At 50.0% G+C, this 57,671-nt stretch carries 52 protein-coding genes and 1 tRNA gene (1 of these 53 running past the window's edge); 25 read left to right on the forward strand and 28 right to left on the reverse strand.

The genetic code is table 11. The annotated features are described in order from the left end of the window. From L2712_RS13895 to hemC, 5 genes are all read right to left on the reverse strand, one after another. Positions 1 to 1,500: retention module-containing protein (locus L2712_RS13895; protein WP_248978118.1), on the reverse strand; the 1,500-nt coding region annotated here is incomplete at its 3' end. A gap of 290 nt (positions 1,501 to 1,790) precedes the next feature. After that, positions 1,791 to 2,957: a heme biosynthesis HemY N-terminal domain-containing protein gene (locus L2712_RS13900; protein ID WP_248978119.1), complete on the reverse strand. Its 1,167-nt coding sequence runs from the start codon at positions 2,955 to 2,957 to the stop codon at positions 1,791 to 1,793. Beyond that, a complete protein-coding gene (locus L2712_RS13905; RefSeq protein ID WP_248978120.1) occupies positions 2,954 to 4,099 on the reverse strand; it encodes a uroporphyrinogen-III C-methyltransferase in 1,146 nt (381 codons plus the stop codon). Before L2712_RS13905 ends, L2712_RS13900 begins: the two co-directional genes overlap by 4 nt. A 54-nt stretch (positions 4,100 to 4,153) precedes the next feature. Continuing rightward, the gene (locus tag L2712_RS13910; protein ID WP_248978121.1) at positions 4,154 to 4,885 is read right to left on the reverse strand and encodes a uroporphyrinogen-III synthase; all 732 of its coding nucleotides are present in this window, start codon (positions 4,883 to 4,885) and stop codon (positions 4,154 to 4,156) included. A 3-nt stretch (positions 4,886 to 4,888) separates the two neighbouring features. After that, a complete protein-coding gene (hemC, locus tag L2712_RS13915) occupies positions 4,889 to 5,818 on the reverse strand; it encodes a hydroxymethylbilane synthase (RefSeq protein WP_033539116.1) in 930 nt (309 codons plus the stop codon). A 210-nt stretch (positions 5,819 to 6,028) separates the two neighbouring features. On the opposite strand from hemC, the gene L2712_RS13920 reads away from it, so the two are divergent. Then, the gene (locus L2712_RS13920) at positions 6,029 to 8,449 is read left to right on the forward strand and encodes a class I adenylate cyclase (RefSeq protein WP_248978122.1); all 2,421 of its coding nucleotides are present in this window, start codon (positions 6,029 to 6,031) and stop codon (positions 8,447 to 8,449) included. 6 nt (positions 8,450 to 8,455) lie between these two features. Here L2712_RS13920 and cyaY read toward each other — a convergent pair whose 3' ends face one another. After that, a complete protein-coding gene (gene cyaY / locus L2712_RS13925) occupies positions 8,456 to 8,788 on the reverse strand; it encodes an iron donor protein CyaY (RefSeq protein ID WP_248978123.1) in 333 nt (110 codons plus the stop codon). Positions 8,789 to 9,328: 540 nt separating this feature from the next. Here cyaY and lptM point away from each other — a divergent pair. From lptM to L2712_RS13965, 8 genes are all read left to right on the forward strand, one after another. Then, complete coding sequence (gene lptM, locus L2712_RS13930) at positions 9,329 to 9,493, forward strand: LPS translocon maturation chaperone LptM (RefSeq protein ID WP_248978124.1); 165 nt, start codon at positions 9,329 to 9,331, stop codon at positions 9,491 to 9,493. Positions 9,494 to 9,498: 5 nt separating this feature from the next. Continuing rightward, complete coding sequence (gene lysA, locus L2712_RS13935; RefSeq protein WP_248978125.1) at positions 9,499 to 10,743, forward strand: diaminopimelate decarboxylase; 1,245 nt, start codon at positions 9,499 to 9,501, stop codon at positions 10,741 to 10,743. Between the two features lie 36 nt (positions 10,744 to 10,779). Continuing rightward, complete coding sequence (gene dapF, locus L2712_RS13940) at positions 10,780 to 11,619, forward strand: diaminopimelate epimerase (protein WP_033539113.1); 840 nt, start codon at positions 10,780 to 10,782, stop codon at positions 11,617 to 11,619. An 8-nt stretch (positions 11,620 to 11,627) separates the two neighbouring features. Further along, the gene (locus L2712_RS13945; RefSeq protein ID WP_088905843.1) at positions 11,628 to 12,254 is read left to right on the forward strand and encodes a DUF484 family protein; all 627 of its coding nucleotides are present in this window, start codon (positions 11,628 to 11,630) and stop codon (positions 12,252 to 12,254) included. A gap of 7 nt (positions 12,255 to 12,261) precedes the next feature. Then, positions 12,262 to 13,155 carry a tyrosine recombinase XerC gene (gene xerC, locus L2712_RS13950; protein WP_248978126.1) on the forward strand — a complete coding sequence of 298 codons (894 nt, stop codon included), beginning with the start codon at positions 12,262 to 12,264 and terminating at the stop codon, positions 13,153 to 13,155. Position 13,156: 1 nt separating this feature from the next. Then, the gene (locus tag L2712_RS13955; RefSeq protein WP_248978218.1) at positions 13,157 to 13,867 is read left to right on the forward strand and encodes an HAD-IA family hydrolase; all 711 of its coding nucleotides are present in this window, start codon (positions 13,157 to 13,159) and stop codon (positions 13,865 to 13,867) included. A 134-nt stretch (positions 13,868 to 14,001) separates the two neighbouring features. Beyond that, positions 14,002 to 14,466: an Sbal_3080 family lipoprotein gene (locus tag L2712_RS13960; RefSeq protein ID WP_248978127.1), complete on the forward strand. Its 465-nt coding sequence runs from the start codon at positions 14,002 to 14,004 to the stop codon at positions 14,464 to 14,466. Positions 14,467 to 14,603: 137 nt separating this feature from the next. Then, positions 14,604 to 15,176, forward strand: a complete 573-nt coding sequence (locus tag L2712_RS13965; protein ID WP_428611020.1) for a HupE/UreJ family protein — start codon at positions 14,604 to 14,606, stop codon at positions 15,174 to 15,176. A 49-nt stretch (positions 15,177 to 15,225) separates the two neighbouring features. Here L2712_RS13965 and ric read toward each other — a convergent pair whose 3' ends face one another. The 5 genes from ric to prmA form a co-directional block, all read right to left on the reverse strand. Further along, entirely contained in the window at positions 15,226 to 15,948 is a 723-nt protein-coding gene (gene ric, locus L2712_RS13970; protein WP_428848619.1) for an iron-sulfur cluster repair di-iron protein, read from the reverse strand. Positions 15,949 to 16,306: 358 nt separating this feature from the next. Then, positions 16,307 to 17,833, reverse strand: coding sequence for a leucyl aminopeptidase (locus L2712_RS13975; RefSeq protein WP_248978130.1), 1,527 nt, complete (start codon positions 17,831 to 17,833; stop codon positions 16,307 to 16,309). Between the two features lie 289 nt (positions 17,834 to 18,122). Continuing rightward, positions 18,123 to 18,428: a DNA-binding transcriptional regulator Fis gene (gene fis / locus L2712_RS13980; RefSeq protein ID WP_011864135.1), complete on the reverse strand. Its 306-nt coding sequence runs from the start codon at positions 18,426 to 18,428 to the stop codon at positions 18,123 to 18,125. Positions 18,429 to 18,445: 17 nt separating this feature from the next. After that, complete coding sequence (gene dusB / locus L2712_RS13985; protein WP_088903631.1) at positions 18,446 to 19,414, reverse strand: tRNA dihydrouridine synthase DusB; 969 nt, start codon at positions 19,412 to 19,414, stop codon at positions 18,446 to 18,448. 151 nt (positions 19,415 to 19,565) lie between these two features. Next, on the reverse strand, positions 19,566 to 20,447 hold the full coding sequence (gene prmA / locus L2712_RS13990) for a 50S ribosomal protein L11 methyltransferase (RefSeq protein ID WP_033539105.1): 882 nt from the start codon (positions 20,445 to 20,447) through the stop codon (positions 19,566 to 19,568). A gap of 355 nt (positions 20,448 to 20,802) precedes the next feature. Between prmA and L2712_RS13995 the strand changes: the two genes are divergently transcribed. The 5 genes from L2712_RS13995 (at position 20,803) to L2712_RS14015 (ending at position 26,220) form a co-directional block, all read left to right on the forward strand. Further along, positions 20,803 to 21,525, forward strand: coding sequence for a fumarate reductase cytochrome b subunit (locus L2712_RS13995; protein WP_033539104.1), 723 nt, complete (start codon positions 20,803 to 20,805; stop codon positions 21,523 to 21,525). Positions 21,526 to 21,678: 153 nt separating this feature from the next. Beyond that, positions 21,679 to 22,350, forward strand: a complete 672-nt coding sequence (locus L2712_RS14000) for a fumarate reductase cytochrome b subunit (RefSeq protein WP_033539103.1) — start codon at positions 21,679 to 21,681, stop codon at positions 22,348 to 22,350. A 46-nt stretch (positions 22,351 to 22,396) separates the two neighbouring features. Further along, complete coding sequence (locus L2712_RS14005) at positions 22,397 to 24,403, forward strand: fumarate reductase flavoprotein subunit (protein WP_088903632.1); 2,007 nt, start codon at positions 22,397 to 22,399, stop codon at positions 24,401 to 24,403. Next, positions 24,400 to 25,131, forward strand: coding sequence for a fumarate reductase iron-sulfur subunit (locus L2712_RS14010; RefSeq protein ID WP_248978131.1), 732 nt, complete (start codon positions 24,400 to 24,402; stop codon positions 25,129 to 25,131). Before L2712_RS14005 ends, L2712_RS14010 begins: the two co-directional genes overlap by 4 nt. Positions 25,132 to 25,308: 177 nt before the next feature. Next, positions 25,309 to 26,220, forward strand: coding sequence for a LysR family transcriptional regulator (locus tag L2712_RS14015; protein ID WP_248978132.1), 912 nt, complete (start codon positions 25,309 to 25,311; stop codon positions 26,218 to 26,220). A 42-nt stretch (positions 26,221 to 26,262) separates the two neighbouring features. On the opposite strand, the gene rho is transcribed toward L2712_RS14015, so the two are convergent. Together rho and trxA are read right to left on the reverse strand one after the other, a co-directional pair. Next, the gene (rho, locus tag L2712_RS14020; RefSeq protein ID WP_033539099.1) at positions 26,263 to 27,528 is read right to left on the reverse strand and encodes a transcription termination factor Rho; all 1,266 of its coding nucleotides are present in this window, start codon (positions 27,526 to 27,528) and stop codon (positions 26,263 to 26,265) included. A 232-nt stretch (positions 27,529 to 27,760) separates the two neighbouring features. Continuing rightward, complete coding sequence (gene trxA, locus L2712_RS14025) at positions 27,761 to 28,087, reverse strand: thioredoxin TrxA (protein ID WP_088903634.1); 327 nt, start codon at positions 28,085 to 28,087, stop codon at positions 27,761 to 27,763. Positions 28,088 to 28,258: 171 nt separating this feature from the next. Here trxA and rhlB point away from each other — a divergent pair, with 171 nt between their 5' ends. The 3 genes from rhlB to L2712_RS14040 all read left to right on the forward strand — a co-directional run bounded on the left by rhlB (position 28,259) and on the right by L2712_RS14040 (position 33,765). Continuing rightward, a complete protein-coding gene (gene rhlB / locus L2712_RS14030; protein WP_033539132.1) occupies positions 28,259 to 29,566 on the forward strand; it encodes an ATP-dependent RNA helicase RhlB in 1,308 nt (435 codons plus the stop codon). After that, positions 29,566 to 30,501 carry a Ppx/GppA phosphatase family protein gene (locus tag L2712_RS14035; RefSeq protein WP_248978133.1) on the forward strand — a complete coding sequence of 312 codons (936 nt, stop codon included), beginning with the start codon at positions 29,566 to 29,568 and terminating at the stop codon, positions 30,499 to 30,501. The genes rhlB and L2712_RS14035 overlap by 1 nt, the downstream gene beginning before the upstream one ends. 285 nt (positions 30,502 to 30,786) lie before the next feature. Then, the gene (locus L2712_RS14040; RefSeq protein WP_033539096.1) at positions 30,787 to 33,765 is read left to right on the forward strand and encodes a TonB-dependent receptor; all 2,979 of its coding nucleotides are present in this window, start codon (positions 30,787 to 30,789) and stop codon (positions 33,763 to 33,765) included. A 57-nt stretch (positions 33,766 to 33,822) separates the two neighbouring features. Here the strand turns inward: L2712_RS14040 and L2712_RS14045 are convergent, their stop codons facing one another. Both L2712_RS14045 and L2712_RS14050 read right to left on the reverse strand, forming a co-directional pair. Next, positions 33,823 to 34,359 (reverse strand): thioredoxin family protein, encoded by a 537-nt coding sequence (locus tag L2712_RS14045; protein ID WP_033539095.1) that lies wholly within the window; start codon positions 34,357 to 34,359, stop codon positions 33,823 to 33,825. 253 nt (positions 34,360 to 34,612) lie between these two features. Then, the gene (locus tag L2712_RS14050; protein WP_088903636.1) at positions 34,613 to 35,194 is read right to left on the reverse strand and encodes a nucleoside triphosphate pyrophosphohydrolase family protein; all 582 of its coding nucleotides are present in this window, start codon (positions 35,192 to 35,194) and stop codon (positions 34,613 to 34,615) included. A 358-nt stretch (positions 35,195 to 35,552) separates the two neighbouring features. Between L2712_RS14050 and nhaC the strand changes: the two genes are divergently transcribed. Then, the gene (gene nhaC, locus L2712_RS14055; RefSeq protein ID WP_248978134.1) at positions 35,553 to 37,073 is read left to right on the forward strand and encodes a Na+/H+ antiporter NhaC; all 1,521 of its coding nucleotides are present in this window, start codon (positions 35,553 to 35,555) and stop codon (positions 37,071 to 37,073) included. A gap of 46 nt (positions 37,074 to 37,119) precedes the next feature. Here the strand turns inward: nhaC and fre are convergent, their stop codons facing one another. Together fre and ubiD are read right to left on the reverse strand one after the other, a co-directional pair. After that, positions 37,120 to 37,818 carry an NAD(P)H-flavin reductase gene (gene fre / locus L2712_RS14060; RefSeq protein ID WP_033539093.1) on the reverse strand — a complete coding sequence of 233 codons (699 nt, stop codon included), beginning with the start codon at positions 37,816 to 37,818 and terminating at the stop codon, positions 37,120 to 37,122. 133 nt (positions 37,819 to 37,951) lie between these two features. Further along, positions 37,952 to 39,433 carry a 4-hydroxy-3-polyprenylbenzoate decarboxylase gene (ubiD, locus tag L2712_RS14065; protein WP_248978135.1) on the reverse strand — a complete coding sequence of 494 codons (1,482 nt, stop codon included), beginning with the start codon at positions 39,431 to 39,433 and terminating at the stop codon, positions 37,952 to 37,954. A 167-nt stretch (positions 39,434 to 39,600) separates the two neighbouring features. On the opposite strand from ubiD, the gene L2712_RS14070 reads away from it, so the two are divergent. Beyond that, a complete protein-coding gene (locus tag L2712_RS14070; RefSeq protein WP_248978136.1) occupies positions 39,601 to 40,077 on the forward strand; it encodes a hypothetical protein in 477 nt (158 codons plus the stop codon). A gap of 28 nt (positions 40,078 to 40,105) precedes the next feature. Here L2712_RS14070 and lepB read toward each other — a convergent pair whose 3' ends face one another. After that, complete coding sequence (gene lepB / locus L2712_RS14075) at positions 40,106 to 40,813, reverse strand: signal peptidase I (protein ID WP_248978137.1); 708 nt, start codon at positions 40,811 to 40,813, stop codon at positions 40,106 to 40,108. Between the two features lie 162 nt (positions 40,814 to 40,975). On the opposite strand from lepB, the gene yjjG reads away from it, so the two are divergent. Beyond that, on the forward strand, positions 40,976 to 41,653 hold the full coding sequence (yjjG, locus tag L2712_RS14080; protein WP_248978138.1) for a pyrimidine 5'-nucleotidase: 678 nt from the start codon (positions 40,976 to 40,978) through the stop codon (positions 41,651 to 41,653). A gap of 209 nt (positions 41,654 to 41,862) precedes the next feature. Next, positions 41,863 to 41,953, forward strand: a tRNA-Ser gene (locus L2712_RS14085). A 296-nt stretch (positions 41,954 to 42,249) separates the two neighbouring features. Here L2712_RS14085 and L2712_RS14090 read toward each other — a convergent pair. Then, positions 42,250 to 43,116, reverse strand: coding sequence for an AraC family transcriptional regulator (locus L2712_RS14090; protein WP_248978139.1), 867 nt, complete (start codon positions 43,114 to 43,116; stop codon positions 42,250 to 42,252). A gap of 446 nt (positions 43,117 to 43,562) precedes the next feature. On the opposite strand from L2712_RS14090, the gene L2712_RS14095 reads away from it, so the two are divergent. Then, positions 43,563 to 44,234: a Crp/Fnr family transcriptional regulator gene (locus L2712_RS14095; protein WP_088903655.1), complete on the forward strand. Its 672-nt coding sequence runs from the start codon at positions 43,563 to 43,565 to the stop codon at positions 44,232 to 44,234. Between the two features lie 41 nt (positions 44,235 to 44,275). Here L2712_RS14095 and tsgA read toward each other — a convergent pair whose 3' ends face one another. The 6 genes from tsgA to hslV form a co-directional block, all read right to left on the reverse strand. Further along, on the reverse strand, positions 44,276 to 45,451 hold the full coding sequence (gene tsgA / locus L2712_RS14100) for an MFS transporter TsgA (RefSeq protein ID WP_248978140.1): 1,176 nt from the start codon (positions 45,449 to 45,451) through the stop codon (positions 44,276 to 44,278). A 79-nt stretch (positions 45,452 to 45,530) separates the two neighbouring features. Beyond that, entirely contained in the window at positions 45,531 to 46,235 is a 705-nt protein-coding gene (deoD, locus tag L2712_RS14105; RefSeq protein WP_033539086.1) for a purine-nucleoside phosphorylase, read from the reverse strand. A gap of 203 nt (positions 46,236 to 46,438) precedes the next feature. Further along, positions 46,439 to 46,873, reverse strand: a complete 435-nt coding sequence (locus tag L2712_RS14110; protein ID WP_248978141.1) for a DUF3859 domain-containing protein — start codon at positions 46,871 to 46,873, stop codon at positions 46,439 to 46,441. Positions 46,874 to 46,894: 21 nt separating this feature from the next. Beyond that, positions 46,895 to 47,290, reverse strand: a complete 396-nt coding sequence (locus L2712_RS14115; protein ID WP_033539084.1) for a gamma-butyrobetaine hydroxylase family protein — start codon at positions 47,288 to 47,290, stop codon at positions 46,895 to 46,897. Positions 47,291 to 47,367: 77 nt separating this feature from the next. Beyond that, a complete protein-coding gene (gene hslU / locus L2712_RS14120; protein ID WP_033539083.1) occupies positions 47,368 to 48,693 on the reverse strand; it encodes an ATP-dependent protease ATPase subunit HslU in 1,326 nt (441 codons plus the stop codon). A 55-nt stretch (positions 48,694 to 48,748) separates the two neighbouring features. Then, positions 48,749 to 49,273, reverse strand: a complete 525-nt coding sequence (gene hslV, locus L2712_RS14125; RefSeq protein WP_033539082.1) for an ATP-dependent protease subunit HslV — start codon at positions 49,271 to 49,273, stop codon at positions 48,749 to 48,751. Between the two features lie 577 nt (positions 49,274 to 49,850). Between hslV and L2712_RS14130 the strand changes: the two genes are divergently transcribed. Continuing rightward, the gene (locus tag L2712_RS14130) at positions 49,851 to 51,545 is read left to right on the forward strand and encodes a beta strand repeat-containing protein (protein WP_248978142.1); all 1,695 of its coding nucleotides are present in this window, start codon (positions 49,851 to 49,853) and stop codon (positions 51,543 to 51,545) included. A gap of 105 nt (positions 51,546 to 51,650) precedes the next feature. Here L2712_RS14130 and L2712_RS14135 read toward each other — a convergent pair whose 3' ends face one another. The 3 genes from L2712_RS14135 to priA form a co-directional block, all read right to left on the reverse strand. Then, entirely contained in the window at positions 51,651 to 52,226 is a 576-nt protein-coding gene (locus tag L2712_RS14135) for an SPOR domain-containing protein (RefSeq protein ID WP_248978143.1), read from the reverse strand. Between the two features lie 14 nt (positions 52,227 to 52,240). After that, the gene (gene argS / locus L2712_RS14140) at positions 52,241 to 53,986 is read right to left on the reverse strand and encodes an arginine--tRNA ligase (protein WP_248978144.1); all 1,746 of its coding nucleotides are present in this window, start codon (positions 53,984 to 53,986) and stop codon (positions 52,241 to 52,243) included. A gap of 139 nt (positions 53,987 to 54,125) precedes the next feature. Then, complete coding sequence (gene priA / locus L2712_RS14145) at positions 54,126 to 56,321, reverse strand: primosomal protein N' (protein ID WP_248978219.1); 2,196 nt, start codon at positions 56,319 to 56,321, stop codon at positions 54,126 to 54,128. Between the two features lie 279 nt (positions 56,322 to 56,600). Between priA and L2712_RS14150 the strand changes: the two genes are divergently transcribed. Both L2712_RS14150 and rpmE read left to right on the forward strand, forming a co-directional pair. After that, on the forward strand, positions 56,601 to 57,338 hold the full coding sequence (locus L2712_RS14150) for a LysM peptidoglycan-binding domain-containing protein (protein WP_248978145.1): 738 nt from the start codon (positions 56,601 to 56,603) through the stop codon (positions 57,336 to 57,338). Positions 57,339 to 57,525: 187 nt separating this feature from the next. Further along, on the forward strand, positions 57,526 to 57,671 hold the 5' portion of the coding sequence (rpmE, locus tag L2712_RS14155) for a 50S ribosomal protein L31 (protein WP_011864187.1). 67 nt of this gene lie beyond the right edge of the window; only the first 146 of its 213 coding nucleotides appear in the window; its start codon is at positions 57,526 to 57,528; the stop codon falls past the right edge of the window.

Raw genomic sequence — 57,671 nt, forward strand, 5'->3', positions numbered from 1 at the left:
CAGGGTGTAGCTCCACTCACCGGTGTTGGCGTCGATGCTGAAGGTACCGTAGTTGTTGACCTGCGGTGCAAAACTCCAGGTCCAGCTGGCGCCGTTATCGACATCACTGGCGGTTAAGGTGCCGCCGGTGACCAGGTTACCCAGCTCGGGATCGTTCCCCCCATCCATGACGCCGGCTTCTAATACGCTACCGGTCGCATCTTCAATGCTGGAGGTGATGAGCGGAATATCGTTGGTGCCGGTAATGGTAATGGTTAGCGGGATGAGTACAGAATCGCCGTCGCTATCTGTAAGTAGGTAATTAAAGGTTTCGATAACCTGCTCACCCAGTGCTAGAGACTGGACTGTGTTTGACTCATTATTTAATTGATAGGTGTAACTACCATCGGCAAATACGGTTAATAGGCCAAATTGGCCTTGAATACTGTTGCTATCGGCAAGACTTATGGAGGTGCCTTGGTTATTTGTCACAGCTGTGATCTGGGCAGAGTCAGCGCCCAGTGTGTCGTTGATAAGCAAATCGCCGGTTGCAGTGGGTGCTGTATCTTCTGTCACGTTATTCGTGTCGGCGAGTCCAGTTGGCTGATCATCGATGATATTAACCGTGATAGTACCGTTAGCCGCAGCGCCTTGGTTGTCGACCAGTTCGATATTAAAGAGGAGTTGAATTTGGTCAGTACTAGTGTGATCGGCTGCGGAATTAAAGTTGTAATCGTAAATGAATTGGCCTGATGCGCTATCAAAGCCTGTAATGGTCAGAACACCATTTGGTGTATTGATGACGATAGGGCCAACAAACTCACCACCACTGATAATATTGATGCCGTTAATGGTTAAACTGCTAATGCCTGCATCTGCTGCCGTTTGAATGCTGTTGGCAATAGTGGTTAATAGAGCTGAGGGGGAGCTACCCTGTGCTAAGTTGGCTTCAAAGAGTGAGAAGGTCGCTGACGAGACTGTTGGGGCGCTTGCTTGAATTTCGGGAATGATGACTTCTTCAACACTTGTATCAGGCGTAAGTGGGATACCGGTAGTGTCCCATCCTGCACCTGCAAGGGTTTCGTCACCGGTTCGTCCTAGTGTCACGAAATCTGAGCCGCCTTCATTACCAGCGGTTCCTGCTCCAGCAGCGGTTTCGGGTAGGCCTAGGGTCGGGTCTTCACCTGCTAGAATCTGTGCCTGTAATGCGGCTATTTCATCGTCTAACGCTACCGGCGTATCCGTTAGTTGCTCAATAGCTGTATCTTGCCCTTGGTTTGCACTATTGCTTACCGTTTCACCGTGATTAAGCATGTCTTGCATCAAGTTGGCTTGGGTCGTTGATGAGCCATCTTCATATTCAAGATTAAACTTAACATTGGGTGAAAAAATGAGTTGCTCACCTGCCTGAATCAGGTCGCCTATTTTCACCTCTCTGATATTTCCTTGTTCATCTTTAACCTTGAGTTCGCCTACAAGGTTAACAACTACTGCATCCTGTGTTGTGATTGAAGCACCCATAATCATATCTCGCTCTACAAAGAGAAAAATCAAGAGCAAAAGAATTCTGTTTTGCGCTTGCTATTGGTATATCCACGTGATTTGTCTCTTTAAGTGTGGTTGGCATTGAATAGCTGTCAAATAGCGACAATTGAGCGAAAAATAGGGGGAAATAGTGTGTTTTTGTAATAATACAACTAATTAATTGTTTTAAAGCAGGTTATATGTCAGGAAGGTAGTTTAGAATTTTCTGATAAATAAAAAACCACCAGTAGTGGTGGTTCCTTATTTAAAAACAGTATAAAAAAGCGTCAAAAAATTGCCGCTTTACGGTAGTTTTGCAGTGCTTGGTTCTGTTCGCCCAGGTGTTCATAGGCTTCAGCGAGTGCCAACCAGCGCTGTTTACTAGGGGATTGTTGGCAAACTTTGAGCCACCATTTTTGGGATTCTCTGAACTCTTTGCTTTGATCATATAGCGAAGCAATACAAGCTTGGTAGTCGACCTCTTCACCAAGTTTCTTTTCAAGTTCAAAAAGTTGTTTTCTGGCATCTAAGTCGGCTGGCGTGAGTATTTGTGGTAGCGCTTCGAAGATGACTTGGGTTGGATGATGCTTAACTTGCTTCAACATTAACTTTATCGCTTCATCACGGCGATCAAATTTAGCCAGCCCCAAAGCGTATTGTGCGATAAACTCGGGTTGCTTACGTTCTGAGCGGCTAAGCCAATGCCAGGCTTTTTCGAGCGCTTGTTCATTCTGACTCACCGCTTGCTTAAGTAGTGCTAAATTGACTTCGGCGTTCAATTGTTGCTGTTCCGATTCGTCTATAATGCCGCGTTTCTTCACTATGGGGAGTAGTAATTTGAGGGCTGCCCAATCTTCTTGAGCGTGATAGAGATCAAGAGCCAGGCCTAGTACAGGAGGCTTGCTCTTGCTGGTCGGATTTAGCTCGTCGAGTAGGCTTCTTGCCTGTGTCAGCTCTCCCTGTTGCAGCAGATAACGCACTCGTGTGGTCAATACAGCCTTGTATGCTGCAGGATCTTTAGCTGCCTCATTGAGATAATGGTCGCGGGCATTGTGATCATTTCTATGTTGGGCAGCGCGGGCCGCGGCTAACAGGTTGAGCGCTGGGATCTCACCTTTGTCAGCGCCTTTAGCCATCGCTTTTTCAGCGGTAGACCAATCCTCTTCAGCCAAGGCCAATGCACCAGTTAAGGTATGTTTGCGTGCGGCTTTACGGCGCCATTTTTCTGGTAAGAGACGACTATTTAAGATCAAGTTAAATAGCCAGACGACCAGCATTTCCAGTAGTACCAGTGCCACGTAAAACATAACGGCGGCAAACAGTGCAAAGACTAAGCTGGTTTCCAACTCATAGTCACCAATCGCGATATAGATGTAGCCTTTAAGCCAAGAGAGATAAGGGCTGGCAATCAAGCCTATGATAACAATCGTCAGGTAGATCAAGGCTCTTATCATAATGAGGTCTCCTGATCTGTGGTTAGGTGACCATGGGTGACCAGTTGTTGCAATAGCGGTGTTGCGGCGAATTGCTCAATGTCTGGTGACTGAATTTCCAGAGTCGCTAAGGCATCAAGCGCCGCTAGCGTCTGCTCTGTTTTGTTGTCAGCCAGATCGAAATATTGAAAGATCCATTTTCTGGCCATGGTCACTGACTGGCGATAATTAACCTGGTCCTGACGAAACAGGGCTAACTGGGCTTGTAAAAGCTTATTACGAATATTTTCAACTAAGTACCACTGTTGATCTGGCGCTAGCAGTGGCGCAGGATCTGTGGTGCGCTTGCGTATGATGACAAACTCTTCGATTAATGCCTGCCAAGACTTTGCTAAGTTGCTTTGCCAGTCGTCGAGAGACTCGGTTACTTGCAGCGAGTCATCTTTGGCATTGAGCTTAGATTCGCTACGGTTGACCTTTAGGTTAGGCAGGCGCTCTATGATGGTGTCCAGGCTAAGGACTGTGCCGGCAACATCCGTGCTCTTGATGGCGGCAACGCTGTTCATATCACGTGCTAACGCCTTACGAATTGGCGTTAGCGAAGGATCTTTCATGGTTTCGATACGGTCATCGGCGGCTTCCAACAGGCTTAAGGCTGTCTGTGGATCCTTTTCTAGCCAAAGCTTATTGCCGGCCATTCTGACCAAGTATTTCGCTTCTTCAGCCATCCAATGATTCGGATTACGCTGAGCCAGTTTGTTGACCTGTTCTTGTACCAGTCCTTGTTTATCCCGCAACTGAGCTAATTTTTGATCAAATTGGTTTTCTACCGCGCGTTGCTGCTGCTCCAGATGAGTGATGCGCGAGAGGGGATCGTCCAGCCCTTGCTGCAGCTGCTTGGTTAATGTTGCTGTTTTTTCTTTCTGAACCGTCAGTTCCTGGTACAGGTAGAAGCCGCCAGTTGCCGTGGCAAACAGAAGTAATAAGATAAATACTAGGTTAAATAGAAATCCCCAGGAGACGCCGCTGTTTCGGGATTCAAAACGAGATGGCTCTTTGGGGTCAGTCGATGTGGCCTGTGGTGTGTCGTCAAAGGTCGCATCGATAGATTCATCGACATCTGTTGTAGCGACCGCTTTACTCTCTTGGGTATTTTTGTCCATTCGGCAGATCCTTGAAGACGAGGGGCGACATCGGCGAGCAGAAAGTAAGAAGGTCTATTCCCGTAAACCTAAGGCTATGAGCACTGCGTCGCGGTTTGCTGCTTTTGCATTGGTGACATGTGTAAAACCAGCCTCAATGGCTTGGTCATAGACACGTGCGCTGGGCACTATAATATGACAAGCGTGCAGCCAAGCAAATAGTTCTTTAGGTACAAGTGTAATTAGGTTCGCTAGAATTTCACCACTGGTGATGACAATGGTATCAATTGCTTGGTGTTGCCATTCATAGGCAGTCGTGACACTTAGCTCAGGACAGGTACGTCGATAAACTTCCCAGTAGGTCACTTGGGCACCGCGTTGGGTCAAGGCGCTGGCCAGTGCTTCTCTGCCACCGACGCCCCTGACGATGGTGATACGCTTCCCAGTCAGGTTTTGTAGCGAGGGGAGAGTCAGTAGGCCTTCGGTTTGCTGACAAGACTCGGGAGCTTCCGTGGCCTGAATACCTTTGGCTTGTAGGACGCTAAAGGTTGCCTGACCGACAGCAAAGTATTGCTTATCTTGTGGCCATATTGAATCGAGGGCGATATCGGCATATTCAACGGCATTGGTGCTGATAAATATAATGATATCAGATTGATTAAATTCGGTTTTCTTTTGCTTGTGGTCGACGTTATCGTTGGCGACCACTTGCAAAAGTGGCGTAACGGCAAAAGGCACTTCGAGTGAAGAGAGTGCCTCGACCATAGACTGATTGCGTCCTTCTGGACGCGTCAGCAGAACCTTCATTGCTTACTTAGCGTAAACAGCATCTAATATGGCTTTGGCGCCTTTAGATAGCAGCTCGTCGGCCAATGCAATACCTAACTGCTCTGCTTCCAGCTTCGAACCGCTTGTTGTGCCTTGGATCACTTGGCTACCGTCAGGGTTACCTACCAGACCACGCAGTGTCAGGGTGTCACCTTCGATTTCGGCATAGGCACCAATAGGCACCTGACAGCCGCCTTCAAGACGTGTGTTCATGGCACGTTCGGCGATGACGCGATGACGAGTTTCGGTGTGCTCTAATGGCGCCAGTAGCGCTTTTACTCGCTCATCGTCGGTGCGACATTCGATACCTACAGCGCCTTGACCGTTAGCAGGTAAGGATTGCTCTGCCTCGATAAAGCTAGCGATACGCTCTTCAAGCTTTAGACGCTTTAGCCCCGCGGCAGCGAGAATGATGGCGTCATAATTTCCAGCATCTAGTTTTGCTAAACGAGTCCCCACGTTGCCACGTAGATCGCGGATCTCAAGGTCTGGACGAGCCGCGCGGATTTGACACTGACGTCTAAGGCTAGAGGTACCCACTACCGCGCCGTGAGGAAGCTCTTCTATGCTCTTGTATGTGTTAGACACAAAGGCATCGCGTGGATCTTCGCGTTCACAGATCACCTGCAGACCAAGCCCCTCGGGGAAGTCTACCGGTACATCTTTCATCGAGTGCACGGCGATATCAGCCTTGCCTTCAAGCATGGCGACTTCTAATTCTTTAACGAACAAGCCTTTACCACCCACTTTAGCCAGTGGTGTGTCAAGGATAACATCGCCTTTAGTGCTCATTGGCAAGAGTTCGACGACTAATCCCTCATGGGCTTTTTCTAGCTCGGCTTTTACAAATTCAGCTTGCCACATTGCCAGTGGACTTTTACGTGTAGCGATACGAATGACGTTTTGAGACATGCTCGATATTCCATCAGAGGCCATAGTTGCGCTAATGCTAACATTGCTTATTGCTATATGTAAGAAATGGCTGTCGATTCTTTGAAGTTCACCCGTTTACAGTGCTAAGCTCTCGATACAAAAGTGTGATCTAGTTCTCATATACTTGCTGTTTTCGTATTAACTGTTAGCATGCAATTAGGAGAGCAAATTTGACTAGGCTGTTTGAAATTGACAGAGCAAGATCATTTTATTGCAACAGCAGAGCGCTTGAATAGGGTACGCTTAGCACGTGCACTAGCCATTCTTACGCCCTTGCAGCGTCATTTGATGCAGCTTATTCCTGTACTTTTTCATTATCACCGCAACGACTATCCCGGCTATAACGGCCCCATGACCCCAAGCGGTATCTTCGAGTACTTCCCCAGTAATGAGGCGTTAGAAGCCTGCCGCACCTTAGAACTGAATGAGCCACAGGTTTATCATCAACAGCAGAGTGCCATCTATGGGGTGTATACCATGGGCAGTACTGCCAGCTTTGGTCAAAACCCCAAGAGTGATATCGATGTGTGGTTGGTATATGACCCCACACTCTCAGAAGATGAAATTGCCTCTTTGCAACAAAAGTCCCTGATATTGAGCGACTGGTTTGCACAGCATGCGCTCGAAGTGAACATTTATCTTGTTCATCCTAAACAGTTTCTTTCAAATACCGATGCGTCAGTGCCCAATATTGCGGCATTGGGATGTGAAAATAGTGGCAGCGTGCAGCACTGGTTATTGTTGGAAGAATTTTATCGCAGTCAAATTTGTTTGGCAGGTAAGCGGGTGGCATGGTGGCCAGGGGCCGAAGCCATTGAAAGCCATCTGTTTCTGGGGGATGTTAGAAATCTGCCTGCGAGTGAGTATTTTGGTGCATCGCTGTGGCAGTTATACAAGGGGTTAGACAAACCCCACAAGGCACTGCTTAAAGTAATGCTGCTTGAAGCTTATGCCAGTGACTATCCCAACAGTGAACTGGTGGCTACTCAAGTGTGGAAGCGCACTCTGGCAGGAGATTTTTCGGCCTTTAACGATGCCTATTTCCTTTTATATCAATCTATTGAACGCTATCTTGAACACAAGAATGATAAACGACGACTCGAGATTGTGCGGCGCTGCTTCTATTTGAAATGCGGTATCAGGCTGACGGTGGCCGAGCACCCGAAAGATTGGCGTTATTATAAGCTACAGTCTTTAGTGACCCGTTGGGGATGGTCAGATAATCTACTTGGTACACTCGATCAATGTGATAGTTGGCATTGCGGTCAGTTGCAGTGGTTCAATGAGCAGCTCAATGAGTTGATGCTCGGCAGTTATCAGACGCTGTTGCAATTTGCTTCAGCTAATCAATTAAGCGACAGCCTGAAAATTTCTGAGTTGGGCCTGCTCACGCGCAAGCTTCATACCTATTTTAGTGATGACGACAAGCAGATCATTAGTCTCAATCGTCTCTGGACTCGCTCAGTGGCTGAGGAACACCTTACGGTGATCTATAGCCACAAGACCCAGGAATATTATCTATATCGCTGCACGCCCGAGTCGAAAAATTTCATGGGCAATCGTGCCGTATTTCATTCTCACAGCAAGGCCAAGCTGCTGATCTGGGCCAGCCTGAATGGAGTATCGACCGCCCAAACACAATGGTATGGCTTTGGTAAAAGTAAGGGGTATGACAAGGCGTTGACCAAGGCGGCTAGGCGATTGCCCAGCATCATGGCCGATGGTGGTTGGCGGGCCTCTAAGTTGGACCTTTGTCAGCCCTGGCATTTTCGTCAGTTGCTGTTTTTAATCAATTTCAATCGTGACGAAACCGCTCAATGGCGTGGCCAAGAGATCATATTCGATTATATGAATGCCAATATTTTCTCTCAGGGACGTCAGCATAGGAATATGGTGCAATCGCTGGATGTGATCTGCCAAAATAGTTGGGGTGAATGGCACTGCCATCATTTCGAAGGTAACGAAGCCATGTTGGATGCTCTGGTGTACATTACGCCCGGTATGCAGCGGGCACCGCAGGCGGTTAAAGTGGATGTAGTGAGCTGTTCGAGCCGCCTGAAAACTCAGATAGAGCGTAGCGTCGGCCAGTTAGTGCAAAGGGCTAATCGTCTCTGTACCAAGGCCAAGAGTTCGTCGACTATGGTGCATCCATTGCAGGTAGGGGGCGTTAAATATGGATTGTTTTTCAATTCTAAGGGCATGTTGTATCAGGATTTGAGTGAATCCACAGCCTTTTATCAACATCTGTCCAAGCAGCGCATGCTTGAACTGCCTAGGCCTAACCTGGGTAATGAGCCATTTAGTAAGATCCCCGAGGTGATTCAAGATTTTGCCGCTGTGGGCGCGATTCAATATTTCCTGCGTCAGGGCAAGGAGGGGATAGATGTGTTTGTGCTGGATGAGCACAATGAGTTAAATCATTATGTTCAGCCGGGCAATAACCTTGAGGAGTTGGTGAGTCAGGTGAGTCATCACCATGCCTTTGCCGATTCCTACCTGGATAACGAAAGGTTTAACTTACCGCAGTTTTTCCGTTTAGTGCGTATCGATGGCCGACTGGAGGCGTTACCCTTTGGGGTTAACGCCGATGAGGCAGCCATCGAGTTTTAATCTTGCCTAAAGCGCTAGCGTGATGCCGCCTTGACGATGAATCGAGGCGAGTACGAAAGGCATAAATTCACCAGCGTCGCTGCGCTCATCTAACCACTTTCCATCGACGTAAGAGAAGTGATAACCACCGAACTGAGTCGCTACCCAGATCTGGTGCAAAGGTTCTTGTTTGTTGATGACGATCTTGGACTTATCTTGAAACTCTAATTGCAGCACGTTACCTGATGCATCGATATCGATGTCGGCATCTTGCTCATCGATTGCATTTTCTATGGCATCTTCAAGGGCGTTAAACATTTCGTCAGCGAGCTTATGGTACTCGGAATCTGTCATTGCCATCTGGGCATCCTTCAGTGAAGTGAGTTGTTGCAGAGCCCACATAGTAATACCAATTTTGATAAATATCTAACTTTGCCCCGCTATACCTGAGAGTCCCCGCGATGTGTGTGGGTTAACTTGCCTTGTATGTTAGAGGAAAAAGCCTCACCACTCCTACTGGTTTGTCTCTACTGGGTAATAATGAATAAAAATATTCACATTAGGCGTTTTTCGCCTTCGTTAGGCTTGACGTTTTAGTCCTAACTCTGCAAACATCAAGCATACTCGTCCCAGCTATGCAAGGGGCTAGCCTGGCTGACCAAAGTGCAGTGTTTGAAAGCGCTCGCGGAGATTGGTCGTCAGGAGGATACTTATTTCCCGGGGATGGCTGTTCTCGTGAAATGTAGATTTTTATGCGTTTTAGCGGCTTTTTATCCTGTTTGGGCTAAAAACCATTATTTTCATCCCTATTGCTTGGGGAGCGCGTACAATCGTCATTACCATTAGTATAGGTAACGGGGCCATTTGCTCCGTGTGATCTCCTCGATTCTGGAATCTCTGATGTTTACTAAGATAAAACCGATTTTATTGATGTTGTTGGCAAGTATCGCTTTGGCAGCTTGTGGTCAGAAGGGGCCTTTGTATAAATCGCCAACGCCACAGGATAACCAGACAGAGCAGGTGAGCCAGCCAGCACAAGATACGCAGCAGAAGTATAAGGACTAACCTCAGTGGATCACTTTCTTTATCAGCAAGATGAGCTTCATGCCGAGCAATGCGCGGTTGCCGATTTAGCCAGGCAATACGGCACGCCTCTGTACATCTATTCTCGTGCCACGCTAGAGCGCCATTGGCATGCCTTTGATAATGCGGTGGCAGATCACCCACACATGATCTGCTATGCGGTAAAGGCCAACTCAAACCTTGCTGTGCTAAATGTGCTTGCCCGTCTAGGCAGTGGCTTCGATATAGTCTCAGGTGGCGAGCTGGCTCGAGTGTTAGAAGCTGGCGGTGAGGCGAGTAAAGTGGTGTTCTCCGGTGTGGGTAAGACGGTTGAAGAGATGGAGATGGCCCTGCAGGCGGGTATTTACTGCTTCAATGTGGAGTCGGCGGCCGAACTTGAGCAGTTAAATCAGGTGGCGCTGCGCCTAGGCAAAGTTGCCCCTGTTTCTTTGCGGGTAAATCCTGATGTGGACGCCGGTACGCACCCTTATATCTCGACGGGATTAAAAGAGAATAAGTTTGGTATTGCCATGGAGGAGGCTGAGGCTATCTTCCTGCGGGCACACCAACTGCCTGGCCTTGAGGTCAAGGGCGCCGATTGTCATATCGGTTCACAGCTTACTGAACTACAGCCTTTCCTCGATGCTATGGATCGTATGTTAGCCCTGATCGATCGCTTGGCGGCGCAGGGCGTTAAGATTTCCCATCTGGATGTGGGTGGCGGACTCGGGGTGACCTATGATGGCGAGCAGCCTCCGGAGCCTAGCGCTTATGCCAGTGCGCTACTCGGCAAGTTAGATGGCCGTGAGCTTAAATTAATTTTTGAACCCGGCCGCGCCATTGCCGCCAATGCGGGGATTTTTGTCACTCAGGTGCTCTACCTAAAAGAAAATGCCGATAAGAATTTTGCCCTGGTGGACGGCGGCATGAACGATCTCATTCGCCCTTCCTTGTATAGCGCCTGGCAAAAGATCATTCCGGTTTGTCCAAGAGCGGGTGAGACGCGCCACTATGATGTGGTGGGGCCTGTATGTGAAACAGGTGACTTTTTAGGTAAAGACAGGCCATTAAATATTGCAGCCAATGATCTCTTGGCGGTGCGCTCATCGGGCGCCTATGGCTTTACCATGTCGTCAAATTATAACTCTCGCCCCCGCGCTGCCGAAGTCATGGTAGATGGCGATCGTCATTATTTGGTGAGAGAGCGAGAAAAAATCTCTCAGTTGTGGCAAGGTGAACAACTCCTCCCCTAAGTCGGGAGTCAGTTACTTTTTGAAGGAAAAACACTTTTGATCCATTTCACCAAGATGCACGGTTTAGGCAATGACTTTATGGTGGTCGATGGCGTGACACAGAATGTCTATTTCTCGCCCGAACAGATAAAGCGCTTAGCGGATCGAAACTTTGGTATCGGCTTCGACCAACTGCTATTAGTCGAGCCGCCCTATGATCCTGATCTGGATTTCCACTATCGCATTTTTAATGCCGACGGCAGTGAGGTAGAGCAGTGTGGCAATGGTGCCCGTTGTTTTGCCCGTTTTGTAAAGAGTAAAGGGCTGATCAATAAGCAGAAGATAAAAGTCAGTACCTCTTCAGGCAAGATGACCCTAAGGCTTGAACGTGACGGTAGCGTAACGGTCAACATGGGGATCCCCATACTGGAACCCAGCAAAATTCCTTTTAACGCTAAAAAAGCGGAGAAAACTTACCTGTTACAGGCGCAGCAGCCGGAGGGAATGCAAACCTTCTTATGTGGCGCCGTGTCTATGGGCAACCCGCATTGTGTGTTGGACGTCGATGATGTCGAAAACGCCGAAGTAGAACAGATTGGGGCCTTGCTGACCAGGCATGAGCGCTTCCCCAAGGGAGTGAATGTCGGTTTTATGCAGGTAGTCGATGCAAATCATATTAAACTTAGAGTCTATGAGCGCGGCGCGGCGGAAACCTTAGCCTGCGGCAGCGGTGCCTGTGCGGCCGTGGTTGTTGGCCAGTTGCAAGGCAAGCTGGGCAGACGCGTTCGCGTCGATCTTCCTGGTGGTAGTTTAACCATTAACTGGGAAGGCGAAGGTAAGCCCCTATGGATGACTGGGCCTGCTGAACATGTATACGATGGACAGATACAGCAATGAATGATGCGATGAATGAAAAAGCCGAGTTGCCCTTTGATGAAGTCTTGATCCGCGAGTATCTGCTGGATAACCCCGACTTCTTTGCGCGCTATCCCGAGTTGCTGTTGGCGATGCGTATTCCCCACGAGCAGCGTGGCGCCGTGTCACTGGTGGAGCGTCGTCAGGAGATGCTTCGAGCCAGGGTGACTCAACTGGAAGAGGAGATCACCTCCTTGCTGGCCATGGCATCGCGTAACGAACAGATCTACATGTTCAATACCGCACTGTCGCTCAGGTTGTTGCAGGCCGAGGATCTTGGTGATTTAAGGCAAATTCTGTCAAATGAGTTACAGCAGCAGTTTCATTTTACCCATGTCAGATTGATCACAGTGCATGATATCGACAGCGAACTGTCCAATATCTGGAGTGAGCGTTTGAAACAGGGTTACTACTTCGGTCGCCTGACACAAACTGAGTCCAAGCGTTTATTTGGCTGCGAAGTGGGGTCTGTGGCCTTGTCACGTTTGTCACAGCAGTGTGGCCAGGTGATCTTTGCCATCGCCAGCCAAGATCCTACCCATTTTCATCCCGAAATGGATAACCTGCTGCTGGATCAGCTCAAGCAGTTACTCGACCACCTCTTACCTAAGCTGTGATCCCTGAATGTCTGCCGACTGGGCCAAAGAGTTTGAATCTTATCTCGCCAATGAGCGACAGCTTTCCCCTCACACGTTGAGAAATTACCGGTTCGAACTGAGCCGGGTAAGGGAGCTACTGCCAAATGAGATGCCTTGGGGCGAGGTGAGTGATGAGCAGCTACAAGCCGTAGTTAACAAATTACATCGTAAGGGATTGGGGCCACGCTCTATCGCCCTCACCTTGTCGGCTCTGAAGCAGTTTTTTCATTATTTGCAGCAAGAAGGCTATATCACTCAAGACCCTAGTCTGAATCTCAGCACGCCAAAACAGCATAAACCCCTACCAAAGAATATGGATCTGGATTCGGTTACGCATCTTTTGTCTATTGAGGGAGACGATCCTTTAGCCCTGCGTGACAAGGCGATCATGGAGCTGTTTTACTCATCTGGTCTGCGTCTGGCTGAGCTGGCTGCCCTGAATACATTAGATATCGCCAGCGGTGAGCATCAGGTAAAGGTGATGGGTAAGGGGAGTAAAGAGCGAATTGTGCCTATAGGTCGTGTGGCACTGCACGCGATTGCCGATTGGTTAAAGGTAAGGGCCACGCTGCCTTGCGAAGACGATGCCCTGTTTGTCACCGCAAAGGGCAAGCGTCTTGCCCACAGAAGTATTCAGGCCAGATTAAATAAGTGGGGGCAACTGCAGGGGCTCAATGCCAAGGTGCACCCCCATAAGCTGCGCCACTCTTTTGCGACCCATATGTTGGAATCCAGTGCCGATCTGCGGGCGGTGCAAGAACTGCTGGGCCATGCCAACCTATCGACGACTCAGGTATATACCAGTCTGGACTTTCAACACCTTGCCAAGGTGTATGACGGGGCGCACCCCAGAGCCAAGAAGCGAGGTGGCAATGGTTAGTGTGGCGATACGACTGCGGCCTTTTCGTGCCATCAGCTTCGATCTCGACGATACCCTGTATGATAATCGCCCCATCATCATGGCCGCAGAGCAGCGGCTACTTAATTACCTCGCAGAGCACCATCCGCTAACCCAAGCCTGGGGGCTGGAGGATTGGCAAGCGCTCAAGCGTCAGCTTATTGAGCAGTGTCCCTCGCTGGCTCATGATACCTCGGCGTCGCGTCTGGTGACCTTAGAGCAGGGGTTGATGACTTTAGGTTATACCAAGATCGAGGCCGCTAAAGGCGCCCAGCTGGCGTTAGCCTATTTTGTGCGCCAGCGCTCCGATTTTGTTGTCGCCGATGAGGTATTAGGCAAGCTAGAAAGACTCGCCGAACGCTATCCGCTGATCGGTATCACCAATGGTAATGTCGACGCTCAACGTATCGGTTTAGGGGGGCTATTTGAGTTTGTGCTGCATCCAGGCAATGGTACACGGATGAAGCCTTATCCAGATATGTTCTATCAGGCTTGCCATCGTCTCGACATAAGCTGTGAGCAGCTCTTACACCTGGGTGACAGCTTTAAGGCCGATGTTCAGGGGGCGCGCGGCGCCGGTTGTCAGTCAGTTTGGCTTAATCCCGCTGTTGATAGAGAGCCAGCTGAGCCTGGGATGGGCTGTTTGCCTCATATCACCATCACCTCGCTATCAGACTTGTCACTTCTCATTTAATCATTGTGGTAGGTAAGTTGTTTGCTGAGTACTGTTGTGCTCGTTTGAGTTTTATCTGTATCATAGCGCGGCAACAAAAACTCAACATTGTATAAGTAATCAGTGATTTAGAAGAGATAGCGACAGGGAGTTCCATGAAAAAAATATTTCTAGTCTTTACCGTATTAATGATGACAACCGCCTGCTCTATTAAGCAAAGGGTTGACTCTGTTCAGGTTGGGCGCTCCGATGAAGTGTGTATTCAAAAAAATCCAGATGTACGCCAAGGTTTCCTCGCCGAAGTTGAGAAAGTGCTGACAGAGAAACAGATAAAATATCGTGTTTTAGAGCAGTTAGATGCTGCACAGCAATGTGAGTGGACTGCAACCTACACCGCTAATTGGGCTTGGGACTTGGCCTTATACATGGTGTATGCCGAAATCAAAGTTTTCCATCAGGGACGTCTTGATGGGGAAGCAATATATGATGCACGTAGGGGCGGGGCCAATATGAATAAGTTTATTGATGCGGAGCCCAAAATTAGGGAACTCATCGAAGAGTTGATAAAGCAAAAGCAAGCTTCATTGCTTTGGTATCCCTTACAGCAAGTTGCCATTTAATTTTCGCAAGGCTCCCAGTGGGGAGCCTTTTTGTTTGTATAGTAATGAATCATGGGTTCTTTGCGTTGTATCACAACTCGACTTTATTTATTAACCTATTGTCTTTTAACTGATTTCAAGGATTGAGAGGATAAATGATGAAAAGGTTACTGCCTGTGTTGCTCGCGGTTTGGGCGCCGTCCGTGTTTGCTCATGAGATCACTGGCGGGGCAGGCTTTATGACGGGATTCAATCACCCTGTACTCGGATTTGATCATCTGTTGGCCATGTTGAGTGTGGGTTTGTTGAGTACTCAGCTTGGGGGACGGGCGATTTGGACTGTGCCTTTAGCCTTTATGGCCTTCATGTTGTTTGGTGGGATATTGGGGCTCTATGGTGTTGCGCTGCCCTTTGTGGAGTTAGGCATTGCATTGTCTGTATTGCTACTGGGCTTGGCTATTGCTTTAGGCAGGCAGATTCCTCTGCTGCTCGCCATGGGGTTTGTTGGTCTGTTTGCTATCTTTCATGGTCATGCCCACGGCGCCGAGATGCCAGCGCTGACCAGTCCGGTGCTTTATGCCTTAGGTTTCCTCAGCGGCACCGCCGTTATCCACCTGCTGGGCGTGTCGCTTGGCTTCATCATGCAGCAACTCAGCCGTAAACTGCCTCTGCTACGTCTTAGTGGCGGCGCCATCGCTTTAATTGGTGGCTATCTGATAGTGGGTATCTAAAGCGCTTTGATGAGGTACTCCGATAATGGAGCACCTCATCATTCGGCGATTAAATGGCCAATGCCTTAGGGAAGAGAATGTTGTTTTCGACGTGTATGTGCTGGCGCAGATCGGCGGCAAACTCTTCCAGGGTGGCGTAACAGATACGCCAGGTGGTGCAGGCATGTGCTGGCGGCGTAAAGTCGTTGGTGAGGGTTCTTAGGCGCTCAATAATTTCACTCGCTTGGTCATGCTCATGTTCCATGGCGTTGATCGGATTACCGATATGACCGAAGCAACCGTTGACCTGTTCACCATTTGCCATAGCGCGAATGGCTGGAAAGAGGATCTGCTCCTCTTTCATCAGATGTGGCATAAGATCTTCGATCAGTGCGCGTATCCAACCTGCGAAAGGTTTAATTTCGTCATAATGCTCGCCATGGGCGCGTACCATCTTCTGGCTATATTCAATTAATAGTGGAGCTTTTTCTCTGACGAAACTGTGATGGGTCGCTTCGATGTAGTCGAGCAGTTCTGATAAAGGTAACTGATCTAAACCTTGCTGCTTCTCGCCTTCGATTCCGAGTGCCATTAATGCTTCAATGAGTTGCGCTTCATCGACGTCAAAGCGCTTAATTGCGCGCTCTAGAGATATCCCGCCCCCACAGCAAAAATCGATACCAAACTGGCTGAACAGGTGTGCACTGCGAAAATCATTTGCAACAATTTCGCCAACGCGAGAGGCAAGTAGGTGTTCTTTAGTTTGAGGCATGTGGTGCTCCGATATTTGCATGAGTTTAAGTGACTGCTTAAAGCTGCATGTTATTTGCGTATTTTGTTCGCCTCAATAATTACCTGAGTAAAATGCTCGGGTAATCACACTTTTCTCCATAAAATATCTCAATCTAGGTAGAGTCAAATGTTGCGCTTAGCGTGTGCGGTCTGAAACGCCACGACTTAACTTAGTGCTGATACCTATCTTGTATCGCATGGGGCACCAGCGCAGTGAGAGTAAGCACACTCGTCATAGGCAAGTGAGCGATGCTAGAGGTTAGGCACTGAAAATGCTAGCTTAAAGCTTGATAAAGAAAAGCCCTACAATGTAGGGCTTTTCTATGAGTCTTAGTAAGGGTTAACATTATGGCTAAAGCTTACTGAGATTGACTCATGATCCAGTGGCTTAATAGACGCACGCCATGGCCGGTGCCGCCAGCGGGCGTAATGCCTTCATCTTTGGCTGCGAGTGCGCTACCCGCAATATCAAGGTGTGCCCATTTGGTCTCGCCGCTAAATTGCTTTAAGAACACAGCCGCAGTGGTCGCACCGGGGCCGCCATAGCCCGCATTTTTGAGATCGGCAATCGGGCTCTTTAACAGATCTTCATAGGCCAAAGGCAAGCGCCATAGCTTTTCATCAACGGCGCTACCTGAGAAAGTTAACTCATCGACTAAGGTGTCATCGTCACTAAATACCGCGGTATAACGTTTCCCTAATGCCCTTACTTTTGAGCCTGTTAAGGTGGCAATATCTACCATCACTTTAGGTTGGTAGTGTTTTCGCGCGTACCACATTCCGTCCGCAAGGATGAGTCGTCCCTCGGCATCTGTGTTGAGCACTTCTACACTGAGTCCTTCAGCCGTCATCAGCACATCACCCGGGGCAAAAGCGGTATCTGAAACCATGTTTGCCGCCATAGGCATCACGCCGACCACATTGGCTTTCGCTTTTTGCAGCGCCATCGCCTTAATCGTGCCGAGTACCGCTGCTGCGCCTGCCATGTCAGATTTCATGCGTGATATGGAGTCGCCGGTCGCTTTGATGTTGTAGCCGCCAGAATCGAAGGTGATGCCTTTGCCGACTAATGCGATAGGCGCATCGTTATTACCTTGCCAATGGGCAATGACTAAGCGCGATCCCGCTTGTGAGCCGCGGCCAACAGCATGGAGTGCACCCATGCCTAATTTTTCAATTTGCTTGGCATCTAAGATAGTGATCTTGACCCCTAATTTTTTGAGTTCTTTTGCAGCGTTGGCAAAATCGACTGGCGTCATAGCACTTGGCACCTCAGAGGTGAGGTCACGTGCTAGAAATACCCCTTTTTCAATGGCGGCGAGTTGCTGGTATCTATCAGTCGCTGCGCTAGGGTTGGCAACGCTTACCGTGTAGTGCTTTTCGGCAGGCTTTTTCTCGGTGAGATATTTATCGAACTGATAAGCGCGTAGGTTAATTCCGTGAGCCAGCTCGGCGGCGAAATTGGCGTTGCTCATCCCATTGCTTATGCCTGTTGTCAGTAGGTGGATATTCTCATTATCAGTGCTGCGCAAGTGAGCGGTGATCTCTGCGCCGAGTTTATTGATGTCACCAGGCTGCTTTGCTTCACCAACACCAACCACAAGTAAGCGTTTAGCCTTAATACCGTGTGGCGATAAAATTTCAACGAGTTGTTTTGCCTCGCCGGTAAAACCTTGCAGTGCTAATGCATTGGCAATCTGTTGCTTAGACAGATCATTAAGCTGTGCGAGTTGAGGGGAGGTGTGTTCACCCGCTTGAAAAGCGACTAAGGTGTCGACTGTTTCAGGCTGATGGTCGATAAACTGAAAGGTTTCAGCTTTTGCAGCCCCAATATTGAGTAGGCTAAGGCATAGTACAGAGGGTAAAAGAGTTTTTTTAGTTAGCATAATTGTCTCTATGTGGGAGGTGTTTCATTTTTTAGTAATTATTGCGAGTGATTTTCATATGCCTTGGGTGGGATTACTTGTCGCCTGCCTTGTAACAAGTGAGCTAAATATCCCTAGCATGCATCACAAGGTTTGCTAGTGTACAAAATGAAAATTAGCCGAAGCTGAAGAGGTGCCAAGTGCCAGGATATGTGCGGACGGTAGCGCTGGGATGGGGGAAGCTAGAAAGCAAAACGGGCTTCCCATTGCTGAGAAACCCGTTTTAATACAACATGCTAAAACGTTAGTTTTAGTTCATGCCATATTTTTTCAATTTCTTGCGCAGGGTACCACGGTTGATACCTAGCATGTTGGCAGCGCGAGTTTGGTTGCCACGGGTGTGCTGCATGATGATATCTAGTAGAGGTGCTTCAACTTCACATAACACCATTTCGTAAACTTCTTCGGCTTCCTGGCCGTCCATTTGAGCGAAAAAGTTAGTTACGGCGCGCTTAACAGCGTCACGCAGTAACTGAGGCTTGATAGTGCCGTTAGCGGTTTCGATTTTGCCTACGGTAAGCTGATGAGCTTCTGGTTGAGTTGTCTGATCAAACATTCGTATTCTGCTCTTTATTAATTCTTTACTAATTCATCAAAATAACGCTCCAACATGGAACGTTGTTCTTCAACAGTTTCCAGCCGATTGAAGTCGGCTCTGAAAGGTCTCTGCGCTTCTTGGTCCAGATACCATCCAACATGCTTTCTGGCGATACGTAACCCTTTGTACTCGCCGTACAATGCATATAAGTTTTTGAGGTGTTCCAGCATCACCTGACGCTTTTCGTCCACTTCAATGGGCGCTAGCTTTTTACCTGTTTCCAAGTAATGTTGGATCTCTCTGAATAGCCAAGGTCGTCCTTGAGCACCTCTTCCTATCATCACGGCATCTGCACCTGTATGTTCCAGCACGAAGCGTGCCTTCTCTGGGGTACAGATATCGCCATTTGCCACAACAGGAATAGAGACATTCTGTTTTATCGCGCGAATCGTGTCGTACTCGGCTTCGCCTTTGTACATGCACTGTCTCGTACGGCCATGGACCGCGAGTGAGGCAATGCCACAATCTTGTGCAATTTGGGCTATCTGAACGCCATTTCTGTGTTCAGGCGCCCAACCTGTGCGAATCTTCAGGGTCACAGGCACATCCACAGCGGCAACAACAGCCTGTAAAATCGCTTTTACTTGCTCTGGTTGCTGCAGTAGTGCTGAACCTGCCAGCTTCTTATTCACTTTCTTTGCAGGACACCCCATGTTGATATCGATGATCTGCGCGCCCTGTTGTACGTTAACAACGGCGGCATGGGCCATCATATCGGGGTCGGCACCTGCAATTTGTACTGAGCGAATCCCATCTTCACCAGCGTGTGCCATGCGCTGTCGGCTCTTGTCGGTATCCCAAACCTCGGGATTAGACGAAAGCATCTCTGATACGGCTAAGGCGGCGCCATAGCGTAGGCAGAGATTTCGGAAGGGTTGGTCGGTGACTCCTGCCATGGGAGCCACGATCAGCTGATTCTTCAGTTGATAGGGTCCAATCTGCATTTATCATCACACCTTGCGCTTCAAAGGGGCGCTATAGTACGCCTTTTTCAAGCCTGTGAAAAGGTCAATAAATGACCTGAGAGCAACTTTTTTACTTGACTTTTGTAAGCTGAGAAGTCTGTGGCGGCCTTGCGGCCGCTGGCTTTTACCGCTATTTACGTGTGCCTGTCAAGCGGCTCCAATCCTCTTTGTGAACTGGTGCGTCCATGTCAAACCACTGGGCATAATGCTGGCTGATCTCGTCGGCTTGCTCCTTGAGCAGACCCGAGAGTGCCAGTAAGCCACCTGGCTGTACCTTTTCGGCAATCAGAGGTGCCAGTTCGCGCAGCGGACCTGCGAGTATGTTGGCTACTAATACTTCGGCCTTGAGGTCGGCTGGCTGATCTTCGGGTAGATAGAGTGCCAACTTATCGGCGACCTGGTTGCGTTCGGCATTAGCCTTAGAGGCTTCGATAGCCTGATAGTCGATATCAATGCCGGTGACTTTTGAGGCCCCCAGTTTAAGCGCAGCGACGGCGAGAATGCCTGAACCGCAACCGAAATCGATCGCTTCTTTGCCTTCAAGATCCAGTCCATCTAGCCATTCTAAACACAGCGCCGTAGTTGGGTGTGTGCCGGTGCCGAAGGCGAGGCCTGGGTCTAACATTACGTTGACGGCTTGTGGGTCTGGCACTTCTCGCCAGCTTGGGCAGATCCATAGGCGACGGCCAAATTGAATAGGGTGAAAGTTGTCCATCCACTCTCTTTCCCAATCCTTGTCTTCGACCTGCTCTATCTTATGGCTAAAGTCTGCACCTAAATAAGGCTGTAGCTTGAGCATCTCAACCACGGGCGCCAGATCATAATCTGCCTCAAACAGGGCGGTGATCACTGTGTGGCTCCACAACGGGGTTTCACCCAGATTGGGTTCGTAGATGGGGGTGTCCTTACCATCTTCATAGGTGATCGACAGTGAGCCCAGCTCCATCAGCATGTCGCTGAGTTGCTCGGCGTGTTGGTTATCTGTGTCTATCTTTAACTGGATCCAGGCCATGGGATCTTCTCTCTAAGGTCAATATAAGTTCAATAATGGCCTTATTGTAAACCAAGCATTGTACAAAGACCGAGGAATCTGCACTTAAACTGACAAACTGGGATTTAGCGACTAAATTCAATCGGTTAATCTGATGGTTTTTGTATTGATTGTATTGTTTGAAATGACTATTTAAATCATTGATTAATATTGGCTAATTGGTTTTACCTTTGTTTTGTTTTGGGTGATTGTTTGTGATCGGTGTCAAATGTTTTGCTATGCCTGGGTGAGTTGTCTCACGCTTTTTAGGCTTATTGGTAGGCAGCTCAATTCTTGTTGGTATGGTGTAGATCCCGACACTAGGCGCAGAAAGATCATGAAGGTTAAAAGCTTGCAATATCACCACACTCATTACGCTGCTTTGGGCAGTCCCTGGTCAGCTAAGGCCGATAAAATACAGAGTGCCACCGGCATTTTGCTGGGTTGCTTTTTATTGGCGCATTTGCATTTTGAGTCGAGTATTCTCTTTGGTAAAGAGACCTTCTATCACGTAGTGCAGTTTCTCGAAGGTGGCATGTTTAGTAGCACAGGTCACGGCATGCCTATCGTCACTAAGGTGTTCTCCATCTTTATCATGCTGGTGGTGATGTTGCATGCGGCGGTGGCATTACGTCGCTTCCCGGCACAACTCGGCCAATGGCGAGCGCTGCGCAATCATATGCAGGGGATCAAACATAAAGACAGTCATGCCTGGTTCTGGCAGTTGGTGACTGGGTTTATCCTGTTTTTCCTGGCGCCGGTGCATATTTTTACCATGATCACCAATCCAGAGATTGGTCCGCATCTGTCGGCGGAGCGTGTTTATCATGCTAATGCCTGGCTACTTTATGCGTTGTTGTTACCAGCAGTAGTGATCCACGCCATGATAGGCCTGTACCGCGTAGCGGTGAAATGGGGACTCGTTCGTCAGCGTAAGGGGTTAAGAAAGGCGGTTAAAGTATTGATTGTTTACCTGATGACCCTAGGTATATTGAGTCTGGTTTCTTATATCATGATAGGTCAATCACTGACCTTGCCAGTTACACCATTTGTGCCATAACTGTGTAAGCCCTAGGTAGATTAGCAATTTATAAAATATCGGATTGTGTTTTGATCTATCTCACGGTTTTTGTTGGGTTTGTGAGCGACATTAAGGCTAGCGTTTGTCTATTTAGTAAGTCACGCCCCTTTCCCACTATTCACAGGAGTGCCTATGTCGCTGACAAAGAAAAATAATAATGTAAGCGGTTGGCTCGATATGAGTCAGAGTGTTACCGGTGTCATCTTAGCCCTGTTTCTATGGACGCATCTGATTTTAGTGTCATCTATTCTGCTTGGTGCCGATGCAATGACTTTTGTGGCCCGTACCATGGAGTTGAGTTTCCTAAGTGCTGACGGTCATGGCTATCCCTGGGTGGTGTCGGTCATTGCCATCATAGTGGCGCTATTGGCTCTGCTTCATGTGTTGGTCGCCATACATAAGATGCCGCTGAACTTGCAGCAACAAAGGGCACTCAGAAAGCAGATGAGCGTGATCCACCACGACGATACCAAGTTATGGGTATGGCAGGCGATCACAGGTGTGGGCATTTTTTTGTTGTTGCCTGTGCATTTATGGTTAATTGGTAGTGCGCCTGAAACCATAGGCCCTGTGGGTAGTGCCGATCGCATCTGGAATCAAGGGGTGTGGATGGTCTATCTGCCTCTGCTCTTGTGTGTCGAATTGCATGCCGCCATTGGCATCTATCGCGTGGCCATTAAATGGGGGGCTAGACGAGCCATCGACGCCCGCGCCCGAATTAGAAAAATAAAAACCATAGTGAGTGTGGTGTTTGTGGTAATTGGTTTGGCCTCTTTGCTGGCCTTCCTGCCCTACGCCAGTTAATCGATTTGAAAGTAATGTGATCTCTCATCCCTCGTAAGGAGCAAGTGTGAAACTGATATATACCGATTCTCTAGTCGTTGGTGCCGGGTTGGCCGGACTAAGGGTCGCCATCGCGTCGAAAGAGCGCGGCTTGGATACCCTGGTACTATCGCTGATCCCCGCCAAGCGTTCGCATTCGGCCGCGGCCCAGGGAGGCATGCAGGCCAGTCTGGGGAATACCGTTAAAGGCATGGGAGATGATGAGGACGTACATTTCCAAGATACGGTAAAGGGATCGGACTGGGGCTGTGATCAGGAAGTGGCGCGCATGTTTGCACACTGCGCCCCTAAAGCGGTGCGTGAGCTGGCCAACTGGGGCGTGCCCTGGACACGTGTCACCAAGGGGCCTCGTCAGGTGGTTGTTAATGCCGAGAAGGTCACCATCGAAGAGGCAGAAGAGGCTCATGGTCTGATCAACGCCCGTGATTTTGGCGGCACCAAGAAGTGGCGCACCTGTTATACCGCAGACGGCACCGGCCACTCGCTGCTCTACGCCGTCGACAACAAGGCGATCTCTCTCGATATCCCGGTACATGAAAGGGTTGAGGCGCTGGCACTGATCCACGATGGCAAGCGTTGTCACGGAGTCGTGGCCAGATGTTTGATCACAGGTGAACTGCGCGCCTATGTTGCTAAGTCGACCACTATTGCCACCGGCGGTTATGGCCGTATTTATGAGGTCTCCACCAACGCGATCATCTGCGAAGGAATAGGGCAGGCGTTGGCGCTGGAAACTGGCGTGGCGACACTGGGGAATATGGAAGCGGTGCAGTTCCACCCAACGGCGATTGTGCCTGTGGGGATTCTGACTACCGAAGGTTGCCGTGGTGACGGCGGCTTGCTCAGAGACAAAGATGGCCACCGTTTCATGCCAGACTATGAGCCGGAGAAGAAGGAATTGGCCTCGCGTGATGTGGTGTCTCGCCGCATGACGGAGCATATGCGTAAAGGTAAAGGGGTCGATAGCCCTTATGGTCCACACCTATGGCTGGATATTACCCTGCTTGGTCGCAAACACGTGGAAACTAACCTGCGTGAAGTCAAAGAGATCTGCGAGAACTTCTTAGGGATAGATCCAGCGAAAGATTGGATCCCCGTGCGTCCGACCCAGCACTACTCTATGGGCGGTATTCGTACCGATGCCAAGGGGCAGAGTCCGCAGCTAAAGGGTCTGTTTAGCGTAGGCGAAGCGGCCTGTTGGGATATGCACGGTTTTAACCGTCTGGGGGGCAACTCGCTGGCGGAAACGGTTGTTGGCGGCATGATTATTGGTAAGTATGTGGCCGACTTCTGTGAAGAGAATACGCTTGAGATAGATACCTCACTTGCTGAGCGTTTCGTGGCTCAGGTGCGTGATGAAATCGATGGCCTGGTCGAGGGGCAGGGCACTGAATCTGCATTTGAGATCAAGCGTGAGATGCAGCGCATTATGATGGATTATGTGGGGATCTTCCGCAATGGCCCTGAGCTGACCAAGGCGGTTAAAGAGTTAGAGGCGCTGCTTATTCGCTCGCGCAACCTTGGCCTTAAGTGTAAGAAGCGTCATGCCAACCCAGAGCTGGTGGAAGCCCTTAGGGTTAAGCGCATGCTGAAGGTAGCGTTAACCGTTGCCTGTGGCGCCGAGGCCCGTACCGAGAGTCGTGGTGCCCATGCCCGTGAGGACTATCCTCAGCGTAACGATAAAGAGTGGCTTAACCGCACGCTCTCCTCCTGGCCAAGCGTTGATGCGACGCGACCAAAGCTGGATTATGAGCAGCTGGATGTGATGAAGATGGAGTTGCCACCTGGCTATCGCGGTTATGGCATCAATAACGCGATTGCGCATCCAGATACCGAGAAGCGTGAAAAAGAGATCGTCGAGATCCTCAGTAGCCTGGGTGATAACGCCGATCGCTATGAGCGTCAGCACGCCTTGATGCCATTTGAAGTACCAGAATCCCTTAGAGAAAAGAATGAGCGTTTGCATGATAAGCCGCTCGGAACTAGCAAGCAGCTTGGAGAAGAAAGCAAATGAGTCAGGGCCGTACACTAACTTTTAACATTTTTCGTTATGACCCTCAGGTGCCAGACGATAAGCCCAAGATGGTCAAGTATCAGCTGGAAGAGGCGCCGGGCATGACAGTCTTTATTGCGCTGAATATGTTGCGGGAGCAGCAAGACCCCTCTTTGCAGTTCGATTTCGTTTGCCGCGCCGGGATCTGCGGCAGCTGCGCCATGGTGATTAATGGTTATCCGACCTTGGCCTGCCGTACGCTGACCAGCAAATATCCTAAGGGTGAGATCACTTTAATGCCCCTGCCTGGCTTCGAGCTGATCGGCGACCTGTCGGTCAATACCGGTAAGTTTATGCGCGAGCTGGCGGAGCGTCTCAAGCTTTGGCTGCATCCGAGAAGCGACGAGGTGGATATTCATCGTATGGAGGCGCCTATGGCGCCAGAAGAGGCCGCTAAACTTTATGAGTTGGAGCGCTGTGTCGAATGTGGCGTGTGTGTCTCGGCCTGTGCCACTAAGCAGATGCGCGACACCTTTGTCGGTGCTGTGGGTATGATGAAGATCGCCCGTTTCGAGCTCGACAGCCGTGATGCCCGCAGCGTAGAAGATTTCTACCATGTGATCGGTAATCAGGATGGGGTGTTTGGTTGTATGACGCTGCTGGGCTGTCAGGACAACTGCCCTAAAGATCTGCCACATATGCAGCAGATTGCCTATCTCAGACGCAAGATGGCGACCGCGCTAGTATAAGCCGATAGTGCTAAGCCATTTGTGCCAACCTCTGTTAAAAAGCCTGCTAAGCAGGCTTTTTTTATTGCCATTTATTTACTTTTATCAAAAATATTTTGATAAAAGTAAGGTTTTTGACCAGTCTATGCTTAATTGGGGACACAGACAGAGAACGCCTAAGACGGTGGGAATGTGGCGATGCAAGTTAATGATCTATTGTTATTTGTGCGAGTTGCCGACTGTGGCAGTTTGACCGCGGCAGCGGTGGAGTTGGAGATCTCTGCGGCGGTGGCTAGTGCTGGGCTGAAACGGTTGGAGAAGGAGCTAGATACAGTGCTCTTTATTCGTAGCACCCGAAGCCTGCGGCTGACGGATGCGGGTGAGCGCTACCTCAGTTATTGTCGCCGTGCGCTGGAGGATCTTAGGTTAGGGGAGCAAGCCCTTGCTTCTGCCAAGTCGCAGATCGCCGGCAAGCTCAGCATAGCGCTTCCTTCTGATGCCGGGCGTAACTTTATCTTGCCCTGGCTGGACAGCTTGATGGATGAATACCCCAGGTTACAGCTAAGGCTGCATCTGGCAGACAGTCTGACTAACTTTTATCATGACAAGATAGATGTGGCGCTGCGTAGCGGTACGCCCAAAGATTCGAGCCTGGTCGCCTTTAAGATCTGTGCTGCAGAGCGTATCTTATGTGCCTCGCCTGAGTACCTTAAGGCCCATGGTCGCCCAGAGAGCCTTAGGGATCTGGAACATCATAACTGCTTGTTCTTTATGTTAGATGAACGAACCCATGATCAATGGTGTTTCTATAAGGATGGAGAGACTCATAAGGTCCAGGTTTCGGGTAACCGGACTTGCAACGATGCCGAGGTGGCACGTAAATGGGCGTTGGCGGGTAAGGGGATCGTCTATAAGTCCTCGCTGGATCTGGCTGAGGATTTGGCCGCGGGGGCCTTGGTGCCGCTAATGAGACAATATAGTGGCGAGAGTGCCGACCTGTATCTGGTGTGCCCTGGCCGGCAACATGTGACGCCTGTGGTGCTGGCCCTGCGAGATGACTTGCGGCGCCGCTGTCAGCAAAGGCTCAAGACTTTTGAGGCAGCGCTATAAAAAAAGCCGCATTAAGCGGCTTTTTTTATTCTGAATATGTCTTTATGACTTCGCGCGTTTCATCGCGGTAAAGAACTCTTCATTGGTCTTGGTCATGGCAAGTTTGTCGATGAGGAATTCCATGCCGCTGACTTCATCCATAGGGTTGAGGATCTTACGCAGGATCCACATCTTCTGTAGCTCTTCTGGTGTGGTCAGCTTCTCTTCGCGACGTGTACCTGAGCGGTTGAAGTCGATGGCCGGGAAGACACGCTTTTCGGCGGCCTTACGAGACAGGTGAAGTTCCTGGTTACCGGTACCCTTAAACTCTTCGTAGATCACTTCATCCATCTTAGAGCCTGTATCAACCAGTGCAGTGGCGATAATGGTTAAGCTGCCGCCGTGCTCGATGTTACGTGCTGCGCCGAAGAAGCGCTTAGGACGATGTAGGGCGTTAGCATCCACACCACCGGTAAGTACCTTACCAGATGAAGGGATCACTGTGTTGTAGGCACGCGCCAGACGGGTAATAGAGTCCAGCAGGATCACCACATCTTTCTTGTGTTCAACCAGACGCTTGGCCTTCTCGATCACCATTTCGGCAACCTGTACGTGACGGCTTGCAGGCTCGTCGAAGGTTGAGGCAACAACTTCACCTTTCACCAGACGCTGCATCTCGGTCACTTCTTCAGGACGTTCGTCGATCAGCAACACCATGAGCACAACTTCTGGGTTGTTGTAGGTGATGCTTTGAGCAATGTTTTGTAGCAGCAGGGTCTTACCGGCCTTTGGTGGCGCGACGATTAGGCCACGCTGTCCCTTACCTATAGGTGAACAGAGGTCGAGAATACGGGCGGTAATATCTTCGGTTGAACCGTTACCACGTTCCATACGGATACGTTCTTCTGCATGAAGTGGGGTTAAGTTTTCGAAGAGGATTTTGCTGCGGGAGTTTTCGGGTTTGTCGAAGTTAACTTCGTTGACTTTCAGTAGTGCGAAATATCGCTCGCCTTCTTTAGGGGGACGGATTTTACCGAAAATGGTATCACCGGTGCGCATGTTGAAGCGGCGAATCTGACTCGGTGAAACATAAATATCATCTGGTCCCGCTAGGTAAGAACCGTCTGCACTTCGCAGGAAACCAAAACCGTCTTGCAGGATTTCTAATACCCCGCCACCGAAAATATCTTCACCGCTTTTGGCGTGGGCTTTAAGGATTGCGAAAATAATGTCCTGTTTGCGGGCTCGGGCCATGTTATCGATTTTCATTTCCTGAGCCAGGATGACCAGGTCCGAAATCGACTTCTCTTTTAATTCTGATAAATTCATTGTGGTGGGTCTTGTATATTGCGAGACAAAGCTATCTATAGACTAATAGCAATTAAAGTTGTTTGGATATTAATCGAAATAGCGAGGTGTGGTTAATGAGAAAGTTTCTGGTTATTAAAGTAGCACTATCGAAGCGAGGCGTCTAGAAATTTAGCGACCCTCGACACAATTACTTGGCTAAGCTGTGTCGAGAATCACTTTCTATGACAAAAATGTCATAGTGGTCGAGGCATTATAGTTGTGCGTCGATGAACTCTTTCAGTTGAGTCTTAGAAAGCGCGCCCACTTTAGTGTCGGCTAGCTCACCGTTTTTGAAGATAAGTAGTGTTGGGATACCACGTACACCGTATTTAGCCGGTGAAGCGTTGTTTTGATCCACGTTTAGCTTAGCGATAGTTACCTTGCCTGCGTACTCGTCTGCAACGTCATCTAGGATTGGCGCAATCATTTTACAAGGGCCACACCATTCAGCCCAGAAATCAACAAGGACTGGGAGGTCTGATTTCAAAACGTCGTTTTCAAAGCTGTCGTCGCTTAAGGTAATAATTTTATCGCTCATGATGTTCTCCAGTTAGGTTGCCATTGCTGGTTTGTTAATGGCTTAAGCTGTATATTGGGTCTGAAATTCGCTTTTCAAGAGTTATTCGCGGCTTTCAACGGTCTTTTTTTATTAGCCGTTATTTCAAACGATCGAGTTCCTTATTGCAACCCTAACTGGTATGCTTGCGCTATGAGCGAAACACATTTAACAAATCAAAAGTTTGCCGACTTTTCTCTACATCCAGAGATACAACAGGCACTAATCGAAAGCGGCTTTGAATATTGCACGCCTATCCAGGCATTATCATTACCGATTTTACTCCAGCATAAAGATATCGCAGGTCAAGCACAGACAGGTACAGGTAAAACTCTGGCTTTTCTGGTCGCCACTTTCAATCATCTGCTAACCACTCCGATCCCTGAGGGACGTCAAACTAATCAGCCTAGAGCCATAGTGATGGCGCCGACTCGCGAACTGGCCATTCAGATCGCCAAGGACGCTAATTTACTGGCAAAACATACCGGCCTTAAGGTGGGTATTGTCTATGGCGGCGAGAGCTACGATGTGCAGCGCAAGGTGTTAGATAAAGGCGTTGATATCTTGATTGGTACCACGGGACGTATCATAGATTACGTGCGCCAGGGTGTCATTAACCTCAATACCATTCAGGCAGTGGTATTAGATGAGGCCGATCGCATGTTCGATCTTGGCTTTATCAAAGATATTCGCTTCCTTTTCAGACGCATGCCAGATGCCAATGCGCGTTTGAACATGTTGTTCTCGGCAACCTTATCGATGAAGGTGCAGGAGCTGGCTTATGATCATATGAATGATCCTGAGAAAGTGGAAATTGCCCCAAGCGAAAAAACCTCGAAGAATATTACTGAAGAGATCTTCTATCCTTCACAGGAAGAGAAGATGCGCTTGCTGCTGACCTTGATTGAAGAAGATTGGCCTGAAAAAGCGATTGTATTCTCTAACACTAAGCACAGCTGCGAAAATCTATGGGCGCATCTAGAAGGTGACGGTCATCGCGTTGGCTTGCTTACTGGTGATGTGCCACAGAAGAAGCGTATTCGCATTCTTGAGCAGTTCACCTCTGGCGACTTAGATATCTTAGTGGCAACCGATGTTGCGGCGCGTGGATTACATATTTCTGATGTGTCGCACGTTTACAACTATGATCTTCCAGATGATTGCGAAGATTATGTACACCGTATCGGTCGTACTGGGCGTGCAGGTCAAAAAGGGGTCTCTATCAGTTTCGCTTGTGAAGAGTACGCCCTCAACCTGCCGGCTATCGAGAGTTATATTCAACATAGCATTCCTGTGACCAACTACGACAGCGAGGCGCTGCTCGATGATATTCCACCACCGGTGCGTATTCATCGTAAGCATGCCCCACGTCCTGCCGGGCGCTCTGGTAGCGGTAAACCCCAAGGTGGTCGTCCGGGCGCACGCCCAAGACGCCATGATAGGACGCGTAGACACAGTTAATGAAGCACAACGGCGTCAGCTCCTTATATGCGGCCATTACATTAGGCTCGAATAGTTTCAATATGCTGGTGGCGAAAACCCATGCCGGCAAGCCAAAAGTAGTGGCCAAGTATAAGCGTAAGGTGCGCCTTGCCGAAGGCATAGGTGCCGACGGCGTGCTCTGCCCTGAGGTGTTTGAACGTGGTCTGGATTGTCTGCAGATGTTCTCGCAGATGCTAGATCATGAAGGGGTCAGTCGAGACAATATTGCCGTTATTGCTACGGCAACCCTGCGCAGTATTAGCAACGCAAAAGCCTTTTGCGATGCAGCATTACCTATACTCGGTCAACCTATAGAGATCATCTCTGGTCTGCGCGAAGCAGAGCTTATCTACCAGGGGATGGTTGCCACCACCCAGGGGGAGGGTCGACGTTTAGTGATCGATATCGGCGGTGCCAGTACCGAGTTCATCATAGGTGATGGCAGTAAGGTGCTGCTAAAGACCAGTCTGCCCATGGGCTGTGTCACCTTTAATGACAAGTTTTTCAACAGCTTTCCCTTTCAGCAACTGGATTTCGATGCGGCGCAAGGCCAGGTCGAAGCTGCGTTGGGTGACTATCGTAAGCAACTGACCGATTATGGCTGGCATGGTGTCGTCGGTGCCTCAGGCACGGTACAATCTGTGGTTGAACTGCTTAATGATCGTGGCTTGTCAGCCACCATTACCCCCGAGGTGCTAGGTCAGCTCAGGGAAGAAGTATTAGCGCAAACCGATGTCAGCATGCGCGACATTCGCGGCCTGCATAGCGAACGGGCTCCCACTTTTGCCGCTGGACTTGCCATCTTGTCAGCCCTGTTTAACCTGCTCGACATTCAGTCGTTAAATCTCTCTGGCGGCGCGCTAAGAGAAGGTGTGTTACATCAACTTGCCCAGCGAGTGCAGGCAGCGCATTAAGTTTTATTCGACAATTCCTGACATCTGTTTAAACCTTGGTGATCTTACTTTCGCCGTACATCCCCCCATCGTCATCCAGTAAAATATTAATTTTCAGCAACTTATATTAATTCTTCTCTCTCTATCTTGCCGATTACTTTCTCTAAATACATTTGTATATTGGAGATTGTATAAAATATGTATTCTGTGTTATGTTTTTGTTGCGTTCAGGGACTGTACCCATAAACCCCACAATTAATTGCCTTGGACGTCTGCAAAATAATAAAGAGAAGGGAGATAAAACTTATGTCAGGAAGTAACGCGAGTAAGCGTTTTGCGCCGAGAATGACCCTAGCGGCAATCGCCGTAGGCTCGGTGCTAATGCTATCTACGCCTGCAGTTATGGCGGCCGATGGCTTCGGTACGATCAAAGGGCATATCACCAGTTCTGTTGGCGCCGATGTCAACAATGCCAAGGTGATCATCAGACACGAAAGCAAAGGGATAGTGAAGGAGACGACCACAGGCGCAAATGGCAGTTTCTCATTGAAAGGCCTGCCAATTGGTAATTACACCATCACTATTGTTAAAGATGGCTTCTACCAGGTACAAGAGCAGCATGTGGCTGTGACTGTGGGTAATGCCCTGACCTTTGATGTGGCGCTAGATGCACAGAACAGTGAAGTGGAACGCATCGCGGTCACAGGTGCACGTATTAGCCGTGTGGATACCTCAAGCACCACCAACTCTCAGGTGATCTCAATCGAGGAGCTGAATCAGCTGCCAGTTGAGTTAGACTCAACCTCAATTGCCCTCCTAACCCCAGGTGCGGTAGCGGGTGATAACGGTTTTGGCGGCGTGGCCATTGCCGGTTCGTCGGTGGCGGAGAATGGCTACTACTTGAATGGTTTAAACATTACCGATCTGCGTAAGGGCATGGGCGATATCGATCTGCCTTGGGAAGCCATTGCGCAAACTGAGGTACAAACCGGTGGTGTGTCGGCAGAATATGGCCGATTCATCGGTGGTGTAGTCAACTTGGTGTCTAAGTCGGGTGACAACGAGTGGACGTTTGGTGCCAAGGCCGAAATTGCCCCTGATGCTCTGGCCGAGCCTATGCCACGTATGAAAGATGACGGTAGCATAGAAAAGGTATCTGATGCCTATTGGCAGGAAACCGAATATAACCTTTGGGCGTCAGGTGCGATTGTTGAGGATAAGTTGTTTTTCTACGGCCTGTGGAATCCCTATGGTGAGGAAGAGACAGCCTATAGTGAGACCACGCTGCGTGATAAAGAGTGGGATACCAACCGCTGGTTTACTAAGGTCGATTGGTTTATCCATGAAGATCACTCCCTTGGTGTGATGGCTTTTAGTAACGAAGGGGATTATGCCAGTACTCAGTATCGCCGCGCAGAAGATGGTAGCCGCGGAGAAGCGATTGGTCTGACCGAAAGCACCTACGGAGGCATCGGCTGGAACGCGCAATACACGGGTTATCTCAGTGACGATGTGACCTTATCGGCCATGTATGGTGAGATCACACAATCGACCAAGGACAACTCAGGCACGCTGGATCAATCAACCTATGAAGATTACCGCTCTGGCAGCTATCAGCGTCTTGGTGACTGGGTGGGTTATGGTTCCTCTGAAACCGAAGATAAGCGAATCACTTATCGTATCGATCTTGACTGGGTGGTCGGAGACCATACCCTGCGTGCAGGTTATGACTACGAGCGTTTAGAGATCGCCGATTTCTATACACCGAACGGCGACGGTTGGTATGAGTATTACACCGCAGGTGCCGATAACGCCTATGGCTTAGCCGAAGGGACAGAATACGCGGATCTGCGTATCTGGGGTAAGGCAAGTGAGACTGAAAACGTACACACCGCCCTCTATGTGTCAGACACCTGGATGGCAACCGATACGGTGACAGTGAACCTTGGTGTGCGTTATAGCGAGTTCAGCAATACTACCGGTTCTGGCGAGAAGTATGTTGACCTAGATGGCCAATTTGCACCGCGTCTGGGTGTGACCTGGGATGTGGTGGGTGACGGCTCAAGTAAGCTGTATGCCTCATATGGTCGATACTTCCAGCCTGTATCGCCTAACACTAACCTACGTATGGCGTCTGCTGCCTACGATTCACATATCGTGAGTCATCTTAACGGCGTAAATGCCGATGGTTCGCCGATCTTAGGTGATGAGATCTCTCGCCGCGTGGTGGCCGACGGCACTGTACCCGATGCCGACCAGTTGTTTAACAACAAGGCGGGGTCTATGTATTCGGATGAGTTTGCCCTGGGTTTCCAGCAGCAGCTTAACGATGACTGGGCCGTGGGGATCCGCGGTGTCTATCGCGACCTGAAGCAGTCGATTGAAGATGTCTCCTTTAACTACGGGATGAACCAGTGGATCAAGGAAAACTATGATTCTTCTTGGTATGCAGGTAATGGTGAGACCCGCGCCGAAGACTACTTCGTTGGTGGTTGGTTCCCGACGCTCACTAACCCCGGCATCGGCACTGAGATCAATTATGATGTGGATGGTGACGGCGTTAAAGAAACAGTTAATGTAACCGCAGATCAGATGGGCTTCCCAGAGGCGACTCGCACCTACAAGGCGATTGAGCTTAGCTTTAGCGGTAACGTGACCGAAGACTTTACCCTGAACGGTTCATATACCTGGTCTAAGAGTGAAGGTAACACAGAAGGTCTGGTGCGTTCAGATAACGAGCAGGCGGATCCGGGTTGGACGACCTCTTTCGATTACCCTGAGTTGATGGATAACGGTGAAGGTTATTTGCCAAACGACAGACGTCATAACTTTAAGCTCTACGGTGTGTATCACATCACAGATGACTTGAGTGTTGGTTTTAACTCTTACCTGCAATCTGGCCGTCCAATCAATGCCTTTGGTGTGCATCCAGCGGATCAAGGTTATTGTGTGCAGGCGATTGCCATCGATGGCACCTGTTATGGTCGTGACTGGTACGGCGCGTCATCTTTCTATGCTGATGGTGTAGCGGCACCGCGTGGCAGCATGGGACGCACAGATTGGGTCTACAACATAGATCTTAACCTGTCTTACACCATGGACTTTGAAACTGCGGGACGCCTGAACTTCAAGTTGAATGTGTATAACCTGTTCAACTTCGATGGTATTACCGGTGTGGATGAGCAGTATGAACTCGACAGTGGCGATAAGAACATTCGCTACGGTTATGCCGATAGCTTCCAGAGCCCAAGGTATGTTCGTGCATCAATACGTTACGATTTCTAATCGTTATGGATAGCAAAAAGGCCGCATTTGCGGCCTTTTTTATGTCATGAAGCGGGATTACTTAAGGATCTTCGCTAAATCCACTTCTAAAGAGATCTCCGGACGTTCAACGATGCGGCCAATCTCTTTGCCATCTTGCTTAACGATGAAGGTTGGAATGCGGGTAAAGTCATACTTGGCCGCCAGACCTTCAGGGTCTTGCTTCTTACGGTCTACCCCAATGTAACTCACCTTGATGTTAGGGTTGTTAAGCGCTTCAATGATGCGGATAAAGCGTGGGGTTTCTCGGTGACAATCTGGGCACCAGGTACCTATGATGACCACAATCTCAGTTGGTGTTTGCAGCTGCTTTAGTGGTTCGATCGCCTTAGTGTCGACCTGATACTCAGCGTAGCCTTGAACGAAATCTTCTAGTTCAGTGACTAAGGTTTGGGCTTGAACTTCGCCGGTTAGTATCACTTCCTGTTTCTCCTCACTGCAGGTGGCGATAAAGCCTTCCTGCTTTTCATCGAATGCACAGCCATTATTTGCCAGTGCCTGAGTGCTAAAGAATAGCGCTGTAGTGGCAAGTAATGCTTTAATATTTTTGGTCATAGATAGTACCTCAGGCCAGTAGACAAAAACCAGAATCGATAATCAAATTCATCTTGTCTCTATTCAATCATCTAAGTGGCACCGAGAGTAGCATCAATGCGGCTAGCTGTTAACTGGATCACGCCAAGGAGATAAGCTTGCTGCTAGGGTTCACACCTTTGTAATGCAAATTATTGTATTTCATGCAATTAACAACAAGCTATTAACTTGGGCAGATTGAGGCTTCGGCAGTTGCCGACGCCTCACGCTAGGTTTATGTGTTGCTCACCAGTTTGCTAAGGTCGGCAGGGCGGTAGTAGACAGATTTGAGCACCTTACCCTGGCGCACGACTTTACCGGCCATCTCCACATCCTTAGCACATTTGGCGATGATGAAATCGCCCTTGCGGCTGCCGACAATCTCTACTCCCTGCTTGGCGTAGTGAGCGATAGTCTCTTCCAGCTCTTGCTCGTTACGGCAAACCTTACTCATGTTGCTCGAGTGCACCTCGTCCCAACAACGGATGAAGTCGATGTCACGATTCTTGGCCACGTGGAGCAGGAGATCGATCACATAGCTGATCTCCAGGCGATCATTAACTTGCTTGGCACCGAGATGCACCAGGCGGCCCATGAGTACATAAACCGAATCGACAATCGCGTCAGCCTGTTCAACGCGGCAGTCGGCTTCGGCCAGTTCGGTCAATTCTTCGATGGCGAGCGAGGTGTGCAGTGTATCGGCCTGTTCATCCAGAGTGCTTGCATCTTCGATAGGCAGATCGAACGTTGCGCGGAACTGGTGAATGTCGCGGTAAAGGTGGTCGTATAGGGGCTGATCGAGTGCGGTCAGTTTCATCGCTGGGCCTTAAGTGTCAGTTTGAGTGGCGGCAATTTTAATTTAATGGGCGGCCAATTGAAAGGTGATGTCCAGTGAGCAACAGGTGCAAGGGCGTGAAGTTTTTTACCTTGTGCTGAAATAGAGAGATATGTGGTTTTCCTGCATAACTAGCCTGTAATTAACTGATGAGATGAATGGTTACGCTCGCTTATGCTTAATCTCTGTGTTAAAGCCTGAGTAAACGCCCTTTGTGGTCTGGACTGAATTGTTAAAAATGTGTAACTATGTTCGGCCCCTGTGGTGAATACACCGCTTTGGCTTATTTACACCTGGGGTGAAAAATTGGGAAAAACCATAATTATAATAAGGACTAACCATGACTTCTCATCAGCAGTCGCCAGGCTCTCATGGCAGAGATGCGAGTAACGCTCCCACAGGTAAACACAAGCAGCCGACGCTTCTCGATGCCTTGATCCCCATCATCGCCTTAGTGTGCATGCTCACCGCGTCTGTGTATCTGTTCTCGTCTGACAGCTCCTACGGCGCCAACCAGATAGCCCTCATCATGGCAGCCTGTATTACCTTGGTTATCGGGGTGAAAAATGGCTACAGCTGGAAGGAGATGGAAGCGGGTATCGTTAAGAGTGTCTCCTTAGCCACCGGCGCCCTGTTGATCCTGTTCTCGGTCGGCTCGCTGATCGGTACCTGGATCTTATCGGGTACTGTGCCCACCATGATCTTCTATGGCATGAAGATCTTAAACCCAGAGTATTTCTATGCCGCTTCCTGCCTACTGTGCGCCGTGGTGGCCCTGAGTATAGGTAGTTCCTGGACGGTGGCCGGTACCTTAGGTATCGCCTTAATTGGTGTGGCTGGTGCCATGGGGCTCAGCGTCGAGATCACCGCAGGGGCGATTATCAGTGGTGCCTATTTTGGTGACAAGATGTCGCCCATGTCTGACACCACTAACCTGGTACCAGCCGTTGCTGGCACTGAGTTGTTTAGCCATATTCGGCATATGGTGTGGACCACTACGCCCAGCATATTGTTGGCATTGATAGGTTTTTTGTTTATCGGTCTTAACAGTGACAGTAGCGGCGCGGTGACGGATCTGGCCGCGACCATGTCGCGCATCGAAGCTCAGTATCATCCAGGCCTGCATCTGCTACTGCCCTTGCTGGTGGTCTTAGTGTTGGCCTACAAGAAGTTGCCCGCTTTCCCGACGGTGATCTTGGGGACTTTGGCCGGTGCCATCTGCGCGGCACTGTTTCAGTTCGATGGAGTGATTAAGTTTGTCAACGATGATAGCCTGCCCACTATGGTCGCCTTAGTAAAAGGCATATGGGTGGCTATGTTTGATGGCTATACCGCCGATACGGGAGATAAGACGCTCGACAGTCTGCTGAGCCGTGGCGGCATGAGCAGCATGGTCAACACCGTCTGGTTGATCCTCTGCGCCATGGCCTTCGGCGGCGTGATGGAAAAAACCGGTCTGTTGCAGCGTCTACTGCAAGGGGTATTAGGCTTAGTAAAATCCAGCGGTAGTCTGATTATTACTACCTTGGCCAGCTGTATCGGCGCGAATCTGATCACAGGTGATCAGTTTATCGCTATCTTGCTGCCGGGTCGTATGCTTAAGGTCGAGTATGAGAAGCATGGTCTGGCGCCGGTTAACCTGAGCCGGGCTCTGGAAGACTCAGCGACCATCACCAGCCCTCTGGTACCCTGGAATACCTGCGGTGCCTACATGGCGAGCACCCTAGGGGTCGCGACCATCGCCTATCTGCCCTTTGCCTTCTTTAACTTAGTCTGTCCTTTTATCAGCGCGGCGTATGCCTATTATGATTTCAAGATTGAACGACTAGAAGAGAATGAAGGCATGGAGGCCGTGGTTTAAAGAAGTGGCTTAGCCCTGACTAAGTGTCAGGGCTAAATTGAGTTTGCTATTTGATAAAGGCGAAGGCATCGCCATAGAGATGCTGCTCTTCGACGCCTATTTCGCGAAACACTTCGCGGGCGGCGCCAACCATGTCGAACCGGCCGGCGATATAGATGTCGTAGCCGTTGAGGCTGACGTAGTCCTGTTTTATCTGGGCCAGCAGGTTGGCTGTCTTACCCTGCCACTCGGGTGTCGATTCTTCAACCACAGGGACAAAGTTCAGCCAAGCGTTATCTTGGTGCCATTGGCGGGCCAATGATTCGTAGTACATGGCGTCCTGGTTACGACAGCCCCAGTAGAGAGTGGTTTCTACTTTCTGCCCTAAGGCGATCATCTGCTCGACGATGCTCTTGATGTAAGAGAAGCCAGTGCCACCGGCGATCAGTAGACGGGGTCTGTGGCTTTCGCTACGCAGGAAGGCTTCGCCGCCCGGAGCCTCGATATCGATATACTCGCTCTGTTGCAAGCGCTCAACTACCTGCATGGGGTAGCTCTCGCTGACCGCTGCGCCGATATGCAGTTCGATCTGATCGCTGCCTGGCGCCGAGGCGATAGAGAAGGGACGTTTATCTTTTTCACCCATTACGACGCAAAGGTACTGACCAGCCTGAAATTCGAAGCTGGTTTCTGGGGTTAATGCTACCTGATAAACGGCATCATTAAAGGCGGTAACATGTTCAACTTTACAGCGTATGGTGTTCATTGGTTTTCCTTTCAGACCCTCTCTGTGGAGGTTTAGCACCTTTGAATACCTGATTAATTTGTTCAAGTATTCAAAGGGTTAACTTTTTAATTTGTTTTTTAAATTCAGATGATTAGTTTACGTCTGATATTGATTATAGTGTCGGCGCATCATCTATGCCCAAGGCATCCCAGATCTCATCGACACGTTGTTTGACGGATTCATCCATCACAATGGGGGTCCCCCATTCACGGTCGGTTTCCCCTTGCCACTTGTTGGTGGCATCCATTCCCATCTTAGAGCCAAGACCTGCCACCGGGGAGGCGAAGTCCAGATAGTCGATAGGAGTGTTGTCTATCATGACGGTATCTCGCTTAGGATCCATCCGGGTCGTAATAGCCCAGATGACATCGTTCCAGTCGCGGCAGTTCACATCCTCATCCACTATGATGATGAACTTGGTGTACATGAACTGGCGCAGGAAGGACCAGGCACCCATCATTACGCGTTTGGCATGCCCAGGATACTGCTTGCGAATGGAGATCACCGCCATGCGGTAGGAGCAGCCTTCTGGTGGCAGATAGAAGTCGACAATCTCCGGGTATTGCTTACGCAGAATAGGCACGAACACTTCGTTCAGTGCCACACCTAACATAGCTGGCTCATCGGGTGGCCTGCCGGTATAGGTGCTGTGGTAGATGGCATCGCGTCTATGGCTGATATGGGTCACGGTAAAGACCGGGAATTCATCGGTTTCGTTGTAGTAACCCGTGTGGTCGCCATAAGGCCCTTCTTCGGCCATTTCACCTGGTTCAATATAGCCTTCCAGAATGATCTCGCTGGTGGCTGGTACCTCTAGATCACAGGTCAGTGCCTTACATACCTCGGTGCGTTCACCGCGTAGCAGGCCGGCAAAGGCATACTCGCTCATGGCGTCGGGCACAGGGGTGACGGCGCCTAAGATGGTGACGGGATCGGCGCCCAGCGCCACCACAACAGGATAGCGTTCGCCTGGGTGTTGTTCTTTAAAGTCTTTGAAGTCCAGCGCACCGCCGCGATGATCTAGCCAGCGCATGATCAGCTTGTTCTTACCCAGCAATTGTTGGCGGTAGATGCCGAGATTTTGTCTTTTCTGTCTCGGCCCTTTGGTGATGGTTAATCCCCAAGTGACCAGTGGCGCAACATCACCCGGCCAGCAGTGCTGAATAGGTAATTGGGTCAGATCCACATCATCGCCGCTGATCACTACCTCTTGGCAAGGAGCGTTGCGCACCGTCTTAGGGGGCATATTCAGGGCTTGTTTGAACATGGGGATCTTGGAAATGGCATCTTTAAAGCCGCGTGGTGGCTCGGGCTCCTTGAGGAAGGCCAGCAGCTCGCCCACATCGCGCAGGGCTAGCGGGTCTTCTTTGCCCAGGGCCATAGCTACGCGTTTAGGGGTGCCAAACAAGTTTGCAAGCACAGGCATTGTCTTTCCGACAGGATTTTCAAACAGCAGCGCCGGGCCTTTTGCCCGCAATACACGATCGGCAATCTCTGTCATCTCCAGATGGGGATCCACAGGGTGAGCGATGCGCTTTAGTTCGCCATTGGTTTCGAGGTGATCGATAAAACTGCGTAAATCCTTAAAACTCATGTGGAAATACTCGTGCTAAGAAAAATGTGATATGGCGCGCACTATACCATTTATGGGCGTTATTCCCAAATAGCTTACATCGGCTTTGCGACCCTAATGCGGCGAGATTTGCAGGGATTATAATTAAGGCTAAGATGTCGATGTTGTTCTTAAGACGAGGTGGCAATATGAAGCACAAGATAAGGCCTTTGTTGTTAGTCAAGGGAGCGCTGTTGCTGAGCCTGTTGCCGCTTAGCCTAATGCCTGCCTGGGCGCTTAAGATAGATGACCAATTTCATGTTAGTTCTGATTTCGGCGTCAATGCCGGTTGGGAATATCGTCACGATTGGGATAGAGGCTACTATGACCCTTGGCGCTGGCGTATCGGCATAGGCACTGGTTTTCCCTATTGGCGTCATAATCACTATGGCTATTGGCGTGACCGCTGGCGTTACCCTTATCGTTACGAGCCGAGAAAATATCGTAAGCCAAAACCTATTGCACCGCCGCAGCAGGTCACCACCAGTCTGACTCAGAGTGATGCCATTAAGAGCCTGCCTGCCAATGCTAGGGTGAGAATCAAAGAGAGCAGGACGGTTTACGAATGGCAAGGGGTAGAGTATGTCTACGATTGGAATAGTGACAGCTACGTAAAGCTTGAGTAGCTGCCACTTTGATGATTCTCTTTCGTGACTATATGGGCATTAGCCAGCGCTCGTTCCTAAACCAATAATAGTGCTCGGGATCGTTTGAAAAAGCCACCCTGTGAGCCTTACCTGTGATCTCTTCGCGCGGGATGAAGCCGATAACACGGGAGTCGGCGCTGGCATCGCGATTATCCCCAAGTGTCAGGTAGTGCCCTTGGGGGACAGTCACAGGGCCAAAATTGGCCAGCCTTGAGGGGGAAGCATTTAATCTTATGGCGTGGGGCTTGCCGGGTAATGCCTCTTGCATATCGCTAAAGGCCTCTTGCATATCGCTAAAGGCTTTTCGCTCGTCGCTAAAGGCTTCTCGCCAGTCGGTCATGGTTTGCGATGATGCTTCATAGTTTATAGCCTGACCATTGAGGTAGAGGCGATTATTGCGCATCGACACAGTATCGCCAGGCAGGCCTATGATGCGCTTGACTAGCTTCTTGTCGGCCACCGCCGAGTCGAAGGTGATGATGTCGCCGCGTTCTGGCTCGGCTAGCTTAACTAAGGTGATATTGGTGAAGGGAAGGCGCAGATCGTAGGCCATTTTATTCACCAGTATGCGGTCGCCCTGCACTATGGTGGGCAGCATAGAACCGCTAGGCACATGGTTCCAGTCGGCGACGGCGCTGCGAAACACCAACATCAGGCCGATAAAAAGAATGAACTGGCGGTGTTGTTTCACTTGTCGCATCACTTTCTTTAGCATAACCACTCCTTGGGAAATTCAGTGTCTTACCATCAGACGTGTCACCGTCCAAGAGGTTCCTGCTGCGTTATCCCATAAGCGTAAGCAAATATTTTTGCTCAGCTAAGCTTGGCATTGATATAGTGCTGCCCCTTGTCCTGAGGTCATAACCATGGAGAGAGAATGAAGTACCAGTGGATATTGTTTGATGCCGATGAAACTCTGTTTCATTTCGATGCCTTTAAAGGATTACAGCTGATGTTTTCGCGCTTCGGTGTAGAGTTCACCCTTGCCGATTTCCAAGAATATCAAACAGTGAACTTACCCCTTTGGGTAGACTATCAAGATGGCAAGATCAGCGCCCGTCATCTGCAGGTGACCCGTTTCGAGCGCTGGGCTGAGAAGCTGTCTGTGACTGCCGAGCATCTCAACGCTGCTTTTCTCACGGCGATGGCCGATATCTGTACTCTGCTGCCCGGTGCTGCCGAGCTGGTCGATGCCCTCTATGGCAAGGTACAAATGGGGATCATCACCAATGGCTTTACGGATCTTCAGAAGGTGCGTTTAGAGCGTACCGGCCTGCTGCATGCCTTTTCACCTGTGGTGATCTCCGAAGAGGTGGGGGTGGCTAAACCCGATGTAGCGATTTTTGAGCACGCGCTGTCGCAGATGGCTCATCCACCCAGAGAGCATGTATTGATGGTGGGGGATAATCCCCATTCAGATATTCAGGGGGGGATCAATGCCGGATTCGATACCTGTTGGCTTAATCATGACTGTCAACCAGCGCCAGAGGGAATCACACCACATTATCAGGTGGCCTCACTCAGCGAGTTGCAACAGTTGCTGACCAAGGGGTGATGTTTATAGGGGGCTTACATCGACAATCTTAAAGGGCATTTTGTGCATATAAGTACACTCGGCATGGGGTTTTAGCGCCCAAATATCACTAAAAAGGTTGTTTTTAACGCATTTGTCATCGAAAAATGCCTTAATGGATTATTTGTTGCTCAGTTAGTGAAATTTAGGCTTTACATTTAAAGTCCATTTCCTTACTATTCTCGGCGTTCGGAGAGATGGCAGAGTGGTCGAATGCACCGGTCTTGAAAACCGGCACGGGTTTATAGCCCGTCTAGGGTTCAAATCCCTATCTCTCCGCCACATTAAGAAAAAAGGCTTCCAGAAATGGAAGCCTTTTTTCGTTTTGGCTGGCCATTATCTAAAGTCTGGTCATAGGGATTATTTGAACCCAGGGTTCCTAATGTTTAGATCTAGCTATCACTCAGCCTCATTAACAAAGCCCGCTTTTTAGCGGGCTTTGTGCTATCTAGCATATAGCATTTGAGTCATAGCAGGGTTCCTAATATTTAAACCCAGCTATCTCTTCGCTGTATTAAGAGAAAAGGCTTCCAGAAATGGAAGCCTTTTTCGTTATATTGTCTCGTCCTGAAATGAGCTTAGACTAGCGAGAAATAGATATCGGTGATCAACTCATGCTCCGCCACTTCGGGGAAGAAGTTGTGGTACTCGAAGTAGAGGGGAAAGTCTCTTAGCTCCTCACCGCTCTGGGGTAGCCAATCGCGATAGAACTGATAGATCTTATTGTCCATCTGATCGTGTGGTCCCTGGTGGCGGATCACGGCGCAGCGACCACCGGGGATCGTCTTGGTGATCACCCCATAGTCATTGGCTTCGACATCAGTCGTGACCGAGCCGCAAATGTCGAAATGAAATGCCTCGGGTTCCACAACATTAGGGTCGTTAAAGGGGACGCCCAATGTCAGGCTGCTGGTGACTGGCGATTCGCCGCTTTGCTTGCGCCAGCTGATAAATTGTTGAATCGAGTCGTTCAGTGAGGCCGGGCTGCCTCTGTGTTCCAGCACGGCGACCTTGATGTCGTCTCTTTCAGTAATATTAATTTGCACTGTCTCTCTCCTGATAGGTTTCATCTTGGCATACTCTCGACTCCATCGCTCCCATTGAGGCGTTAACCTAAATTGCGACGGTGTCTGGGTAAATACCTGCTTAAAGGCACGCGAAAATGATTCGCCGTTCTCAAATCCCGCATCGAGGGCGATGTCGGTGATCTTGAGCTCCGGATGAAACACCAATCGGTATGAGGCCCGCTTCAGCCTGAGTAGACTGATGTATTTACCTAAAGTTATGCCGGTATACACCTGAAACTGGCGATGAAAATGATACTTGGAGAAGTACGCCTTCTGGCTGAGTTGTTCCAGCGTCAGGGGCTGGTCTAGATGTTTGCCAATATAGTCACAAACCGCCTGGATTCGTTGACTATAGGTTTGATGAGTTTCTCTGTTCATATGCATCTCTGTTCAAGTGAGAGGCTATTGTGAATCTTGGTCGTTAGCGTTACCTGACCGATATTGCTTAATGCAAAATTTATCCAACCCATTAGCTGTAATGCTAGTATTTCAGTCAGCTGCCTTTATCCCAAAGGAGCGAGTTATAGTAGGTTAAAAAGCTTGATAGAACAAAGGGCATAGTGTCATATCGTCAATCATTAGTTAGCTTTGTCTGAATGAGCCATTATGACCGAAGACCTGTGCTGGCTTAATCTTTTACGCTAGTCGCGCAGTTTGGTTTGCCCCTGTTGGATGGCGCTTATCCTGTCTTGCAAAGTGGTAAGTGAAAGGCGTAAATTGAGTTTTATCTGGTGGGTAGTGAGCCTGCTCTATCTATAGACGGCGGCGTGGAGCGTTATGAAGAGTAAGTTAGGGCAAATTGACTTTGATTTTTCGGATCTATTATGCAGTTAAAACCACTGGATAAAGGTCGCTTTCGGTCTATGTGGCAACAGGAGCATGATGCCATCGAAAGCGTAATGAGAGAGTGTATTAGCGAAACGAAAACGGTCGCTCCTCAGCATAAATTAATGCAGCAAGGCCAGAAGCTTGATGCATTGATTTTAGTGCCTCGAGGGCGAATATCTATGGGCTACACCGCAAGAAATGGCCGTAGTTTTCAGCTTGGCACTATGAATTGTGACTCTCAGTTATTTGGTGAAATGGAGTTTTTTACCGATTACCTTTGCCAACTCGACATTATTGCCGAGGAGTCTTTAGAAATAGCGATTATTAATGGTGATAAGTTGCATCAGGCGCTGCTTAAAACCCCAAGGTTTGCACTATTTTTTGCCAGTGCCATTGCTATCGATTACCAAGATACTATGGATATTTTGACTCGCAGAATGCTCTATCCTATCGCCTACAACATCGCCTATGATCTTTATCATCAACATCTAAAAGATCAACCTGTAGAGGGATTTACTAAGTGTTACTTAGAGGCTGAGCGTTTTGCAACAACGGATAGAGTGTATCGTCGGGCCGTGAAAAGTTTAGAGGAACAAGGGCTAATTAAACGCGATAAAGAGGGCTTGGTGATTTGCGACTTAGCAGGTCTAAAGGCATTTATCGAATAGGCCCCAAATGCGAGTTCGGGGCCTTCGAGGTTAATCAAGCATTAAGACTGATTTGTCTGGACGGTTAGGCCTACTCGCTGCCGGTTTGAGATGACGAGCATTGTGATGATTAAGGCATAAATCACAGGAATTGCATACATGACGCTTTGCAGACCTATGATGCTCTCAAATAGTGAGCTGATGGCAGGGCTAAACATGGCTCCTGCGCTACCACTGATCAATATATATGACACGTTGCGGCTACTGGCTGTTTTGACAAATGAGACACCATAAGCAATGAAGGCGTTATACAAGGCGGCACAGGCAAAGCCATAACCGTATGTCAGATAGCCGATGGACTCTAAGTTGTCTGTGGTCACAATCAGACTGGTAATGATCAGCGCCAGACTTATCATCCCCATCACGAAATGTTGGATTTTAACTCGTGACACTATCACTGTTGAGACCAAGGCACCTATCAGTGCGGCAGACCAATATTGGGTAATGATGTTGCCAGCGTCTTCGAAGGGGATGTCGAATTTTGTTTTAACAAACATTGGTGCCCAAGTGAGGAAGGTATAAAGCGCTAACATCCCCAGAAACAAGCCGACACCGCCACTAATAATGCCGAGATTCCATTCCGACTCATCTTTCGTCGTCAGCGTCTCTCGGCGTGTTTCACACAATGAAAAGTTGGTGAGTAGGGCGATTAGCGCGGTTCCCAGAGCAACAACACCTACAGTTAGATAGCTGTAACTCCATGATAATGCGTTGCTTAGTGCGTATGTGGTGATCAGAGGGAATACGACACCAGCCACATTAAATGTTGCATCTTGCACGACAAGCATAGTGCTTTGAATTTTGTCTTTCCAAACGGAGACGACAATGGTGCCGGCGATACATAATCCCACGCCGCCACATAAACCGATCAGCGTCATGGCGAGCATCACAATGCTTAATGAGTCAGTGAAATGCATGGCTCCAGCGCTGGCAGCGATCACTAAATAACTGACTAAGGTCATACGTTTTACGCCAATTTTCTCAATTAAGAAAAAGGCCGCGATGGTACCGGCGAGCGCGCCACCATTCAACAGAGAAAAGATAGAGGCAACTTCGTTAACGTTAGCTGAGTACTTTTCAGCTATCGGTTCAATCAACATGCCAAACTGGGTTGCGAAGCCTGCCATGACAAAGTTGGCTAAAAAGCTGAGCAAGGTTAAGGAGATTTTATTCTTCATTTTCTACATCCTAATTTGCTAATGCCGCTCATCAAGAGCGATCTCAAGAGGCATGATCAATAACTCATGCCTAGTGCTATTACTGATGAGCAGTTTCGAGCGCTAGTTCAATCATCTGATTAAACGTGTACTGGCGCGCCTCCGCAGTGGTCTCTTCACCGGTTAAACAGTGATCCGATACTGTTAAAATGGCCAATGATTCGATGCCTAGGTGATGGGCTAAGCCATATAAACCGGCGGCTTCCATATCTATGCCTAAAACGCCAAAGCGCTCCAGTGCCGGGATCATATCCTCATCGGGGTCGTAATACATGTCACCACTGAAGATGTTGCCGACTTTGACGCTGATCTGCTTCTCTTGTGCGATAGTGTAGGCTCTGTGGAGTAGCTCAAATGTGGCCGAGGTCGCCATTTGGTAACCGCTGCTACGTTTGGCATTGGTAGGAGAGTCTGTGCCAGCAGCTTGTGCCAGAATCACATCGTTAATCTTAACCTTGTGTTGAGTCGCTCCCAGGCTACCCACACGAATAATGCGCTTAACATTGAACTGAGTGATTAGTTCATGGGCATAAAGCACCATCGAGGGGATGCCCATACCGTGCCCCATGACAGAGATGCGCTGGCCTTTATAAAAACCGGTGTAGCCTAACATGTTGCGAATATTAGTGATCTCTTGTGCGTCATCGAGATAGTGCTCTGCGATATACTTTGCGCGTAACGGATCCCCTGGCATTATGATGGTTTCAGCAAAATCGCCTGCTTGGCCATTGATATGTGCAGTCATAAATTATCCTCTGTGTCAGATTTATCCCGATAGTAATTGGTGTTTGGGAGTGACGAGAGGACATAAGTCCGCATGGTGTGATTTTGTAGGTAAAATTTTTCGTTCGCGTCACGCTACAGAGAGTTGTTACCTAAGTGACGGGGTGGTTGCCCCTTTATGGTCAATGGGTTGTTGAAAAAGGTTCTGTTTGTAAAGATAAATGGTTAAAAGCCCCTGCGTTTCCAGAAGTTGGCCACCTGACTCTCCTCATCGTTAAGATGTACGTTAAAGGTCTTCTCGGCAACTACCTTGTCCCCCAGAGACAGAGTCATACGCCACTTACCTACCTTGTCATGCTCAGGCGCCCAGATGGTATCGCCCAGATAGAATTTCCAGTCGTTGGATTCGACGAACAGCTCGCCTTCGAAGGGCGGGCGAATATTGCCTTGTTCATCGGGAATGTCGGGGTGATAGATACAGTAATTTAGCCGCCGATTCTTGGCTTTGCGGATACGGGCGATGAAACCAAATTCTATGTCTATTTCGGCCGGTACATGCACTGTGGCCTTGAGAAATTTAGGCAGGTCTGGACTCTCTTCATCCCAACGGCTAAAGAGTCCGGCCTGCAGTATGGTGACATCGGCTTTGAGCTTAGACAAAGAAGGTTGGTCGTTGACTGACTAAGTGTGATACTTCACTGCCATGTCGATCAATGGCTCACGACTGGCTTTGGCGGCGCGTAATCTCGCCAGATAGTTTTCCCATAACTCCACCTGATTGGTGGCTAGGTCATAGAGCACCTTCCAGGAGTATAGGCCGGTATCGTGGCCGTCGTCGAACACTAGCTTAACCGCATAGTTGCCAACAGGTGTGATGGCGTTGATGTTGACGTTTTTCTTATGGGTCACCAATACAGGGTTGCCGTGACCATGCACCTCGGCCGAGGGCGAGTAGACCCGTAACAGCTCGCAGCTGAGGGTATAGCTCTGACCATTGTCGAAACTCACCTCCAGCAGACGAGATTTACGTTTCAGTTTGAGTCCGGTGACCTTTGGGGTGTCGCTTTGAGGAGTCATAGCTTTGCCTTTTGCTGGGACGCTAGCGTGTTAGGTTAAAAAGAGGGCCCGCAGGGGAACTGACGGGCCCTTTAAGTTTACAGGATGAAGCGGCTGAGATCTTCGTCCTGTACTAAATTATCGAGATGAGCGTTGACATAGTCGGCATCGATCAAGGTCGTGCTACCAGACTTGTCAGAGGCCTCGAATGAAAGATCTTCCATCAGGCGCTCCATCACGGTATGCAGGCGGCGGGCACCAATGTTTTCGGTGCGCTCGTTTACCTGCCAGGCGGCTTGGGCGATGCGGTCAATCCCAGATTCGCTAAACTCTACCTTAACGCCTTCGGTGCCCATCAGCGCCACATACTGCTCGGTGAGCGAGGCGTGGGGCTCGGTCAGAATACGCTTAAAGTCGTCGGCAGACAGGGCTTCCAATTCGACGCGGATCGGTAGACGACCCTGTAGCTCAGGGATGAGATCCGATGGCTTAGACATCTGGAACGCGCCCGAGGCGATAAACAGGATATGGTCTGTTTTAACCATGCCATGCTTAGTATTAACCGTACAGCCTTCCACCAGAGGAAGTAGATCGCGTTGAACCCCTTCACGAGAAACGTCTGGACCTGAGGTGTCACCACGCTTACAGATCTTATCTATCTCGTCTAAGAAGACGATGCCGTGCTGCTCAACCAGCTCGATGGCCTGCTCTTTGAGATCGTCAGGGTTAACCAGCTTAGCGGCTTCCTCTTCGATCAAAACTTTGTAGGCCTCTTTGATGGTCATCTTGCGGCGCTTGCTGGCACCAGGGCCCATGTTTTGGAACATGCTCTGCAGCTGATTGGTCATCTCTTCCATGCCTGGAGGCGACATGATTTCGATACCCACCTGAGGGGCTGCGATATCTATCTCTATCTCTTTGTCGTCTAACTGGCCTTCGCGCAGCTTCTTACGAAACACCTGGCGAGTGTTGGTGTCATCTTTTTTTTCAGTGTCCCAATCTTCCTTGGGTTTCGGTAGGAGCGCGTCGAGAATACGCTCTTCGGCCGCTTCTTCGGCCCTAAACTTACACTTGGCCATCTGTTCTTCGCGGGTCAGCTTGATGGCGGCGTCGGTCAGGTCGCGGATGATCTGTTCGACCTCCTTACCCACATAACCCACTTCGGTAAACTTGGTGGCTTCGACCTTGATGAAAGGTGCCTTGGCCAGTTTAGCCAATCGGCGGGCGATCTCTGTCTTACCTACACCCGTTGGGCCTATCATTAGAATATTTTTTGGGGTGACTTCTTGGCGCAGATCGGCGTCAAGTTGCATGCGGCGCCAGCGGTTACGCAGGGCGATGGCGACCGAACGCTTAGCGTTCTGTTGGCCTATGATGTGACTGTCCAGCTCGTGAACAATTTCCCGTGGAGTCATCTCAGACATAAGTATCCCTTAATGCTTGGGTGCATACGTTTGTTAACAGTGAGCGAGCTCAGTGCTAGTAGTTCAGTTCTTCGATCGTCTTGAATTGGTTGGTGAATACACAGATGTCACCGGCAATGGTCAAAGACTTTTCGGCGATCTCTTTGGCGCTGAGATCGGTATTTTCAAGTAGTGCCGTGGCCGCGGCCTGGGCAAAGTTACCCCCAGAGCCTATGGCGATCAGATCATTTTCCGGCTGCACTACGTCACCGTTACCTGTGATGATCAGGCTGCATTCGGTATCGGCTACTGCCAGTAGGGCTTCGAGTTTGCGCAGCACTTTATCTGAGCGCCAATCTTTGGCCATTTCGACCGCGGCGCGCATCAGATGCCCCTGGTGCATCTCTAATTTGGCTTCGAAACGTTCAAACAGGGTAAAGGCATCGGCGGTACCGCCGGCAAAGCCCGCGAGGACCTTGTTGTGATATAGGCGTCGAACCTTTTTAGCGTTTCCTTTCATCACTGTGTTTCCCAGTGATACCTGGCCGTCACCGGCGATGACAACTTGATTGTTGCGACGTACTGAAACGATTGTGGTCACGATATTTCCTCTTCTCTAGCCGAGGGGTAGGAAACCCATCGGTGGACAATAGTCTAGATATGGGGATGGCATTTTGTTTTTCAAGGGAGGTTGTCAGTCGCTTTCCTGCGCTGGAGGGGAAAAATAGCCTCTCATGCAGTATCGATTAAAAAGCTAAGCATTTTTATTGGCTTACCCTTTGAGTATGACAAAGCGGCTAATACTAAAGAGGGGGGGTAGCGGTGCAAAACTAGCCTCCTGGGGTTGGGCTTTCATACCTTAGCTGGACGATGATGGGATGGCATCTTTGCATACTCTTGCCTGCTGGCTATGGCTGGCGCTTGTTTCCAAACATGTGGATGAAAGGAAAATCGTTCACTGTGTAAGAGTCGATAGACAACTATTTGCACAGTGACGCTTACCTTAACCTTCGCTGGACACGCCGACAGATGGATATGGGCGATGAAGGTTGAGTCTCTGGTCATCGCAGTTTCATGTTACTGCTGAAACTTGCATAGGACGACATCACTTAGGGTGATGCTTACCGGGCGGTTGCCGCTTACCGCCTGATTGACATATTTAGTAAAGGATATTACTCATGACAAAGCTACTTCCACTGGCCGCCGCCATTGCGATGACAATAGGCACTGCTCACGCTGCCGACAGCACAGCCATTACGTCACAAAATGGTTCAGGTAACATTGCTACAACCGTGCAGACGGGCACTAACCATAGCGCAACTATCAATACTGCCTTGGGTTTTGACAGCTCGGCGAGTATTGACCAAGCCGGTGATGCGCAAACGGCAATCATTAACCAGGTGGGTGGCGTCGCTAACTCAAGCGCCATGGTGACTCAGTCTGTGGCATCAAACACTGCCACCATCAACCAGGAGCATATGGTCAACACCCAGGCGACTGTGACTCAAGCTGGTGAGGGTAACAATGCAGATGTTAACCAGCTGCATGTTGATGATTCCCAAGCGACAGTTCAGCAGCAAGGTAACGCCAACCTAGCCGATATCAGGCAGTATGGTTTTGGTATCCACAACCCAGCCGGATCAACCATTGTGCAGACAGGTAACAACAACACTGCGACCTCGGATCAAGATACCTCGACCGATGCACTGTCGACTATCGTGCAGACTGGCGCCAACAATATCGCCAACGTTAACCAGATGAACAATGCCGAGCAATCTGAAGTCGTGGTTAACCAGATCACTAATGGATCTCTGGCCAACGCGACTCAGGATGGCTCTGCCGACTCGATTATCACCATCAATCAGCTTAACGGTTCCATCGGCACCGCCAACGTAACCCAAAGCAGCGGCGTTGAGAATATGGCGAACGTGACTCAGGATGATAACAGCCTGAATGTTTCGGCGATCGTGGCGCAAACCGGCAGCTATAACCAGGTGACCACACTACAGCAGCATGCTATCAATACCAGCCTGAGCGTGATGCAAAACGGTGAGTCTAACATCGCCTCTGTCAACCAAGAGCATGTGAACGACAGCGAGGCGACCGTGAATGTGACCGGTGATTCTAACACTACCACAGTGCGTCAGTATGGCTTCGGTTTCCATGAGCCGGCATCGGCGACTGTGACGACTGTAGGTAATCTTAACAACGTCAACATTAACCAAGATACTTCGTATCTGGCAGAGGCCAGCGTTAACCAGGCTGGTAACGGCAATATTGCGCTGGTGAGTCAGCTTAATGAATCAGACAATGCCATGGTGTTTGTCGATCAAATCGATGGTAGCGAAAGCGGTAATGTTGTCGTGGCGCAGAACCAAGCCGCCAACTCTACTGCAACTGTGATGCAGTCTAGTGTTAATGGTTCGGCGGTGTTTGTAGCCCAGGGCCCAGGTAATCAGTTAAACGCCGACGTAAACCAAACTGCTAGCGTGGATGGTATCGTGAACATCAATCAAGATGGTGTGGATCAAGGCGCTGTGGTGAACCAGAGCGGTACAGCAAACATGGCCGATGTTTATCAGACGGCGTCGCTGAACCGCGTGACTGTAGCTCAGATGGGCGACTTTGGTGCGGCCGATATCGACCAGACTGGTAACAACAACGAAGGTTGGGTTAACCAGAGCGGTGGTGAGTACAATGATGCTGTGCTGCTGCAACAAGGCGATGATAACTACGCCATGATAGAGCAATCAGGTCTGGGTCAGGATGGCGCACATAACCTGGCGACCATCAACCAGTTCGGCTTGAATGACAACGCCACTATCGTTCAAGCCGGTGGTTTTGGCAACTCGGCAACCATTACTCAAAACTAAGCTTTGATTAACGCTTAAAGCGGATATGAAAAAGCCAGCAATATGCTGGCTTTTTGTTGTCTGCGCAGATCACAAACGGACTCAGGCCCATTTGGGGGGCTGAGGTTAACCCCCTTCCCAGAACCAGATCTGACAGCCGTTGAGGCCGCCGCGCTGCAGGATGTGGCGATGTTTCTCGGCAAGGCGTTTACGCTCGTAGGGGCCTAAGACCACCTTGTACCAAGTACCGTTGCTACCGCTGACCTTACGCACCTGAGCCTCTAAGCCCTGGAAGGCGATCACCGCCTTCATCTCGTTAGCCTGAGCCTCTTTTCTAAAGGAGCCACATTGCATCTGATAGGGGCGAGTAGGTGCAGTATTTTCCGGAATGTCCACCTCGACCTGTTTGTTCTCCAGCTCCTGTTGGTAGGTCCACTCCTCTTTAGGTTTTGGCGGCAGCGCGTTGGGGTCTTTCTTGACCACAGGCTTTTTGACCGTTTCAACCTCAGGTTGAGGTTCAACCTTGTCGGCACTGTCGTTGATGCTCCAGAGGAAGTAGCCGAAACCACCGACTAAGCCCAAGGTCACCAGTGAGAGGAGAACCGGAAATCGACGAGGCGCCGGAGCGGCTTTTCGCCGGCCTCCGGTGCTTTTACGTCCCTTAGACGCGGGTTTTCTATTGGCGTAATCGCGATTGCTCATCTTACCGCCCTAAATTACATGCGCTCTAAGGTTTCGATACCCAGTAGATCCAGACCCTGTTTCAAGGTCTTAGCGGTAAGCTGTGCCAACAGCAGACGGCTCTTCTTCTCATCTTCTGAATCGGCCGCCAGTACCGGGCAGGCCTCGTAGAAGCTAGAGAAAGCGCCAGCCAATTCGAACAGGTAACCACACAGGGCGTGAGGCTGCCCCTTGGTCACCATACGGCTTAGCACTTCACCGAACTGCGCCAGTTTATTGCCCAACTCTTTCTCTTTATCATGCTCAAGCTTAATACTGGCACCTGTTAGGTCGACATCGGCCGCTCGCTTGAAGATACCGGCAACACGAGTGTAGGCATACAGCAGATAAGGAGCGGTATTGCCTTCGAAGCTCAGCATCTGCTCGAAGCTGAAGATGTAGTCGCTGGCGCGGTTCTTCGACAGGTCAGCATATTTCACCGAGGCTATGCCTACCACTTTGGCGATCTTATCAAGCTCGGCTTCATCCATATCTGGGTTCTTGCTGCGAACCAGATCGAGTGCTCGGGTTTCGGCTTCGCTGAGTAGGTCAACCAGTTTCACCACACCGCCTGAGCGGGTTTTGAATGGGCGGCCATCTTCACCGTTCATGGTGCCAAAGCCCATGTGCTCCAGGCTCATGTCAGGGCGAACGAAGTTAGCGGTGCGCGCCAGGCTAAATACCTGCTGGAAGTGCAGAGCTTGACGCAGATCGACGAAGTAGAGCGCGCGATCGGCCTTCAGCACGTTTGAGCGATAACGCATCGCTGCCAGATCGCTGGTGGCATAGAGGAAACCGCCGTCGGCTTTTTGGATGATCACCGGCAGAGGCTCACCCTCTTTGGTTTGAAACTCATCCTGGAAGACCACCTTGGCGCCGTTGCTTTCAGACAACAGGCCTTGGGCATCCAGATCTTGTACTACCTGCTCAAGGTCATCGTTGTAGGCGCTTTCGCCGCGCACATCGGCACGGGTCAGGCTTACGCCCAAGCGCTCATAGACTTCATGGCAGTGGCTAAGTGAAATATCGTTAAACTCGCGCCACAGCTTGTTGCAATACTCGTCGCCCGATTGCAGCTCGACCACGAGTTGGCGAGCGCGGGTAGCAAACTCTTCAGACTCATCGAAACGTACCTTGGCGGCGCGGTAGAAGCTCTCGAGATCAGACAGCTCAACCTGAGCCTGTTCGCCATGCTGGGCTCGTAGTTCTTCCATATAGGCCAGCAACATGCCGAACTGGGTGCCCCAGTCGCCAACATGGTTTTGACGGATCACCTTGTGGCCCTGGAATTCGAGGGCGCGTACCACGCTGTCGCCGATAATGGTTGAACGTAGGTGACCTACGTGCATCTCTTTGGCCAGGTTAGGCGAAGAGTAATCGACCACTACTGTTTGTGGCGTTGGTAGCGTAACGCCTAGATGATCATCATCGAGTGCGGCCATCAGTTGATTGGTTAGGGCGTTTTCATCGATGAAGAAGTTAATAAATCCTGGGCCGGCAATCTCGACCTTAGCCACTTGGCTATCTTGTGGCAGGCTATCGATTATCAGCTGTGCTATCTCACGAGGATTCTTGCGGGCCACCTTGGTCAGCATCATGGCCAGGTTGGTGGCAAAATCACCGTGGGTCTTGTCTTTGGTTCGGTCTACCTGAATACGAGCCTCAAAATCCGCAGGCACTATCTCCTGCTGTTTTAGAGTATTAATGGCTTGTTCGAGCAAAGATTGAATATGTGATTTCATTGGCGTTTAATCGATAGTTGCTAGGGTCAAAAGACCCTAAATATGAAAGATTCAGGGATAACCGCGTATTTTAGCCGCTTGTGGTGACTAATTGCTATCCTCTGGACGGATTTTTCTACGCTATTCTCACTTTTTTTGCTTACAGCAGATCCTGTGGGTCGCGATCTAGACTCCAGCGACACTTCTTGGCCAGCGGCAGGGCTTCAATCTGCGGCTGAGCCTGTTCAAACGCCTGCTGTAATTGGCCGCGGGTCTTGGTTTGAAACATCAGCTGACGTCTGAACTTGCCCGCCTTCTTGTCCATGGGGGCGGGCATTGGGCCTATCACTTCGCAGGTTTCGTTTTGGGGCAGTAGAGCGGCGACCTGGGTCAGGAAACTGTCGGCATCTTCTGCTCGGTGGGCCTCGGCGCGCAGCAGCAACATATGCCAGGCCGGTGGCAGCAGCGCTTGTTTACGCTCCTCCAGCTGACCTCGGGCAAACTCGCCATAGCCCTTATGCATCAACTCGCGCAAAATCGGATTGTCGCACTGATGGGTCTGTAGCAGCACAGTTCCCGCCTTACGCGCCCTGCCGGCACGGCCTGAGACCTGGGTATAGAGCTGGCCGAAACGTTCGGGGGCGCGAAAATCGGCGCTGAACAAGGCGCCATCCACATCCAGCAGTCCCACTAAGGTGACATCGGGGAAATGGTGCCCTTTGGCCAGCATCTGGGTGCCGACCAAGATCTTGTACTCGCCTTTATGGATGGCATTGAGGTGACCTTCCAGCGCCCCTTTGCGGCTGGTGGTGTCACGATCGATGCGCACCACAGGATAGTTGGGAAACTCCTTGGTCAGCGCCTCAGCCAACTGCTCGGTACCCACTCCTTGGCCCATTAGCATGGTGCTACCACATTGGTGGCACTGTTTGGGGATAGCGTATTGATTGCCACAGTGGTGGCAGCGGATCTCGCCCAGGGATTGATGCACGGTGAAGAAGGCATCGCAGCGATCGCACTCATGCAGATGACCACACTCGTGGCAGAGTAGCGCCGGGGCAAAGCCGCGGCGATTGAGAAACAGCAGCACCTGATTGCCTGCATCCAGATGGATGCGCATCTCGTTGAGTAAGGCGTGAGATAAGCCCTTTTTTAGGGGCTGGTTTCGGATATCGATGATCCCCTGACGCACCTTTTCGGCGGCCCCGGCCCGCTTGCCCAGGCTCAGGTGTTGATAACGGCCCGCCAAGGCATTTTGCAAGGTTTCCAGTGAGGGGGTTGCACTGCCTAGCAGCACAGGGATCTTCTCCAAGTGGCCGCGCATCACCGCCAGATCTCGGGCGTGATAGCCAACGCCCTCCTGCTGTTTAAAGCTACTGTCGTGTTCCTCATCTAAGATGATGATGCCGGGGTAGCGCATGGGGGTAAATAGCGCCGAGCGGGTGCCTATGATGATGGCCGCCTCGCCGCTTCTGGCCTGGCGCCAGGCGCTCAGGCGTTGGTTGTCTGTCAGCCCCGAATGGATCACCGCGACCTGTACCTTGAAGCGGCGTTTGAAGCGGCTGATCGTCTGGGGTGTCAGGCCAATTTCAGGCACTAAGATGAGGGCCTGTTTACCCTGTTTGAGCACGGTTTCCAGCAGGGCCAGATAGACTTCGGTCTTGCCTGAACCTGTGATCCCCTCCAGTAGCGAACAGGTATAACCCTGTTGTTGATTCAGGGTGGCTACGGCGATCGCCTGTTCGGGATTGAGTTGGTGGGGCGCCTCGCCAAGTTCAAGGCTATCGCGCCAGCTAAGATCGGTCTCGCAGCGCTTCTCGATACACTCGATCCAGCTTCGCTCGGCTAATGCCTTAAGTGCCGTCTTGCTCAGCTCCAGGGCATTGATCTCCTCTTGGCTGAGGGACGTTTCCAGTAGGGCTTGTAGCAGTTTGCGCTGGGCGGGGGCGCGTTTAAGCGTGTCTATATCCGCGGCTTGACCTTGGGGGGTCACCTGCCAGATCTTCAGTTGCTGCGCTTCAACCTCAGCGCCTTTGCGCAGCGCCACAGGAAGCGCTTGGGAGAGCATCTGCCCCAGGCTACAAAAATAGTAACGCGCGGCCCATTGGGTCAACTTGTAGAGCGAGGGGGGCAGCACAGCTTGGTCGTCGAGGAAGGCGATGACAGATTTTATCTGAGTCGGTGCCAGATCGCACTGATTCGAGAGTCCGGTGACCAGGCCGATAAGTTGCTGCCGACCGAAAGGGACACGCACCCTGACGCCTATATCGGCTTTGGCCATATCTGTCTCTTTGACACGATAGCTAAAGGCTTGGCGCATGGGGACGGGCAGGGCAACTTCGACAAACAGGGACATAAATTCGGTCGGGACTCGGCTGGCTTCTAGAACTGTAAAGCAAGTGTACCCAGACTCATGGGTGAGGGCTACCATAATCTCTCACAAAGATGGCTGAGCAAAAGCCGATGCTTTTGGGTAGCAAGATGTGACAAAATTGTTGAAACATCAAGGAGCTTGGTGCTTAATAGCAGAAACCCCCAAAGAAGAGTTGCGCTGGCGCAAGCCGAGTAAGGCGGCGTAGGGATAAGCATCTTTTCATCAGGGTAATCCACCTCAAAAAGGGATAAGAAGGTTGCGATGAGAAGAGCGCTATTTCTAGTCATGCTGGGATTGATGTTTGCGAGTCAGGGGGCTTGGGCCCAGTTGAGCCATGTCAGTATCAATCAGCGATTGTCGGGCCTGGGGCAGAGCCCTAGCCTGAGAGTCAATATCGTCGCGCAATCGGTGAACCTGGATAAAGTGCAGTTTATCGTCGAGCAGAAGTCGGGCCGCGAACGTTTGATGGTCAAACCCATGAATACTTATATGCTACTGCTCAGTGGGGTGGAGGATGTGGAAGATCGCGATGCCCAGTTAGTGATACAGGAATATCAGATCAATCGCTGGCAGGAGATCAAACGCATACCTCTGTTTGAGGGGGGAGCTCGTGTCGCGGCCAAGGCAGAGGTTAAGCCGCAGATACCTGCCCAGCAGCCAGCACATTCTCAAGTTAGCACTGCAGCTGGGCAAACTAAAGTGCCTGTGGGCAGTGCGCTTGTTACAAATGACGCACTGGTGACGTCAAATTGTCAGCTTGACTATCAGCCGCCTCAGACACTGTGGCGCCTAGGCTCAGCCTATGCGGTGAGTTGGGAACTCTCGACCTATGGCGCCATGCTGGCCATTTTTGACGCCAACCCTAAAGCCTTTAATGGCGGCAAAATCAATGGACTAAGAGCCGATGTCAAGCTCAATTGTCCGTCAGAATCACTCAAGCAGAGCTATCGCGACGCCAAGCGCGCCAGAGAAACCTTCGAGTCGTTACAGGCCGAATAATGCCCTTGGGCTGGCGTCTCAGCCTGCTGGCGATTATTTTTGATAAAGGGGGTGAATAGTTGCCGGGGATGCTTGTATCTATTGCTGCTATCCTGTACTATCTCGCGCCTAAATATTTTATTAACTGCATGTGGTGTCCGACTTCGGGTTGGAAGTGCGACATGGCCTTAAACTTGAGGTAATCCCAATGAAACCAGGCATTCATCCTGAATATGCTGAAATCACTGCAACTTGTACTTGTGGTAACGTTATCAAAGTAAACTCAACTGCAGGTAAGCCACTGCACTTGGACGTATGTGGTGCATGTCACCCATTCTACACTGGTACCCAGAA

It is taken from the genome of Shewanella marisflavi (assembly GCF_023283925.1).
GTDB lineage: Bacteria > Pseudomonadota > Gammaproteobacteria > Enterobacterales > Shewanellaceae > Shewanella > Shewanella marisflavi.

Excerpts from the sequence above, each read along its gene's own strand:
- dusB (WP_088903631.1), bottom strand. The coding sequence starts at position 19,414 with ATGCAGATTGGACCCTATCAACTGAAGAATCAGCTGATCGTGGCTCCC.
- yjjG (WP_248978138.1), top strand. The coding sequence starts at position 40,976 with ATGAAGTACCAGTGGATATTGTTTGATGCCGATGAAACTCTGTTTCAT.
- ric (WP_428848619.1), bottom strand. The coding sequence starts at position 15,948 with ATGCAAATATCGGAGCACCACATGCCTCAAACTAAAGAACACCTACTT.
- L2712_RS13965 (WP_428611020.1), top strand. The coding sequence starts at position 14,604 with ATGAAAAGGTTACTGCCTGTGTTGCTCGCGGTTTGGGCGCCGTCCGTG.
- tsgA (WP_248978140.1), bottom strand. The coding sequence starts at position 45,451 with ATGAAGAATAAAATCTCCTTAACCTTGCTCAGCTTTTTAGCCAACTTT.
- lptM (WP_248978124.1), top strand. The coding sequence starts at position 9,329 with ATGTTTACTAAGATAAAACCGATTTTATTGATGTTGTTGGCAAGTATC.
- L2712_RS14130 (WP_248978142.1), top strand. The coding sequence starts at position 49,851 with ATGACAAAGCTACTTCCACTGGCCGCCGCCATTGCGATGACAATAGGC.
- L2712_RS13960 (WP_248978127.1), top strand. The coding sequence starts at position 14,002 with ATGAAAAAAATATTTCTAGTCTTTACCGTATTAATGATGACAACCGCC.
- L2712_RS14090 (WP_248978139.1), bottom strand. The coding sequence starts at position 43,116 with ATGAACAGAGAAACTCATCAAACCTATAGTCAACGAATCCAGGCGGTT.
- lepB (WP_248978137.1), bottom strand. The coding sequence starts at position 40,813 with ATGCTAAAGAAAGTGATGCGACAAGTGAAACAACACCGCCAGTTCATT.
- L2712_RS14115 (WP_033539084.1), bottom strand. The coding sequence starts at position 47,290 with ATGACTCCTCAAAGCGACACCCCAAAGGTCACCGGACTCAAACTGAAA.
- L2712_RS13905 (WP_248978120.1), bottom strand. The coding sequence starts at position 4,099 with ATGGACAAAAATACCCAAGAGAGTAAAGCGGTCGCTACAACAGATGTC.
- priA (WP_248978219.1), bottom strand. The coding sequence starts at position 56,321 with ATGTCCCTGTTTGTCGAAGTTGCCCTGCCCGTCCCCATGCGCCAAGCC.
- L2712_RS14035 (WP_248978133.1), top strand. The coding sequence starts at position 29,566 with ATGAAGCACAACGGCGTCAGCTCCTTATATGCGGCCATTACATTAGGC.
- L2712_RS13995 (WP_033539104.1), top strand. The coding sequence starts at position 20,803 with ATGAAGGTTAAAAGCTTGCAATATCACCACACTCATTACGCTGCTTTG.
- L2712_RS14015 (WP_248978132.1), top strand. The coding sequence starts at position 25,309 with ATGCAAGTTAATGATCTATTGTTATTTGTGCGAGTTGCCGACTGTGGC.
- fis (WP_011864135.1), bottom strand. The coding sequence starts at position 18,428 with ATGTTTGATCAGACAACTCAACCAGAAGCTCATCAGCTTACCGTAGGC.
- rhlB (WP_033539132.1), top strand. The coding sequence starts at position 28,259 with ATGAGCGAAACACATTTAACAAATCAAAAGTTTGCCGACTTTTCTCTA.
- xerC (WP_248978126.1), top strand. The coding sequence starts at position 12,262 with ATGTCTGCCGACTGGGCCAAAGAGTTTGAATCTTATCTCGCCAATGAG.
- nhaC (WP_248978134.1), top strand. The coding sequence starts at position 35,553 with ATGACTTCTCATCAGCAGTCGCCAGGCTCTCATGGCAGAGATGCGAGT.
- L2712_RS13975 (WP_248978130.1), bottom strand. The coding sequence starts at position 17,833 with ATGCTAACTAAAAAAACTCTTTTACCCTCTGTACTATGCCTTAGCCTA.
- L2712_RS14150 (WP_248978145.1), top strand. The coding sequence starts at position 56,601 with ATGAGAAGAGCGCTATTTCTAGTCATGCTGGGATTGATGTTTGCGAGT.
- L2712_RS14010 (WP_248978131.1), top strand. The coding sequence starts at position 24,400 with ATGAGTCAGGGCCGTACACTAACTTTTAACATTTTTCGTTATGACCCT.
- L2712_RS14135 (WP_248978143.1), bottom strand. The coding sequence starts at position 52,226 with ATGAGCAATCGCGATTACGCCAATAGAAAACCCGCGTCTAAGGGACGT.
- L2712_RS14040 (WP_033539096.1), top strand. The coding sequence starts at position 30,787 with ATGTCAGGAAGTAACGCGAGTAAGCGTTTTGCGCCGAGAATGACCCTA.
- hemC (WP_033539116.1), bottom strand. The coding sequence starts at position 5,818 with ATGTCTCAAAACGTCATTCGTATCGCTACACGTAAAAGTCCACTGGCA.
- L2712_RS13900 (WP_248978119.1), bottom strand. The coding sequence starts at position 2,957 with ATGATAAGAGCCTTGATCTACCTGACGATTGTTATCATAGGCTTGATT.
- L2712_RS14000 (WP_033539103.1), top strand. The coding sequence starts at position 21,679 with ATGTCGCTGACAAAGAAAAATAATAATGTAAGCGGTTGGCTCGATATG.
- prmA (WP_033539105.1), bottom strand. The coding sequence starts at position 20,447 with ATGGCCTGGATCCAGTTAAAGATAGACACAGATAACCAACACGCCGAG.
- L2712_RS14050 (WP_088903636.1), bottom strand. The coding sequence starts at position 35,194 with ATGAAACTGACCGCACTCGATCAGCCCCTATACGACCACCTTTACCGC.
- deoD (WP_033539086.1), bottom strand. The coding sequence starts at position 46,235 with ATGACTGCACATATCAATGGCCAAGCAGGCGATTTTGCTGAAACCATC.
- argS (WP_248978144.1), bottom strand. The coding sequence starts at position 53,986 with ATGAAATCACATATTCAATCTTTGCTCGAACAAGCCATTAATACTCTA.
- hslU (WP_033539083.1), bottom strand. The coding sequence starts at position 48,693 with ATGTCTGAGATGACTCCACGGGAAATTGTTCACGAGCTGGACAGTCAC.
- L2712_RS14095 (WP_088903655.1), top strand. The coding sequence starts at position 43,563 with ATGCAGTTAAAACCACTGGATAAAGGTCGCTTTCGGTCTATGTGGCAA.
- L2712_RS14070 (WP_248978136.1), top strand. The coding sequence starts at position 39,601 with ATGAAGCACAAGATAAGGCCTTTGTTGTTAGTCAAGGGAGCGCTGTTG.
- ubiD (WP_248978135.1), bottom strand. The coding sequence starts at position 39,433 with ATGAGTTTTAAGGATTTACGCAGTTTTATCGATCACCTCGAAACCAAT.
- L2712_RS13945 (WP_088905843.1), top strand. The coding sequence starts at position 11,628 with ATGAATGAAAAAGCCGAGTTGCCCTTTGATGAAGTCTTGATCCGCGAG.
- trxA (WP_088903634.1), bottom strand. The coding sequence starts at position 28,087 with ATGAGCGATAAAATTATTACCTTAAGCGACGACAGCTTTGAAAACGAC.
- rho (WP_033539099.1), bottom strand. The coding sequence starts at position 27,528 with ATGAATTTATCAGAATTAAAAGAGAAGTCGATTTCGGACCTGGTCATC.
- cyaY (WP_248978123.1), bottom strand. The coding sequence starts at position 8,788 with ATGGCAATGACAGATTCCGAGTACCATAAGCTCGCTGACGAAATGTTT.
- L2712_RS13910 (WP_248978121.1), bottom strand. The coding sequence starts at position 4,885 with ATGAAGGTTCTGCTGACGCGTCCAGAAGGACGCAATCAGTCTATGGTC.
- fre (WP_033539093.1), bottom strand. The coding sequence starts at position 37,818 with ATGAACACCATACGCTGTAAAGTTGAACATGTTACCGCCTTTAATGAT.
- L2712_RS14045 (WP_033539095.1), bottom strand. The coding sequence starts at position 34,359 with ATGACCAAAAATATTAAAGCATTACTTGCCACTACAGCGCTATTCTTT.